We start from the raw sequence: 56263 nt of genomic DNA, 5'->3' as shown, positions 1-56263 counted from the left end.
GAGGCCGGGAGCAGCACGGTCGAGGCGCCGCGGTCGGCCAGGGCGCGGAAGAGCTCCGGGAACCGGATGTCGTAGCAGACCGCGAGGCCGAGGGTCTCGCCGTCGACCTCCACGACCACGGGCTCCGTCCCCGCCGCGACGGTGTCGGACTCCGCGAACCCGAACGCGTCGTAGAGATGGATCTTGTCGTAGGAGGTGTCCACGCCGCGGCCCGTCGCGAGCAGGGTGTTCGTCACGCGCCCGTCGGCGGTCGGCGTGAACATCCCTGCCACGACCAGCACGCCGTTCCGCTCGGCGATCCCCCGGACCTCGCTCGCCCACGGCCCGTCCAGCGGCTCCGCGACCGGCTTCAGCGAGACCCCGAACCGGCACATCGTCGCCTCGGGGAACACGACGACCGAGGCACCCTGCTGCGCGGCCAGCGCGGTGTGGTCGGCCACCAGCTCGAGGTTCGCGGCCGGATCGTCGGACGCCAGGATCTGGGCGAGGGCAACGCGCATGACGCCGTGTATACCGGTCCGATGGACGTCACCGGCGACGACCCGGAGCGCAAAGTTGTCGACTACCTGGCCCGGATCGGCGCGGGCGCCGACGACGACCTCGCCACGATCACCGAGCGCCACTATCGCGCCGTCCCGTTCGAGAACCTGTCGATCCACCTCGGCGAGCCGATCGACACCCGCCCCGGGGCGCTGTTCGACAAGATCGTGCGACGACGCCGGGGTGGGTTCTGCTACGAGCTCAACGGCCTGTTCGGGTGGCTGCTGGCCGAGCTCGGGTACGACGTCGGGTTCCTCGGCGCGCGGGTGCACGGACCGCAGAGCGACTCGGCGCCGCTCGCGCACCAGGCGCTGCGGGTGACCGGCGACGACGGTGTCGCGCGGCTCGTCGACGTCGGGTTCGGCGGCTTCGCCGTCCCCGCGCTGGAGCTGGCGCGCGAGTCGGTCCAGGTCGTCCCGCAGCCGGGCGGCGACATCGAGGTCCGCGACGCCCACGGCGGGCCGGGGTACCGCCTGGACACCCGGGAGTACACGCGGAGCGACTTCGAGCCCACGGCCTACTGGACGGCCACCCATCCCGACTCCGTGTTCACCGGCGGCCCGACCTGCACGCTCCCGCTCTCGCCCGCGGGCCGCGTCACGCTCGCCGGCCGCCAGCTGATCCGTACCGCGGCGGACGGCACCCGGACCGAGGACGACCTGTCCGACGGGGAGGCCCTGGCGGCCTACCGCGACCTGTTCGGCATCGCGCTCGTCCGGCTCCCGGTGCCGCTGCACCCGCGCCCGTCGGGGGAGTAGGCGGTCAGGTCCCGCCGAGGGAGCGCCACGCGTCGGCGACCTCGGCGGCGAACGGCGTCGGGTCCATGCCCTGCGCGGCGAGCCAGCCGTCGTCGCCGAAGGTGTCGGAGTAGCGGTCGGCGCGGTCGCACATCAGCGTGACGATGCTGCCGGCCCGGCCCGCCTCGGTCATCTCGCAGGCCAGGCGCAGGGCGCCGAACACGTTCGTGCCGGTCGAGGGGCCGGCGTCGATCCCGAAGGTCGAGGCGAGGAACCGCATCGTGGCGACCGAGGCCGCGTCGGGAACCCCGATCATGCGGTCGACGACGCGCGGGACGAACGACGGCTCGACGCGGGGCCGGCCGATCCCCTCGATCCGCGATCCGGCCCCGTGCGCGTCCCCGCCCGCGTAGGCGGACAGGAACGCGGAGCCGTCGGGGTCGACGACGGCGAGCCGGGTGTCGTACCCGCGGTAGCGCAGGTACCGGCCGATCGTCGCGCTGGTGCCGCCGGTCCCGGCGCCCACGACGATCCACGCGGGTACCGGGTGTGGCTCCTCGGCGAGCTGCGTGAAGATCGACTCGGCGATGTTGTTGTTGCCGCGCCAGTCGGTGGCGCGCTCGGCGTGGGTGAACTGGTCGAGGTAGTGCCCGCCGCGGTCGTCGGCGATCCTGCGGGCGGCCTCGTACACCTCGCCCGCGGTGCCGACGAACTCGCAGCGCCCGCCTTCGCGCTCGATCAGCGCGATCTTGCGAGGGCTCGTCGAGCGCGCCATCACCGCCACGAACGGCAGGCCGAGCAACCGGGCGAAGTAGGCCTCGCTGACCGCGGTCGACCCGGAGGACGCCTCGACGACCGTCGTGTCCGGGCCGATGTCGCCACTACAGAGCGCGTAGAGGAACAGCGAGCGCGCGAGGCGGTGCTTGAGGCTGCCGGTCGGGTGCGTCGACTCGTCCTTGAGGTAGAGCTCGATCCCGCGGTCGTGCGCGCGCGGCAGGCGCAGCAGGTGGGTGTCGGCGCTGCGGCGGGCGTCCGCGGTCAGCTGGCCGACCGCCCACGTCACCCACGAGCGGTCCAGGTACGCCCCGACGACATCGCGGACGGCGTCGGTCCCGGTCGCGTCGGCTCCGGTCACACGGGCGACCCTAGCGACGGGCCGACGGCTTCCGGGTTGTCAGCGATGCGGCATCGCTGACGCTGGACGTCAGCAGCGCCGCATCCTCGTTCAGGCCGGGCGACCCGCGGTCCGGAAGCGCCCCAGGAACCCGTACGTCTCGCAGCCCAGGCAGAACCCGAACGCGGCGTTGAGGAACGCGGCCAGCAGCGCGAACGCCGTCGCGACGATCCCGAGGGTGGTCAGGCCGCTCAGGTAGCCCGCCGCGGCGACGACGGTGAAGACCAGGCCCACGGTCTGCGAGAACCGGACGGGTGCGGCGTCCTCGGTCTCGGCGGGCGGGCCGAGCCGGGGCGCGACCGCGGTCCGGAAGAGCGCGCCGTACGGCGAGAAGCGCATCCCGAACAGGGCGGGCAGGGCGAACACGATCGCCTGGGCCAGTGCGAGCCATCCGCTGCCGGTGATCAGGACGAGCGCGAGGACGAGGGTTGTGACGGTCGCGGCGAAGCGGACGCCACGGGGGTCGAGCTGCATGGTGCGGGTTCCTCCGGGATGGGCGCGACGAGGTGGTCAGCGGCCCGGACAGAGGTCGGCGGACAGGCGGCCGTGGTCGACGGCCCGTCGGCGGGTCAGCACACCGACGATCATCGGCGTGCGGCCAGCTCGGTGTCCAGCGCGTCGAGCAGCTCCCGACGACGGGGCACCCCCGACACCCGCAGCAGCTCACGGCCGTCGCGGGCGAACGCGATCGTCGTCGGCGTGCGCATGACGTGCAGCGCTCGGGCGGCGTCGGGGTCGTCGGCGACGTCGATCTCGACGTGCCGCAGCCCGGTCTCGCGCTCGGCGAGCTCGGTCAGCGCCGCGGCGGTCTGCCGGCACGGAGCGCAGACCGGCGACGAGAGCTGCAGGAGCAGGACGCGGTCGTCGGGGTCGGGAGCGAGGTCGGCGAGCGCCCATCCGGACGCTTCGTCCGGGATCGCGGCGGCCTCGGCGGCCCTTACCCGGCCGGACCGTGCCCGCATCACGAGCCCGATCACGGTGGCGATCGCGAGGACAGCGACGACGACGACGGCTCCGACGACGGACACATCAGAAGCCAACCGGGACCGTGCCGATGATGTTCCCGGACCCCGGTCGTCCGTCCTGGGGGGCTGCTCGCCTACACTCGTCCTTGCTGCCGCCTTAGCTCAGTCGGCCAGAGCAACGCACTCGTAATGCGTAGGTCTGGGGTTCGAATCCCCAAGGCGGCTCCACCTGACCAGGCCTTTCTCCTCAACGGGAGAGGTTCTTGGTCTGCTGGCTGCAGTTGACGTGCCGGACCAGCCGAGGGAGCAGGCGTGCGGGTTGTCAGCCGGTACCGGCTCAAGGAAGACCAGAAGGACCTGGATGCGCGCCTGGTCGCGGCCGTCCACGACGAGCTGGACCGCGTTCGCCCGGACTGGCTCCGGTGGGACGTCTTCCGCCTCGAGGACGGCGTGACGATCGTGTCCGTGGTCGACGTCGACGACCCGAGCCAGCTCCGCCGGCTGGTCGAGTTCACCGCCTACACCGAGACCCTCGACGTGCGATGCGAGGAGCCGCCGGTCACCGACGTCGTCGAGCAGCTCGGGAGATACCGGCCCTGAGGGCCCAGGTCGCCGACGCGTGAGCGCGGCGGGCGTGCACCTTGCCCCCCTGGCTAGCGTCGAGCTGTGGCGACCAGCGTCGGGGCCAGGGCAGCGCGGACGGTGGCGCGCGCCCCGATCCGGCTCTACGACGCCGGGTACGGCTGGCTCCTCGGCGAGCGTGTCCTGATGCTGCAGCACACGGGCCGCCGCAGCGGCCGGGCACGGTTCGTCGTGCTCGAGGTCGTGCGCCGGCTGCCGGGGAACCGCTACGTCATCGCCGCCGGGATGGGTGAGGACGCCGACTGGTACCGCAACGTGGGGAAGGACCCGCGCGTGCGGGTGTGGGTCGGCCGGCACCGCGGTGTGGCGGGGACCGCCCGACTGACCGGCCAGGCCGAGGCCCGCGCGCACTTCGAGGCGTACCGGACCGAGCGCCCGGCCACCTGGCGTCTCCTCAGGCCGGTCATCTCGCGGCTGATCGGTCGACCCGGGCTGACCGACGAGGAGCTGTTCGTCGCCGTGCCGCTCGTCGAGCTGGACCTGGACCTGGACACGGCCGGTCGATGAGACGAGGTGGGTGACTCCGGACGAGGGGCGGCAGGCCGACGCCCCGGCACCGGGCGGTTAGCCGCGGGCGTCCCCGGCCCGGGGCGAGACCGCCCACTCCTCCGCCGGCTCCTCGAACCGCTCGACCCTCGACTCCACGAGGTTCAACCCCACGGCGCTGACCACGGCCAGCAGCAGGTAGATCGCGTCCGCCTGACGCATGGCCAGGGCGACGAAGGTCGCGGTGTACGCGACGTACATCGGGTCGTCGAGCCATTCGTAGATGCCCTCGCGGGTGAACGGGCGACCGTGCCCGAAGAAGTTCCCGTTGAACAACGACTGCGCGCCGAGCTGCCGAATTCCCTGCCCGAACACCATCGTCGCGATCAGGCCGAGGACGAGCCCGGGCCACCGGACCCAGGAGGGCAGGGGCCAGCGGATCTCGGGACCGTGGAGCACGAGCAGGACGATCGCGAGCACGGCGCCGCCCCAGACGACCACCAGCAGCGCGATGTGCGCGGGCCATGCCCACCGCCCGAGACGGTCGTAGGCGCGGTGACGCTTCTGCGCCCACACCGCCACGCAATTGACCGCAATGGCCGACGCGAGTGCGGCGATCGCGAGCCAGAGCACGAGGGCGGGGTCCTGTCGGGCGGTGACGAGATCCGGGCGCCCACATCTTAGACTTCGGATCATGGGCGACGTCGCCGAGGTCGGAGCGCCCGCTCCCGATTTCGCACTGGAAGGTACGTCCGGCACATTCCGGCTCTCGGATCACCGCGGGCGGAGAGTGGTGCTGCTCTTCTACACCCTCGACCGCGGAGCCGTCTGTGCGCGGCAGTTCCGCTCCTACGCGGTGAGCGGCACCGCGATGGACGACCTGGACGCGACCGTGGTCGGCATCTCCGGACAGAGCCTGGAGTCCCACCACCGCTTCCAGCGGCGCGACGGCGTCACGGTGCCGCTGCTGTCCGACCCCGACCTCGCCGTCGCGACCGCCTACGGCGCGGCGATCCCCGTCGTCGGCACCCGGCGCTCGGTGATGGTGATCGACGCGGAGGGCGTGCTGCGCCATCGCCACGTCCACCCGATCGGCCTGAGCTACGCCACCGTGGGCGACCTGCGCCGCGCGCTCGACGCCCTGTGAGACGCGGCGGTCGACGGGCCGACGACACCTCGCCTACCGTGGCCGCGTGATCGTCGGTCGGCACTCGCGCAGGGCGGACCTGCCGGCGGGTCCCGCCGTCAGGGGGCCGCGATGACGCGGTTGGCAGTGTGCGGCGGGACGTACTCGAACCCCTACGCGCTGCGTGCCTTCGCCGCGGACGCCGCCGCGCACGGTGCCGACCGGCTGTTCTGCCTCGGTGACTTCGGCGCCTACGGCGCCGAGCCCGAGGCCATCTGGCCGCTGCTGTCCGAGTACGCCGTCGAGTGCGTGGCGGGGAACTACGAGGTGGCGATCGGGTCGCGGCAGACCGACTGCGGATGCGGGTACACCGACGACGCCGACAACGCGTTCGCGCAGATCGCCTACGACTACACCTTCGCGCACACCTCCGAGGCGTTCGCGGCCTGGATGCGGACCCTGCCCGTCGAGCGCCGGGAGACCGTGGAGGGCGTCGACCTGCATCTCGTGCACGGGTCGCCCCAGGCGGTGAACGACTTCTGGTGGGAGTCGCTCGACGACGACGAGCACCGCGCGCGCGTCGACGTGTCCGGCGCCGACGTCGTGTGCTGCACGCACTCCGGCCTGCCGTGGATCCGCCGGGTCACGCGCTCCGACGGCGGCGAGACGCTCGTGGTCAACGTCGGCGTCCTCGGCCGTCCGGCGAACGACGGCACCCGCCGCGTCCGGTACGCGCTGGTCGACCTCGTCGACGGGGGCGCCCAGGCCCAGGTCGTCGCGCTGGACTACGACTGGCAGGCGCAGGCCGCGTCCATCCGGGCCGCCGGGCTGCCCGAGTCCTTCGCCGAGGCGGTGGAGACGGGCTGGTGGACCTCCTGCCTGGAGATCCTTCCCCCCGCCGAGCGGTCGCGGGGCCGGTTCCAGCTCTACCGCTCGGTGCTCGACCGGTTGGCCGGTGCACCCGAGCCGGTGACCACGGCCGAACGACCCGTGGTGCCGCTGTTCGGATCCGCGCTGTTCCCGGCCCGGCTGTGGGTCTACACGAACTTCGACTGCAACCTGGCCTGCTCGTACTGCTCCGTCGGCTCGTCGCCGCGGGCCTCGCCCCGGCGCCTCGGCCTCGAGAGGTTCCGCGCCCTGGTCGACGACGCCGTCGCCGAGGGGTTCACCGAGCTCTACGTCACCGGCGGGGAGCCGTTCCTCGAGGCCGACCTCGTCGAGATGCTGCTCTACGCCACCGAGCACCTCACCACGGTGTGCCTGACCAACGGCATGCTCTACCGCGGTACGCGTCTCCGGCAGCTGCACCGGCTCGCCGGGCGCCCCGGGCTGACCCTGCAGACCTCGCTCGACGGCAGCGAGGCCGCGCACGACGCCCACCGTGGTCGCGGATCGTGGGCGCGAGCGCTGGCGGGAGTGGACGTGGCGCGGGACCTCGACCTGCCGGTCCGGGTGGGGATGACGGAGACGACGGAGAGCGCAGGCCAGGGTGAGCCGCTCCGTGACCTGCTCGCCGGCCATGGGGTGGATGCCGGACAGGTCGCGGTACGTCCGCTCGTCGCCCGGGGGAACTCGACCTCGGGCATGCTCGTCGACGACGCGGCCACGGTGCCGGAGCTGACGGCCACGGCGGACGGCTGGTACTGGCACCCGGCCGGCGCCGACCGGGCGACCTCGCCCGATCTCGTGCTCGGCGGGCCGGAGGTGTCGATGGGCGAGGCGCGACGTCGGGTGGTGGAGCGCTTCCTGCGTCTGCGCCAGCGGGACGGGTCGCTGCCGACGATCTACCAGTGCGCGGTGTGAGGCCGGACCCGGAGGAGGACACCGTGGCGCTGCCCCGCCCGGCCGCCGGGTCGGCGACGCCCTCGGTGTCGATCGTGGTGCCGGTGCGCGACGAGGAGGCCGTGATCGGCGGCCTGCTCACCCGCCTGCACCGCAGTTACCCCGACTGCGAGGTCGTCGTCGTCGACGGAGGCAGTACCGACGGCACCGTGGAGCGCGCCCGCAGGCTGGCCCGGGTCGTCCCGAGCCGGGCGGGCCGCGGCCCGCAACTGAACACGGGCGCAGCGGCGAGCACGGGAGAGGTGCTCTGGTTCGTCCACGCCGACACCGTGCTTGACCCCGGCGCGCTGAGCGCACTGCGTGCCGCCCTGCGCGACCCCGCCGTCGTCGGGGGTGGGTGTCGGCTGCGGTTCGACCGGACCTCCGCCGCGCTGCGATGGCTCGAGTGGACCTCCGACCTGCGCGCCCGGCACCTGCACTGGATCTTCGGGGATCAGGCCATGTTCGTGCGCCGGTCGGTGTTCGACGAGGTCGGCGGCTTTCCCGACATGCCGATCATGGAGGACCTGGAGATGTCGCGGCGGCTGCACCGCCGCGGCCGGCTCGTCGTGCTCCCGACGGCGTCGACGGCCTCGGCCCGACGGTTCGTCGAGCAGGGCACGGTCCGGATGATCGTGCTCATGCAGTGCTACAAGCTGCAGTACTTCCTCGGGGTCGACCCGGAACGCATCCGCGCCCGGTACGACGCCCGGCGCCGGGTGCCCCGTGGCTGACGTCGACCTGCTCGTCGTCGGGGCGGGCGCGGGGGGACTCGCCGCCGCCCGCGAGGGCGTGCGCGTGGGCCGGCGCACGGTCCTCGTGACCGAGGGCCCACCCGGCGGCGACTGCACGTTCACCGGCTGCGTGCCCTCGAAGACCCTCCTCGCGGCGGCGGCCCGCGGCGAACCCGCCGCGATCGCGTTGGCGCAGGTGCGGGCCACCGTGGCGCGGGTGGCCGCGACCGAGACCGCGACGGTGCTGCGCGGCGAGGGGGTCGAGGTCCGCGAGGGACGCGCCCGGTTCGTCGCCGCGCGTGCCGTCGAGGTCGCCGGCCTGCGGCTCACCGCGCGGAGCACCGTGCTGGCCTGCGGGTCCTCGCCCCGGCCGGCGGCGCTGTCCGGGCTCGACACCGTCGCCGAGGACTCGGTGCTCACGACCGACACCGTGTTCTCCCTGGACGACGCGCCGCCCTCGATGGTCGTCGTCGGAGGCGGGCCGGTCGGCTGCGAGCTCGCCCAGGCCTTCGCCCGACTCGGCACGGCGGTGACGCTCGTCGAGGCCGCCCAGGGCCTCCTCCCGGGCGAGGACCCCGACGTGGGCGCCGTGCTCGCCACCGTGCTGTCCCGCGACGGCGTCGACGTCCGGGTCGGGGCCGGCGCGACCGCTGTCGCGCCCGGGCCCCGCGGGGTGCGGGTGAGCACCGCGGACGGCGGGCGACTCGACGCCGCCCGACTGCTGATGGCCATCGGGCGGCGTCCCGCCGTCGACGATCTCGGTCTCGACGCCGCGGGGGTGGCCCGGACCGCGTCGGGTGCGGTCGCGGTGGACGCGCACCTGCGGACCACCGCCGAGGGTGTGTGGGCGGCGGGTGACGTCACCGGGCTGTGCCCGCACACGCACGCGGCCGACGAGATGGGTCGTCTCGCCGCCGCCAACGCGACCCGCCGCCGTTCCCGCCGCTTCGAGCCGGGCCTCGTGCCCCGGGTGGTGTTCACCGACCCGGAGGTGGCGACCATCGGGCTGGGCGAGGCGGCCGCCGCGGGCCGCGGGCCCGCGTGGGTGGCCGAGGTGGCGATGAGCGAGGTCGACAGGGCCGTGACCGCGGGGCGCGAGGACGGGTTCGTGCGCCTGGTCGCCGCCGCGCCGCGCGGCACCCGGCGCCTGACCCGCGGCGGCCTGGGTCCCGTCGGCGGCGGACGCCCGCTCGGCGCGACCATCGTGGCCGACCGGGCAGGCGAGATGATCGCCGAGATCGCGCTGGTGATGCGGATCGGTGCCCTGACCGGACGGCTGGCCCAGACCGTGCACGCCTACCCGACCTGGACCCTCGCGGTGCGCCAGGCCGCTGCCCGCCTCGCCCTTTCCGGGGGCGGGGCCCGTCGGGCACGGGCGGTTCCGCCGTTCCCCGAGGAGGAGACCCGATGAGTCCGTGGACCCGCGTGCGCCGGTGGTTCGCCCGGACCCGCCCGGTGGATCCCGAGTTCCGGGCCGCGCTCGAGCGCCGGTGGGCCGAGCTGCCCGAGTCGGCGCGTACCCCTGCTCAGGCCCTCGGACGTCACGCCGTGGGGTGCGAGGGCACGCACGGGGTCTTCCCGCGCTGCAACCTCTCCTGCTCGCCCTGCTACCACTCCCGGGACGCCAACCGGGTCCGCGTCGACGGCGGGCACACCGTGCGCGAGGTCGACGCCCAGATGCGCCTGCTCCGCGAGCGGCGTGGCCCCGTCGCGCACGCCCAGCTCATCGGCGGCGAGGTCACGTTGCTCGACCCGGACGACCACGCCGCCGCCCTCGCGGTCATGCGCGAGCACGGGCGTGAACCGATGAGCATGACCCACGGCGACGTCGACGACGACTACCTGCGCCGCCTCGCGGTGGGTCCGGACGGGCGACGGCGGCTGCACCGGCTGTCCTTCGCCGGGCACTTCGACTCGCTCATGACCGGCCGCCGCGGGATCGCGCGGCCACCGGACGAACGATCGCTGCACGCCTACCGCCGGGAGTTCGTCGCCCGCTTCGAGCGGCTGCGCCGGGAGCACGGCGTGCGGTACTTCGTCGCGCACACCATGACCGTGTCCCCGGCCAACCTCGCCGAGGTGGCCGAGGTCGTGCGCGAGACCTCGCGGATGGGCTTCGGCATGCTGTCGTTCCAGCCCGCCGCGAACCTGGGGGACCAGCGCCGCTGGCACGAGGACTACCGGGCGCTCTCCGGCGACGAGGTCTGGGCGGAGATGGAGCGCGGCGCCGGCACCCGGCTCGACCCCACGGTGATCCAGAACGGGGACCTGCGGTGCAACCGCGTGGCCTACGGCTTCTGGGTGGGGCCGCGCTGGCACGCCGTCGCCGATGGCGGCGATCACCGCGACCTCGCCGCCCGTGACGCCTTCTACCGCTGGTTCGGCGGGGTCAACTTCATCGGCTGCTCGTTGCCGGTCCTGGTCGTCCGGCTCGCCCGGGTCATCGCGCGCCATCCGCGGGTGGTGCCGGTGGCGGTGGGCTGGGCGGCCCGGCGGGTGCGTGCGGCGGGCCTCGGCGCCGTGCTGCGTCACGGGGTGCGCCCGATGACCTTCGTGATGCACCGGTTCATGGACGCCGACGAGGTCGGCCCGGCCTGGGCGGCGACCGAGCGGGGCGAGATCGCGGACGATCCCGGGGTCCGTGGTGTCCAGGAGCGGCTCGCGGCCTGTCACTACGCCATGGCGCACCCCGAGGACGGCACCCTCGTGCCCGCCTGCGTGCAGCACGCGCTGCTGGACCCGGTGGAGAACGCCTCGCTGCGCCGGCAGTTGCCGCTCGTCGAGACGCGGGCCCGGCGGCCCTGATGCCACGGCGCAGCACCGGGCCGGTCGACCTCGCGGGCGTGCGGCTGCCCGACGTCCGCAGCGGGGTCATCACGGACCTGGGGACACTCACTGGCGTCGTCGTCGCCATCCGCCACCACGGTTGACTGCCCTGCCAACGGCACCTCGGGCAGGTGCAGCGCACCGCGGGCGACGTCCGGCTGATCGCCGTCGGGTTCGACCCGGCGCCCGTGCTCGCCGACGTCGCCGACGCCGTCGGGTGGCGGGGCGCGTTCCTGGCCGACGTCGACGGCCGCCTCTATCGGCGTCTCGGACTCCGCCGAGCCCCCTGGTGGCGGGTCTGGTCCCCGCGCACCCTGCTCTTCTACTCCCGGGCCGCGCGGGGCGCCGAAGCATCACCCGGCGAACCCGCGCCGCCGAGCGATGTCCGTCAGATGGGCGGCGACGCCGTCGTGGTCGACGGGGTCGCCGTCGTGTGCTGGCGGCCCCGGACGCCGGTCGACCGGGTCGATCCGGTCGCGCTGTGTGCCGCCGCGGCGCGGTGAGCGCTCAGATGGAGATCATGTAGAGCATGGCGAGGGCCAGCACCGCGAGGGCGAGCCCGGTCAGGGCCCCACCGGCCGCGTCCCCGCCGGACGGCGCGCCGGCCGTGTCCTCGTCGCGGGTCGGTCCGCCGGCCGCGCCCACCAGGCTGCGCTCCGGCGCGGGGAGCCGCGAGCGCAGCGCCCGCAGCGCCGCCGTCGCGCGGATCACGACCTGGACGGCGAGGTAGGCGGCGAACAGGACGCACACCGGGATCGGGCGGTCGGGCGACGGGACCTGGATGTAGCCGAGGATCACGAGGTCGACCAGCGCGATCGCCCAGGGCCACGTCGCCCCGCCGGACCGTCGGCGAGCCACCATCCGCCCGATCACGGCGATCACCCCGACCACCGCGACGGCGAGGACGATCAGCGACGGCGGGGACAGGCCGGGTCCGGTCATGGGGTTCGCGGCGAACATCAGTGCCAACGCCGCCGCGACCAGCGCGTAGAGCCCGTGCCACGGACGGGCGGAGCCGGAGGTCCGTGCGGCCCGGGACGCGAGGACGCCGGCCGTCAGGACGAGGACGACCGTCCCCAGGATCCGCACCCACACCGGCAGCAGCAGGGCCGCCATCGCCGTCGCATCCCGCACCGTGGAGGCCTCCCGTCGTCGCTGTCCGCGCCGGAATGTCGGGTCCCGGGCTCCAGGCACGGCACCTTACTGCGCCGTACGGACCCGGCGCGGAGGCGTCATTCGGCCACCGGGCGGATGGCCAGCTCCCGGATCCGGTCGGCGTCCAGGACGAAGGCGAACCCGAGGGTGACCGGGCTGCCGGGGAAGTCGCCGCGGATCTCGGCGACGGCCCGCCTGCCGCGTTCCGTGGGTTCGACGCGGCGCAGGTGGTAGCTCACCGCCGGGACGGTCGTGCGCCACGTGCGGATGGCGTCGATGCCCTCGTAGAGATGGCCCTCGTCCTCGACGACGGCGTCGTCGGCGAACTGGGCGAAGTAGGCGTCGAGGTCGGGGTCGGCGGCCAGGGCGAAGTAGCGATCGATCAACGGCTCGGACATGGTGGGCTCCTCTGCGGTCATGGCACCGACCCTCGGGTCTCCCCGTGGGGGAGGGTCCAGGCGGCGTGAGCGTCGCCACCGGACCGGGACTCTCCCGCCGCGGGAGGGTGCAGGCTCCTCGTCGTGACCGCGCTGCTGGGCATCGGCGACTTCGCCACCGTGACGCACCTGAGCGTCAAGACCCTGCGCCACTACCACGACGCGGGCCTGCTCGCGCCAGAGCAGGTGGACGCGCACTCGGGCTACCGCTACTACTCGACCGAGCAGATCCCGACGGCCCAGGTCATCCGGCGGTTCCGGGATCTCGACATGCCGGTCCGCGAGATCGCCCGCCTGCTCGACATCGACGTCGACGGTCGTGCCGAGCTGATCACCGATCACCTCGCCCGGCTCGAACGTCGACTCGCCGCGACCACCGAGGCGGTCGGCGCGCTGCAGCGGCCGCGATGACGGAGATCGACGCCGCACTGGCCGCGGCCGGCGCACACCCGACCGGCCCGCCCGGCGGCCGGTACGACAACGCGTTGTTCACCCACGGCGAGGGTCACGCCACGGTCTTCGTGCCCACCGACCGGGACCTCGACGTCGGCCGGGTCCGTACCGCCGTGCTCCCGGCCCGGGAGCTGGCCCTCACCGTGCACCGGGGCCCGCACGACGACATCGACGTCACCTACGGCGCCCTCGGTGCCCACCTCGCCGAGCACGCCCTGCTCGTCGACGGCCCCGTGCACGAGAACTATCTCGTCGGGCCGCGGGACACCGCCGACCCCGACGCCTGGCGCAAAGAGATCGGCTGGCCGGTCTTCACCACGGCATCCGGTTGACCGGCCGCGGGATGGAGCGCGTCAGTCGTCGACGGGCGTGTGCCGCGTCGTGGGATCACACGGCAGAGAGATCCACGAGGTCCGGGCGAGCGCGTCGACGACGGCCGCCGAATCCGGATAGGTCTCGACCGACAGATCGCGCAGGGCTCGACGAGTGGCATGGTCGGCCCCGTGGTAATCGGCGGCGACGACCAGCTGCCAGCGATGCGTGGGGAACTGCACCGACTCCAGGATCGACTCCAGGCGCGCACGCACGGCCTCGAGCTTCGCCTCGACCACCGGCGCCGGTGGGGGGACGCGCAGGATCGGCAGCGGCAGTCCGCCCATCACGGCACCCGACGAGCGACCTGGGTGCGGGTGTGGCCCGCGTCCTCGCTCCTGGTCCGCTGCCGGGTGGCGGGGAAGCGGTCTGTGCCGGCCGCCTCCGCCTCGGTGGCGGCGGCGTACAGGAACGTCACGTGGACGGGACCGTCCTGCGCCCCGCCCAGGAGTTGACGCATCGCGTCCTCGGCGCTGGTCGCATCGACCTGGCGCTCGCGGGCGTCGTCACCGTGCACCATCAGCGAATATTCCATCGAATCTCCCGGAAGTGTCATCGCGGCACCGGGCCCTACATCGGATCTCGGTCCGTGAAGACGGTGTGCCGCACACATTAACATTTGGTGTGACCATTGCCCAGGAATGCCGGAGAGAATTCGACGACCGAATCGTGTCAGAGGTGGGAGGCGCCGAAAGGGGTAGGGACTTCTCTCCATGGTGCGACGCTTTCACCGCGACCGGATGGAACTGCTCGTGGGGCACGCCGTCTCCCGGATCGGTTCCCACGGGGCAGCGTCCGTAGCATCGGGTCGTGAGCGAGTCGCCGATCGATGGACGATGGACGCGCGCCGGTCGGCGCGCGGCAGCGCGCACCCGACTCCTCGAGGTCGTGGAGCGACGCCTCCGGGACGGAGAGACGTTCGCGGACATCAAGGTCGGAGAGATCGTGGCCGAGGCAGGCCTGTCACGGACCACGTTCTACGTCTATTTCGAGGACAAGGCCGATCTGCTGCGCACCTGGTACGGCGATGTCAGCAGCACGATCTTGAATGCGGCCCAGGTGTGGTGGGACCTCGACGCGCGCGCCGAGCAGAGCGATCTGCGGGCCGCCCTGGCCGGAATCGTCGCCGCATACCGCCCGCATCCGGAGCTGATGGCGGCCACGCACGAGGCGATCGGGTACGACCACGGCGTCCGGCAGGCGGTCGACGACGCGATGGCGAGCTACATCGCCGGATTGGCCGCCCATATCGAGCGAGGGCAGGTCGCCGGATTCGTCGACCCGTCACTTCCCCCGTACGAGACCGCGTACTGGCTCCAATGGATGGCCGAGCGGGGCCTGCACCGCATGGTGCGCACGGAGTCGTCGCGGGCCGATTCGCTGCTGGAGGCCTACGCATTGATCGTCTGGAACGCCCTCTACGCACCAGCGCGCCGGGCGGCGCCCACGGAATGACACCACTCGCGCTCGAGCATCGCCGTCGAGGCCGTGCGCTCGGACGTCAGACGCGAGCCTCCGCCCTGCGCGGTCCCGAGGCGACCTCGGAGTGTCCGCCCGCGGCCAGGTACTCCTCGACGACCTGATCGGCCACATCGGCCAGCGAGGCCGCGCTGTCGATCTCGCCGACTCCCTGGCCCGCCCCGAAGATGTCCTTCCACGGCTTGTGCTCGCCGTGCACGTCCGAGAAGTCGATCTGCCCGGCCGCGGCCAGGTCGCCGGCGTCGTACCCGGCGTCGGAGAGGCTCTCGCTGAGCCAGCTGCACAGCACCCCGGTGACGGCCGCGGTCGCGGTGACGTTGCCGAGGTCCGACCGGACCAGCATGTCGCGGTAGCGCTCGTTCACCAACGACTCCGGACACGCGATGAACCGCGTGCCCATGTAGGAGTAGTCGGCTCCGAGGACCTCCACCGCGCGGACGGCACGACCGGTCGACACGGCGCCTCCGACGACGACGGTGCCGTCGAAGAACCGCCGGACCTCGTCGACGAACGCGAACGGGGACAGGCGCCCCGTGTGGCCGCCTGCGCCGTGGCAGACCAGCACGAGCCCGTCGGCACCGGCGTCGGCCGCCTTCCGCGCGTGCTCGACCGACATGACGTCGGCGTACACCGCCCCGCCGTAACCGTGCACCTCGTCGAGGACGCGACTCGGGGGACCGAGGGCCGTGACGACGACGTCCGGGCGGTACTGCTGGACCAGCTCGAGCTCGGCGGCGAAACGCTCGTAGCTGCGGTGCACGATCATGCTGATCGCCCACGACGGGTCCGGCAGGTCCGCGACCCCGGCCCGAATCCGGTCGAACCAGTCCACGAGGTCGTCGAAGGTCCGGGCGTTCTGCGTCGGGAAGGACCCGACCAGTCCCGCCCGGCACGACTCGATCACGAGCTCGGGACCGGAGACCAGGAACATCGGGGCGACGATGACGGGTGCCCGGAGAGCATTCCGGGCCGGACCCGCCACCTGCCGCGCACCACCGACACCGTCGTTCGAGGAGGCCGTCATGGCGTGAGCGTACAGCTGACCGGACAGCTGTCCTAGCATCTGTGACGACACCGCGGGGAGCGCCGCGCGATGAGTCGTGTGAGCGGCTCGACCATGGTTCCCGCCGTCGCCCGACAGCCGCGAACCCGCGAAGCGGGCAAGGTCACGGCTAGACTCGTCGAGAAGAAGCACGATGAATCGATGGTCGGGGGATCGAGCGATGAGCACGGCGCCAGACGAGCTCCACGACGTCGACCCGGTCGAGTGGACGCGCGGACGCTGGTCCGACGAAGGGCAGCCCGCGCCGGAGCTCTTCGCCACGATGGCCGCGCTCATGCGCACCCACCAGCAGATGGTCTCCGTCATCGACGAGGTGCTCAAGGAGCACGACATCACCCGGACGGGATGGCTGCTGCTCAGCACGTTGCAGATCTCGCGCGCCCATGCCCGGCCCCTCGGCCAGCTCGGACGCCAGATGCTGGTCCATCCGACCACGGTCACGCTCGTCCTCGACCAGCTCGAGAAGAAGGGCCTCGTCCAGCGCACCCGCCACCCCACGGACCGGCGGACCATCCTCGCGGAGCTCACCGAGGCCGGCGCCCGCGCGGCCGAACAGGCCAACGCATCGCTGGCCGAGCGCGGGTACGGGCTGGGCCCCCTCCCCGTCGACGCCGCCCATCGGCTGCAGGACTCGCTCAAGAGCGTTCGCGAATCCCCCGACGACGACGCGCGCTGATCCCGGAGCACCGGGTCACCGGGCGGAATCCGGCTAGCGCACGAGGCCGGGCAGCGTGCGACCGATGAGCTCCTCGGCCTCGGCCATGATCGCCCGGACGACGTCGGCGGTGTCCTCCACCGAGTCGATGAGGGCCTGGGACTGCCCGGCCCACCACATGCCGCCCTCCATGTCGCCGCCGGCCAGGACCTGGGTGCGGCCCCGCTCACCGGAGGCGAGCTCGGCGACGTCGGCGAAGGTGGCCCCTTCCTGACGCCCGATCTCGGCGATCCGCTCGGAGACCGAGTTGCGGGCGACGCGGGCCGTGTTGCGGAACTCGCGGAAGACGACGGTCGTCGAGCGCTCGTCGTTGGACACGATCTGCGCCTTGACGTTGTCGTGGACCGGGGCCTCGGTGGTCGCCACGAAGCGGGTGCCCATGTTGACCGCGGACGCCCCGAGGGCCAGCGCGGCGACGAGTCCGGCGCCGGTCGCCAGGCCACCACTGGCGATCACCGGGATGGTCAGTTGCCGGGCCGCGGCGGGGAAGAGGATCAGGCCGGGAACGTCGTCGTCGCCGGGGTGCCCGGCGCACTCGAACCCGTCGATGCTGACCGCGTCGACCCCGAGCTTCTCGGCCTTGAGGGCATGCCGGACCGCGACGGCCTTGTGGATCACCTTGACGCCTGCCTCCTTGAAGGCGGGCAGGTGTGGCGCCGGGTTCGAGCCTGCGGTCTCGACGATCTTCACGCCGTTCTCGATGATGGCGTCCCGGTACTCGTCGTAGGGCACCGGATCGATCGTGGGCAGGATGGTCAGGTTGACCCCGAACGGCCGATCGGTCATGTCCCGACACCGCTGGATCTCTTTCGCGAGCGCCTCGGGACCGGGCTGGGTGAGCGCGGTGAGGAATCCGAGCGCGCCCGCCTCGGCGACGGGGGCGATGAGGTCCGCCGTACCGACCGCGGTCATGCCACCGCACACCACGGGGTGCTCGATGCCGAACTCCTCGGTGAACCTCGTCCTCACCATGCGTCCCATCCCTCTCGCCTGCTGTTCCGGGTGCTGACCACCGGTGCGGTGCCTAGTGGGTCTCGCCGCCGACGGGTGTCGCGGTCCGGTAGAGGGTGCCGTCGGCCTCGAGCGCCCGCACCCGCTCCTCGGACATGCCGACCCAGCTCTCGAGGACCTCGGCGTTGTGCTCGCCGAGGTGCGGTGCGCCTGCCGCGGGCCCCGACTCGGCGGCGGAGAAGCGGTACGGGGTGCGGATCACCGGCCGGGTGCCGCCGTCGCGGTCGTCCACCTGGGCGACGACCCCGCGGGCCTGCACCGACGGCGAGTCGGTGACCGTGCGCGGGGTCCGCACCTCGGCCCACGCCACCCGCGCCTCCTCCAGCGCCGCGATCACCTCGGAGCGCGAGCCGAACGAGCTCAGCCAGACCTCCATGACCTCCGCGCGGGCGGCGATCCGCTGCGCGGTGGGGGCGTCCGGGTCCGGGTCGGCGACGTGGCCGGCGGCGCGCAGGCGGCTCCACAGGAACTTCGGGTCGGCCGAGATCAGCATCGGTCCGCCCGCCACCTCGACGATCTGCCCGCGGGCGGGCCAGAACTCGTCGCCCTCGAGGGCGTAGGAGACGTTGTCGTCGCTGGCCAGCATCGCCTCGAGCATGCTGATGTCCAGGTGCTGGCCCTGCCCGGTCCGGCCCCGCAGGATCACCGCCGCGAGGACCGCGACCGTGCCGTGCAGGGCGGTCGTCGAGTCGGCCAGAGCCATCGTCAGGTCGACCGGAGCGGTGCCGTCGGCCTCGGCCTGCCGCCCGAGCATGCCGCTCTCGGCGTGCACGACCGGGGCGTAGGCCTGGCGTCCCGACTCCGGGCCCCACTGTCCGAAGCCGGACACCGACAGCATGATCAGTCCGGGGTTCCGGGCGGAGAGGTCGGTGTAGCCGACGTGCAGGCGGTCGAGGACCCCGGGCCGGAAGTTCTCCACGACGACGTCGGCCGCGCCCGCCAGCCCACGCAGCACCTCGGCGCCCTGCTCGGAGGCCAGGTCGATCCCGACGCTGCGCTTGCCCGCGTTGTACTGGACGTAGAGCCCGGCGTGCCCGTGGCGACGACGCCCGAACTTCTGCGTGATGTCGGTGTCGGGCACCTCGATCTTGACCACCTCCGCCCCGAGATCGGCGAGCAGGCGACCGACGTAGGGGCCGGAGATCGCGCGCGACAGGTCGAGGACGCGAAGGCCCTCGAGCGGGCGCGGCAGCGCGGTCGGGGACATCGCCCTCCGATCGGTGAGGACGGCCAGGCGCCGTCCAGAGAAACTCTAGTGTCCATCAGTAGAGTACTCGATGATTGGGCCTGCAGAAATCGGCAGGGCCGCCGAGGCAGGGAGGTTCCACGATGACCTACGAGGCGTTCACGTTCGAGGTCGCCGACGGCATCGGGCACATCACGCTCGACCAGCCGGACCGCGGCAACCCCTTCGACGGGCCGTTCTGCGCCGAGCTGAGCCTGATCGCCGCGGAGTGCGACGAGAACCCCGAGGTCCGTGCCGTGCTCATCGACGCGGCGGGGAAGTACTTCAGCGTCGGCGCCGACCTGCGGGTGCTCGGCCGGGACCGGGCCGACCTGCCGCGGTTCACCAAGTCGGCCACCACGGGCCTGCACTCGGCGATCTCCCGCTTCTCCCGGATGGACGCCCCCGTGGTCGCCGCGGTGCACGGGCTCGCCGTCGGCGGCGGGGTCTCCCTCGCCGCGGCGGCGGACTTCTGCCTGGCCGGGGGATCGGCCCGCTTCTACGCGGCCTACGCGGGCATCGGGCTCTCCCCGGACGGCGGCGGCACCCACGCGCTCACCCGCCTGGTCGGACCCCGCCGGGCCACCGAGTTCTACCTGCGCAACCAGACGTGGACCGCCGACGAGGCCGCGGCCCGCGGCCTGGTGAGCGAGGTCGTCGACGATGCGGAGCTGGGCAAGCGGGCCCGGGAGCTCGCCCTCGAGCTGGCCGGCGGTCCCACCCGGGCTTTCGGCGAGATGAAGAACCTGCTCCTCGCCGCGGTCGACCAACCCCTCGAGGCGCTGCTCGAGGCCGAGGCGCGGGCGATGGGCCGGGTGACGCGGACCGAGGACAGCTGGAACGCCATCACCGCGGTCTCCGCGAAGCAGCGCCCGACCTTCGAAGGACACTGAGAGCCGGCCCGTCCGCCGGCGACCGCGGGCCTCACGGCAGCAGGGCCCGGAACCGCTGCATCCGCTTCTGGCCGGGGTTGAGGCTGGTGTGGGACGGCATCCGCATCACCGAGATGCGCCGGGTCGCGACCCCGCCCGGCCCGCCCGCCCGCGTCACCACCTCGGTGATCTCGCCTGCGGTGTCGCCGTCGAACGTCGGGGCCTGCGGATGCGGGTGGCAGAAGTAGATCCGGTAGACGCGGCCCCCGAGAGCGAGGTCGCACACCGGCAGGTCGATGCGCTCGGGCCAGGAGTACCGGGCCCGACCGAGGTCGCCGGAGCAGATCACCCCGCTGCGCGCGGCGAGCACGAACCCGCCGTCCCGGACCAGGAACAGGCACGGCTCGAACGAACTGGCGTCCAGGACGATCCGCCGGACCTTCGGGTCCCACCACACCGGCGCCTCGAAGTCGTAGGCGTCCTCGACCTCCACGTGCCGCTCCTCGGGTCAGCTCCGTTCCGGCGCCCGGGTCACGGGCCGCCGCTGCACGCCGTCGCGTGAATTGGACAACACGACGGCCCGCCGCCGGACCGGAGGTCCCCTCCCCGCCGGTGTGGCCTGCGGCGTCGGGTCTCGCGGCAGCACCGCTCGCCTCCCGAAGGAGGGAGTGTGAAGCGCGAGGCGATCTCTCATCGGGGGTCAACGGCGCGCGGACGCTCCGTGATCGCGCCCGCTCTCGATACCGTCTGCCCGTGGCATCGCCGTCGGTCGCCCCGCTCGCGCTGCTCGCCCGCGCCGTGCGGCACCCGACGACGGTGATGGCCCGCGCCTGGGGCGTCGCCGTGGAGGCCACGTGGGGCCTGACCCACGTGTGGACCTATCCGTGGGGGGTCGGGAACGAGCACGTGCGCACCGCCGGCTCGTACGAGGCCCACCGCACCGAGGCGCTCACGCTGCGGCAGCGGGGGCTCGTCGTCTCGGACATGGCGGCGTCGTCGGTGCCGGTGCTGCTGGTGCACGGCATCGGCGACAACCGGTCGATCTTCACGGTGCTCGCGCGGATGCTGCGCCGGCGCGGCTTCGGGGTCGTCCACGCGGTCAACTTCAGCGTGCTGACCCCGGTCACCGGCGACATCCGCGAGGCCGCCGTGCAGCTCGGCGAGCACGTCGAGCGGCTGCGCATCCGCACCGGCTCCGACACGGTCCACGTGATCGGCCACTCGCTGGGCGGCGTGATCGCCCGGTACTACGTGCAGTGCCTCGGCGGTGACGAGGCCGTGGCCGCGCTCGTCACGATGGGCAGCGCGCACCACGGCAGCGCGCTCGCGTCGGTGCTGCCGCCGACCACCCTCGTGCGCCAGCTCCGCCCCGGGTCCGGGCTGATGGCCGAGCTCGCGCGGCCCGCCCCGGACTGCCGCACCCGGTTCCTGGCCGTGTGGAGCCACCAGGACCCGACGATGATCCCCCGGACGAGCGCCCGGATCGACCACGCCGACCTCGACGTCTCCGACCTCGAGCTCACCGACGTCGGGCACCTGTCGATGGTCGTCGACCCGCGCACGCTGCATCGGGTCGCCGCCTGGGTCGCCGGCGTCGGCACGGGTCGGGACCGCCCCGCCGCGTGAGGGTCCGACGGCCCGCTCCGCGGGCGGCCGACCGCGGGAGCAGGCCGTCCGAAGGGGGCCAACGAACGCCCCCCGTGGGGAGACGGCACGCCCGAGTTCCGGACCTAGGGTTCGAAGTCGGCCACCACCTCGAACACCGATCTCTCACGGAGCACACATGACCGCGGCACCCGCGCAGGACCAGGGCACGCGCATCCCCGACGACATCGCGCGGGCCGCGGTGCTGCCGGAGTCCTACGGCGACGAGCACAACATCACGTACCCGGCGTTCCGGTGGCTCCGGAACAACATGCCGATGGGGCAGGCGCACATCGACGGGTACGACCCGCTCTGGCTGGTCACCAAGTACGACGACATCATGACCGTCGAGCGCGACCCGGTGTTGTTCAACGCGACGGCGAACAACCCGATCCTGCAGACCCGGCCCGGGGACGACTTCATCAAGTCGGTCAACGGCGGCACCACCCGTCTCATGGACGCCTTCCCGTTCATGGACCCGCCCGAGCACACCAAGATGCGCAAGACCACCGGCAACTGGTTCATGTCGAAGAACATCAAGCGCTACGAGGACCAGATGCGGGCCATCGCCCGCGAGGACGTCGAGAAGATGCTCAGCCACGACAACGGCGAGTTCGACTGGGTGACCGACTTCGCGCTGTACTTCCCGCTCCGCGTGGTGATGGGCCTGTTCGGGATGCCCCTCGAGGACATGCCGTTCATGCTCAAGATCACCCAGGAGTTCTTCGGGCCCAGCGACCCCGAGGTCGTGTCGCCGATGGACGAGATGACGCCCGACCAGGCCTCGCGGGCCTTCCAGGCCGCGATCAGCAGCGCCTACGAGTGGTTCCACGGGTTCATCGAGGACCGCCGGGAGAACCCCCAGGACGACCTGCTCTCGATGATCGCCAACGCCACGACCGAGGACGGCGAGCTGCTGCCCGAGAGCTTCGTGTCCGGGCAGTACATGCAGCTGGCCACCGCGAGCCACGACACGACGTCGACCACCGTGACGGGAGCGGCCATCGCGGCGGCGCGGCACCCCGAGCAGTGGGACGCGGTGCGGGCCGACCACTCCCTCATCCCGGGCCTCATCGAGGAGTCGGTGCGTTGGGTCTCGCCGGTCAAGCACTTCTGCCGCAGCGCCTCCGAGGACACCGAGATTCGCGGCGTGAAGATCGCCAAGGGCGACCGGCTGATGCTGAACTACCCCTCGGGCAACCGCGACGAGGAGTACTTCGACAACGCCGAGGACTTCGACCTCAAGCGCAGCCCGAACAAGCACCTGGGCTTCGGCTACGGGGCCCACATGTGCATCGGCCAGCCGATCGCGCGCCAGGAGATGCGGGTCTTCTGGGAGGAGCTCCTCCCGCACGTCAAGAAGATCGAGCTGACCGGGGACCCGAAGCCGCTCAAGGCGAACTTCGTGGCCAGCTACAAGAGCCTGCCCGTCAAGATCACCAAGGCCTGAGCCCGATCCGGCCGACCTGCGGCGCCTCCGTCCTCGAGGCGCCGCAGGCCTCGGCCGTGCGCGGGGACCGCCCGCGACGTCGGCCCACGTCGACGCCGACATCGCCAGCAGAGGGCGGTTCACCGTGAGCTCCGACGGGATCGAGCACGCCGACGTCGTGATCGTCGGGTCGCGCTGCGCCGGGAGTGCGGCGGCGGTGCCGTTGGCGCGGGCGGGTCGCAAGGTGGTGCTGCTGGACAAGTCGCGCTTCCCCTCCGACCAGCTGTCCACGCACGTCCTGGTGCCCAACGGGGTCGCCGAACTGCAGCACATGGGTGCGCTGCCGCACGCGCTGGCACTCGGCCCCACCCGGTCGCGGTACCTGGGCCTGTTCATCGGCGACGACGTCGCGGTCCGGGAACGGTTCACCGCCGTCGACGGCATCGACTACGGCCTCTGCATCCCGCGCACCCAGCAGGACACCTGCCTGGTCGCCGCCGCCCGTGAGGCCGGTGCCGACGTGCGGGAGAAGTGCCTGGTCGAGGACGTGGTGTGGGAGGACGGGCGCGCGGTCGGCGTGCGCTACCGGGAGAACCGCACCGGGGTGAAGGAGATCCGGGCCCGGCTCGTGGTGGGTGCGGATGGGCGCCGGTCCCGGATCGCGAGCGAGGTCGGCTCCTGGCAGCCGTACCGGGGTTCGCTCAACGGCCGGGGGTTCGCCTTCCGGTACATGGACGACCCGCAGGCCGACACCGTCGACGCCGAGACCTACGGGGTCTACCGCCTCGGTCGGGCCACCTGCCTCACGCTGCCCTCGAGCCCCCGGGGTCGGCTCGAGGTGGTGTTCATGGCTCCGGCCGAGGACATCCCCCACTTCCAGGCCGACACCGAGCGCACGTGGGCGGCCCGGGTGGCCGAGAACCCGATGCTCGCCGAGCGTCTGGCCGGGGCCACCAACCCGGACTCCCTGCGGGCGACCGCGAAACTGAGCTCCTACTACCGGGCCTCCACCGGGCCCGGGTGGGTGCTGGCCGGGGACGCCGGGCACTTCAAGGACCCGGTCGTCGGCCAGGGTCAGCGCGACGCGCTGCGGCACGGACGTCTCCTCGGTGAGGACGTCCGCGGTGTCCTGGACGACCCGTCCGCCCTCGACGCCGCGCTGCGGCGGTGGGAGCGCCGCCGGGACCGTGACACGCGCAGCACCTACCACTGGGGCAACCGCGAGACTCGCAGCGCGGCGCCGTCGCTGCTGGTGCGCGAGGCGTTCCGCACCTTCGCCGGCAGCGACACCCCGGACGCCTCGGACACCTTCAACCGCATCCGCAAGGTGGAGCGGATCATCGGCCCCACCCGACTCGGCACCGCCCTGGTCAAGGCCCTGGCCACTCCGGGCGCCGACCGGCGGGAGGTCCTGCGGGAGGTGGCCGCCGAGGTGCCCATCGAGATCGGGATCCGCGCCGAGACGCTGCGCGACCGCTTCCGCTACGCGGGCTGGGCCCCGAGCGAGCGACCGGGCTGGGATGTCGGCCCGGCGCCGGTGAGCCGAGCCACCACCCTCACCCTCGACGAGAAGAGCCTGCCTTGACGATGAACATCCGCCACGCCTTCTTCCTGCTCGCCGGCGTCGTGGCGCTGATCCTGACCTGGCCAAACGCCTTCGCCTGGATGGCGGCCGGTGGGAACATCCTCAACCCGGTCCAGTTCTTCGGCGACGCGATGGCGCCCGGCGGGACCGCGGCGTTCCTGAGCATCGACATGGCCATCGCCTGGCTCGTGTTCATGGTCTGGGTGCTCTTCGACGCCAAGCGCATCGGGCTCGGCTACAAGATCGGCGTGCTGTTCATCCTGCTGTCCTACATCGGGGTGTCGATGGCCTTCCCGCTGTGGCTGGTCGTGCGGGAGCGCTACCTGGCCCGTCAGGAGCGTCCCGCCACCGCCGAGGTCGCCCACGCCGTGTGAGATCAGAGCCCGAGGCGGGTCGCGACCTCGGCGTGATGGGTCGACGCCGTGCCGAAGAGGTGCTCGCTGCTCCACGCGCGGCGGTGGAACAGGTGCGCGTCGTGCTCCCACGTGAAGCCGGTGCCGCCGTGCACGTGGATGGTCTGCGTGGTGACCTCGCGGAACGCCCGCCCGCAGTAACCCGCCGCGACCCGCGCGGCGACCGGGAACTCCCCGTCACCGACCGCCTGGGCGGCGGCCGCGTAGTGCGACGCGGCCTCGGCGCGCTCGGCGCGGGCCAGCATGTCCACGCAGAGATGGGCCACGGCCTGGAACGACCCGATCGGCGCGTCGAACTGGGTGCGCGTGCGGGCGTACTCGACGCTGAGGTCCAGGCAGGCCCGGGCCCCGCCCGCCTGCTCGGCGGCCAGTGCAACCAGCAACCGGTCGAACGTCGGCTCCAGGATTCGCATCCCGTCCCCGGCGGCGCCGACGATCCGGGCCGGCACCCCGTCGAAGTGCAGCCGGCTGAGGGGCCGCGAGAGGTCGAGGGTCTCCAGCTCCGTGCGGGTGAGCCCCTCCGGGTCGCCGGTCACCGCAAACAGGCCCGGGCCCTCGGGGGTTGCCGCGGCGACCAGGACGAGATCGGCCGCGTCCCCGGCGAGCACGAGGGTCTTGGTGCCGGTGAGCACCCAGCTCTCGCCGTCGCGCTCGGCGGTCGTGCCGCCGGCCGGGGCCGACCAGCGGCCGTCGCTCCCGGCCTCGGCGGCGGCGACCGTCGCCACGGTCGAACCGTCGGCCACGCCGGGCAGATGGGTCGCACAGGCGTCGTCGTCACCGGAGAGCAGCAGCGCGTGGGTGGCGGCGACCCCGGCGAGCAGCGGGCCGCCGTAGAGCCCACGGCCGGCCTCGGTGAACATCACCCACGCCTCGTTCGCGGTCTGACCCAGCCCGCCGTGCTCCTCGGGCACGATCATGGCGGGCAGCCCGAGCTCGGCCACCCCGGCCCACGTCTTGCGGTCGAAGCCCTCGCCGCCGCGCGGCCGGTGGAGCCGCTCGAGGGGGGCCTGCTCGGCGAAGAACTCGCGCAGGGTCTCGCCCAGCGCCCGCTGCTCGTCGGTGACGACGAGGTCGATGTCGGCCACGACGGCTCCTCTATCGGGCGCGCGGGAGACCGAGGGTCCGCCGCGCGATGTTGTTCTTGAGCACCTCGTCGGTGCCGCCCCCGAGCCGGTAGCCGGGAGCGCCGAGCACGACCGAGGTCCAGGCGTACGTGCCCCATTCCCCGGTGTCGGCGGCGATGCGACCGCCGAGCACCCCGGAGACGAAACGGCCGAGCCGGTCCATGTTCTCGGACAGCCCGATCTTGTTGAGGGCGACCTCCGGGCCGGGCGCGCTGCCGCCCCGGGCGCGGGCGGCCATCGCGGTCTGGAGGTAGCGGGCCACCCGGAGCTCGGTCATGAGCTCGCCGAAGTCCTGCCGGGTCGTCGCGTCGGCCGGGTCACCGAGGTGGTGGACCAGCTCGCGGAGACGCTCGGTGGACAGCAGGCCCGCACCGCCGAAGGCGCTGTGGCCCATCGCGTTGCGCTCGTAGGACAGCGTGCTCAGCGCGACCGGCCAGCCGTTGCCCACCTCGTCGAGGCGGGCGCCGTCGGAGACCGGGACGTCGTCGAGGAAGACCTCGTTGAACGACGCGCCGCCGGTCATCTGGCGCAGCGGCCGGACCTCCACGCCGGGTGCGGTCATGTCGACCAGGAACGTGGTCAGGTTCCGGTGCCGCGGACCGTCGGCGGTGCGGCACAGGATCTCGCCGATGTCGGAGAGGTGCGCCCCGGAGGTCCACACCTTCTGGCCGCTCAACCGCCAGCTCCCGTCGTCCTGCGCGACGGCCCGGCAGGACACCGAGGCGAGGTCCGATCCGGCGCCCGGTTCGGAGAACAGCTGGCAGGCGATCTGCTCGCCGCGGTACATCGCGGGCAGGTAGCTCTGCTTCTGCTCCTCGGTGCCGTGCTGCAGGATCGTCGGCGCGATCATGCCGAGGCTGACCGTGAGCGAGGAGTCGCCGGGCACCTCGTAGCGCCGGCTGAGGCGCTCGAAAGCCCGCGTGTAGCGGCCGGGCAGCCCCGCGCCGCCGTACTCGACGGGGCCGCTGATCCACGCCAGGCCTGCGTCCCACAGCTCCGCGCGCCACCGCCGGATCGCCGGCAGGGCGTCGGCCTCCTCCTCGGGGTCGGGCTCCTGGAAGACCTTGACCTCGTCGCTGCCCTCGCCCCAGACGAAGCGGCGGGCCTCGCTCTCGGCCTGCTGGTCGCGGCGCGGGTAGCGCTCGGCCAGGAAGGCCTCGGCCCGGGCGACGAAGTCGTCCATCTCGGGGACGTCGGCCTGCTGCTGACTCACGGGTCCCTCCGGGCGCGCTCGGCCGCGGGGGATCCCGCCTGCTCGCGCGAGGGCAGCGCGATCACGGCGGTGCCCGGCATGACCGTCTCGCCGCGCTGGTTCACCGCCCAGGTGCGCAGGTCGACGACGTGCTCGCCGTCGTCGTCGACGCGGGTGCCCGCCACCTCGCCCTTCAGCTCGATCACGTCGGAGAGGTAGACGAACTTCCGGTACTCGGCGCGGCATTCCTTGATCCACGCGAGGTCACCGGCCCAGTGGGTCAGGTGGTGGATCTGCCAGCACTGCCGCTGGAACCCGACGTCGTACTGGAAGGCGACGCTCATCGCCCGCGCCGCCTGCAGGTTGTAGTGCACCGAGTAGATCGGCTCCTGGGCGGAGGTCACCGGGTCGCGGAACGCCCACGCGGGGTGCGCCTGGTAGTCGTGCAGCGCCGCCGCGTGCGCCTTGAGCCGCGGGATCGGGGTACCGCCGCCTGCGACGAAGGCGATCTCGTCGGTCAGCCCGATCGGTCCCTTGGTGAGGGTGTCCACCGGGTCGCCGACCGCGACGTCCTCCCACCAGCGGGGTTCCGCGCCGCGCGGCGCCTCGGCCAGGACCTGCTTCTCGATCTCGGCGAGCTCGTCCTCGGACCACTGGTGCGGAAGTTCGGGCTGCGACTTGCCGGAGCCCGCCGAGGACGTCTTGCGCTCGGAGGCCGCGCCGCGCTCGAAGTTGATGACGTTCCAGCGGATCGTCGCGATCAGCTCGTCACGCTGGTTGCGGTAGGTGTTGGTGAACTTGTCGGTCACCGTCCGGCCCGCGAACTTGCTCTCCGCCGGACCGTCGAACCCCTCGTAGACCATCCCCGCGTGCACCCAGTCGTTCCAGTACACGGGTCGCTCGAACGTGCAGTGCGACATCGAGTGGAACGACCCGAGCCCCGGCCACCCGAACTGGATGCCCGAGAAGCAGGCGATCGGGAACGACGGCGGGGCGACCGGGGCGCCGTAGGGCGACGCGGCCGCGTGCTCGGTGTCGGTCCACAAGGGGTTGATGTCGCCGATCCCGCCGGCGAACTTGGTCACCGCGATGCGCGAGGCGACCTCGTTGTTCACCGAGTGATCGATGCGCAGCTGCGCACCTGCCTTGGCGTTCATCGCCTCGATCATCTGGTCATCGATGACCGCCTGCGGCATCACAGCCTGGCGTTCCTCCACCGTCATACCTCCACGCTAACACAAAAAGGTCGAGTACTAGACTATCGATGGCTGGAGTACTTCGGGCCGGGCCCGAGGCGGTTCTCACTCGGCGAGCGCGAGCACCTCGTCCACGCCCTCGCGCAGGCACCGGGCGAACACCGCGGTGTCCGGCACGACGGCGGGGTCGAGGGTCAGACCCAGGCAGCCGGTGCCGTCGTAGCTGAGCATCGTGACCATCGCGGCGATGCCGGGGCGCGGACCGAGCGGGTAAATGCCGGTCACCGGCACCCCCGCGAGCTTCACGGCGTGGTCCAGACCCGGGATGTTGGAGGCCTGGACGTCGGTGCTGGCGGTCAGGGTCGCCGAGAGCTCGGTGAGCGCACCCCCCGGCAGCAGGCTGATCGCGGGCGCGACGGCGTCCAGGAACTCCAGCGCGGGCTCGACGCGGACGGCCCGGACGAACTCGCGGATGCGGGCCATCCGGACCGCCGGGTCGGGCTCCGCGAGCGGGGCGGCGAAGCGGACGCCGGAGAACTTGTTCCCGCCCTCGGGATCGCCGGGCGCGCGGGTGCTGATGGGGAAGGCCAGCGGGAGCGCCTCGGGCACCGGGCCGGAGAGCGCGTGGAACCGGCGGAACACGCCGAGCACCGCGGCCAGGAACGCGTCGTTGACCGACCCGCCGCCTGCCTTGCCCGCCGCGCGCAGCCGGGCCAGCGACACGTCGTGGGTGAGGGTCGCGTACCCGATCCCCCCGCCGGGCATGGAGCGCCCGACCGGAGGTGGGGTGAGCATGCGGCCCAGCGACGACGTGTAGGCCAGCGCGCGCCTGCCGGTGCCGATCGGGTCGCCGAGGCCGGACCACAGCGCCCGCGCGGCACCGTCGGCCACCCCGGCCAGCGTGCCCGGGGTCTCGGCCAGGCCCGTGCGGAGGCCGTCGGTGAGCACCTCGACCGGCGTCGCGGGGGAATGGGCGTCCGTCGCCGCGCCCGTGTCGTGCGGATCGTGGTCCGGGGCGCCGTCGTGCGCCAGCGACAGGAGCTGGATCAGTCCGAGACCGTCGGACAGGCAGTGGTGGACCTTGAACGCGAGCGCCGCCGAGCCGTCGGCGAGCCCGGTGATCAGCGTGACCTCCCAGGGCGGCCGGTGCCGGTCGATCGGGTGGGCCATGTCGGCGTCGATGTGCGCGTACAGCTCACGCTCCGAGCCCGTGCCGGGCAGCCGGATGCGCCGCAGGTGGTAGTCGAGGTCGAAGTGCGGGTCCGGCGACCACCGGGGCGCCACCAGCGGTACGGGCGGCTCGACGATCCGGTCGCGCAGGCGGGGGAGCCGGGCGACCACCCGGCTCATCGCGGCGTGCAGCCGCTCCCAGTCCGGCTCGCCGCCGAGGCGCTCCAGGAGCACTCCGGTCGACCGGGTGCGGGGGTCGCCGTCGGCGCGCCACATCAGCGCCTCCCACGCCGACAGCTCCGGGGGGCCGCCCCAGTCCGACGCCGTGGGTCCATCTCCGTTGTCGGTCATCCTCGCCTCTCGTCGACGGCGTGCTCGAGGGGGCGGGTGACCTCGAGGATCGTCACGGTGACCCCGACGGGGTCGTCGGTCATGGGGACGTGGCCGACCCCGCTCATCCGCACCAGCTCCGCGCCGGGCAGGCGGGCCATCATCGGCCGTCCGTAGTGCTCGAACGGAATGACCCGGTCCCGATCGGGCCAGACGATGCGGACCGGCCGGTCGGTGTCCGCGGGCAGCGGGAGCAACGGGTGCCGCCGCAGGACCCGGATGAGCGGGCGCACGATCGGCGACCGGGTGATCGAGCGGAGCTCCTCGGCGATCTCCGCGGGCTCGAGGCGGTCCGGGTACTCCACCTGCGAGCCCAGCAGCATCCGGCGCCACCGGGGGCTCCGGGCGATCGCGTCGGCCCGCGGGGCCAGGCGACCGCCGAGCAGGAACGACGCCCGCATCGAGGCGATCAGGGCCGTCATCCGGACCTCCGAGCTCCAGGCTCCCGCCGGGCTGAACGCGACCACCGACCGGGCGCGGCCGCGGCGCGCGAGCTCGAGGGCCAGCCAGCCGCCCAGCGAGTTCCCGACGACGTGCAGGCGGTCGATCCCGCGCCGGTCGAGGTCGGCCTCCAGGGCGTCCGCGATGGCCGCGATCGACGGCGCGGCCCCCGGCGGCAGCGGGAGCGCCCCGTCGTGCCCGGACAACGTCGGGGCGATGACGTGGTGGAGCCGTTCGAGTCCGGGCAGGATCGGCAGCCACGCCCGCCACGTACCGCCGACTCCGTGCAACAGCAGCAACGGCGAGCCGTCGCCCCCCTCGTGCACCGGCGTGCCGGGTGGTCCGAATGACCGCGTGCGCCGTTCGACCCGTCGCCGTCCGCTGCGTGTCACCACTGCTCCCTCGCCGTCGACGTCCGGCCATTACTCTAACCAGAGACAGTCGCTGTCTAGAGTTTCTCTGCTACCGTTCCCGGATGGGCTACGACGTCGCGGCCACTGATGACTCGACCGCGATCATCGGCCCGCCCGCGGGTCCCGATGTCGCTGCGTTCTTCGACCTCGACGGGACGCTCATCGACGGCTTCTCGGCCGCCGTCCTCTACCGCCACCGGCTGCGCGATCTCGACGTGGGCCTGCCGGAGCTCCTCGCGCTGGCCGGTGCCGCGACCGGCGACCCGCTCGACGAGGACGGCTTCGAGCAGCTGCTCACGACGGCCGTCGCCGGCTGGCAGGGCCGCCCCCGCGCCGACTACGACGCCTGGGGCGAGCGGATGGCGCGCGAGGAGATCACCGCGATGCTGTTCCACCAGGCCTGGCGCCGGGTGAAGGCCCACCAGCGTCAGGGGCACACGGTCGTCGTCGCGACCTCGGCGACCCGCTTCCAGGCCGCGCCGCTGGCCCGCGAGCTCGGCATCGACCACGTGCTGTGCACCGAGCTCGAGGAGGACGACGACGAACTGCTGACCGGCAGGCTCGCCGGGCGCACCGGCTGGGGCGAGGGCAAGGCCGCCCTCGTGACCCGCTTCGCCGCCGAGAACGGCATCGACCTGACCAAGAGCTGGGCCTACGCCAACGGCGCCGAGGACGTCCCGTTCCTCGAGACCGTGGGCCGCCCGCACGCGGTCAACCCGGAGCAGGCACTGGCCGAGGTGGCCGCCGCCCGGGACTGGCCGGTGCTCACCTTCTCCCGGCCTGCCGCCTCGTCCTGGGACCCGCGTCCGCTGCTGCGCACCGCGGCGGTCTACGGCAGCTTCTTCCTCTCGTCGGGCATCGGCCTGCTGCACGGTCTGCTGAACACCGACCGCCGCGCCGGGGTGGATCTCGCGACCGCACTGCTCGGGCCGCTCGGCGGCGCGGTCGGCGCCATCGACATCGAGGTCACCGGCGAGGAGCACCTCTGGAGCCACCGCCCGGCGGTCTTCCTCATCAACCACCAGAGCGCGCTGGTCGACCTCGTGGTCACGGCACGTCTGTTGCGCACCGGCTTCACCGCCGTCGCCAAGGCCGAGGTCCGCGAGACCCCGGTCATCGGCTGGCTGCTGGCCCAGGCCGACGTCGCCTTCGTCGAGCGGGACGGCACCGGTGGTCGCGCGGCGCTCGACGGGGCGGTCGAGCGGCTGCGCTCCGGGACCTCGGTGATCATGGCGCCGGAGGGCACCCGGTCGAGGACCCCGACGGTCGGCCCGTTCAAGAAGGGTGCCTTCCACCTCGCGGCCGCCGCCGGGGTGCCGGTGGTCCCGGTGGTCATCCGCAACGCCGGCGAGCTGATGTGGCGCGACGCCTCGCTCGCCCACGCCGGGACCGTCCAGGTCCACGTGCACCCCCCGATCCCGACCGAGGGCTGGACCCCGGCCGACGTCGACGACGCCGTCGCCGACGTGCGCGCGATCTTCGTCGACACGCTGGAGGACTGGCCTGAACCGGCGGTACGTACGCTGCCCGACCACCAGTGAGAGGGAGGATGCCGTGGAGCTCGACGAGGTGCCCCGCACGATCGCCCGGAGCCTGAGCCGCACGGCGTCGAACGCCCGCGGTGCGGGTCGCAGCGCCGCCCGCACGGCCCAGGACGCGGTGCCCCACGCCGACACCCCCGAGGTGGCGGCCGTCCGGTCGGACCCCGCCTTCCTGGCCGAGATCGACGGGCTGGCGACCGAGCTCGACCGCACGCCGCAGGACGTGCTCGCCGAGGCCACCGAGGGGCTGCGCGAGATGGCGGCCCGGCACGATCGCTGGGTCGGCGACGCCTGGTCCCGGCTGGGCCGGTGGATGTTGCGCGGCTACGACGTCGTGCCCGACCAGGAGGGTCTGGACCGGCTCCGCGAGCTGGACCGGGAGCACTCGCTGATCTTCCTGATCTCGCACCGGTCGTACCTCGACGAGTGGGCCTTCCCGGCGGCACTGGACGCCGCGGGCATCTCGCCGTGCTTCGGCCTGGCCGGGGCCAACCTCGACTTCTTCCCGCTGGGCACCGTCGCGCGCCGGACGGGCATCGTGCACGTCCGCCGCGCGACCACCGGGACCCCGGTGTACCGGCTGGCACTGCGCCGTTTCGTCGGGCGGCTGGTCGGCGACGGCTCGAACCTCATCTGGTCCATCGAGGGCGGCCGTTCCCGGACGGGCAAGCTCCGCCCGCCGCGGTACGGGCTGCTGCGCTACGTCGCCGACGCGGTCGAGGCGGCCGACACCCGCGAGGCGCTCGTCGTCCCGATCTCGATCGTCTACGACCAACTGCCCGCGCACGAGGTCGGCAAGATGGCCGACGAGGTGGGCGGCGGCGCCAAGTCGCCCGAGGACGTCCGCTGGTTCGCCGGCTACATGCGCGGTCTCCGCCGCCGGCTGGGCAGCATCTACCTCGACGTCGGCGAACCGTTCGGACTCCGGGAGCGGCTCGCCGAGCTCCGGGCCGCCGACGCGACCGGCGGTCACGAGGTCGAGCGGGTCGCGCTCGACGTCTGCCACCGGATCAACCGCGCGACGCCGGTGACCCCGACCGCGGCGGTGTGCGTGGCCCTGCTCGCCGCCGACCGGGCGCTCACCCTCGACGAGACCGTGGCCACCGTCCACCCGCTGGCCCGCCACCTCGAGGAGCGGGGCTGGACCATGGCCGGCGGAGCGGACCTCACCGACCGCGGCACGGTGCGGCGCGCCCTCGGCGAGCTGGACGCCTCCGGGGTCCTCATCGGCTTCTCCGGCGGCCGGGACACGGTCTGGGGAATCGCCCCGGAGCGGCACCTCGTCGCGTCGGTCTACCGCAACTCGGCGGTGCACGCCCTGCTCACCCGTGGGGTCGTCGAGCTGGCGCTGCAGGCGGTGGCCACCGACGACGCGACGGCGGGGACCCTGCAGGAGGAGGCGATGCGGCTGCGGGAGCTGCTCAAGTTCGACTTCTTCTTCGCCGACCGGGACCGCTTCGCCGAGGAGGTCGCGGCCGAGGTCGGCCTCATCGCCGAACCGGGCGGGCCGTCGATCGACGGGGTCACCCCGGGGGAGGCCGCCGAGATCCTGCGCCGCACCGACCTCCGGGTCGCGCACCTGACCCTGCGGCCCTTCCTCGAGGCCTACGCGGTCGTCGCCGACGAGCTGGCCGCCGTCGAGCCCGGCACGGCCGTCGTCGAGAAGGACTTCCTCTCCTGGTGCCTGCGGGTCGCGCGCCAGCAGGCGATGCAGCGACGGCTCGTGAGCTGGGAGTCGGTCTCCTCGGAGATGCTCTCGACCGCCCTGCGCCTCGCCCGCCACCGCGGTCTGCTCGGCCCCGCGGACGGGGAGGAGAGCGTCGACGGCGCGGCCGCCAAGGAGCAGCTCACGGCCCACCGCCGCGGCTTCTCCGAGGAGGTCCAGGCGGTGCGGGCCCACCTCGCGACGCTCTCCGTCGCCGACGACGGCCCCGTCCTGACCGACGTCGGAGAGGCTCGGTGACCACCCTGGCCGGGCCCGTCGGCCCGGCCGGGGGGGCCACCACCGGGATCGTCGCGTCGCCGGCCGGGCGGCGGGCGGCGATCGCGCGGTCGTGGGACCGCTGTTCGGAGAGCGGGCTCGATCCGGGGGTCGAGCCGGGCGACGGATTCGCGGTGGCGGAGACGGACCCGGCCGGGAACCTGGTCACCGCCGCCGGGCCCGTGCTGGACGCCATGGAGCGCGACCTCGCCGACAGCCCGGTCGCGGCGATCCTCACCGACGCCCGGGCCCGGGTCACGGCGATGCGCTTCGGACGCCGCGACATGCGCGGCCTGCTCGAGGCGGCCGGCGCCGTGCACGGGCGCGAGTTCGCCGAGAGCACCACGGGGACCAACGCGATCGCCACCGTGCACACCACCCGCGAGGGCCTCGTGGTCCAGGGCGGTGACCACTACCTCGAGCGGCTGCGCCGCTTCTCCTGCTACGGCCACCCGATCACCCACCCGCTGACCGGAGATCTCGCCGGGGTCCTCGACGTCACGGGCCCCGCCCAGGAGAACCCCGCGATGCTCGCGCCGTTCGTCCGGCGGGTGGTCTCCGAGATCGAGGAGGCGCTGCTCGAGACCGCGGGCGTCGGTGCCCGGCGTCTGCTGGCCGCGTTCCGGTCCGCTGCCGGAGGGGCCCTGCCGGTCCTCGCGCTCGGCCATGACCTGGTGCTGGCCAACCGCGCCGCCACCGACCTGCTCGACGCCGCGGACCACGAGCTGCTCCGCGACCTCGCGTCCGGGGCGCCGTCCGCGACGGAGGGGGTCGTCGAGCTGTCCGGGGGCCGCACCCGGGTCCGGCGCGACGGCGTCCCGGGCGGCGGCGCCGTGCTGCACCTGCACCCGTGCCCGGACGCCCCGCCGGCAGGCGTGCGCTGGTCGCGGACCCTGCCGCTGCCGGGACCCCGGACCGGCCTGGCCGACGCCGCGCTCGTCGCGGGCGAGCCCGGTACCGGGCGCACCACTGCGGTACGCGCCCTGCTCGACGGCACCCGGGCCACCGTCCTGGAGGCCGCGGAGCTGACCCCGGCCACCGAACACTCGTGGCTGGCCGTCGCGTCGCAGTCGATCGCCACACCCGGCGAGGTCACCGTCGTCGAGGACGTGCACCTCCTCCTGGCGTCCACCGCGTCCCGGCTGCGACGCCTGCTCGCCGCCCCCCACGCGCGGGCGGTGCTGACGTCCTGCCCGGCCGAGGACCTGACCGGCGAGGTCGCCGCGCTCGCCGCGGACTGCTCGCGCCGGGAGGAGATCCCGCCGCTGCGGACGCGGACCGACGAGATCCCGGCGCTGGTCGAGCGCCTGCTCGCCGAGCTCGGCGCCGCCGACAGCGTGCGGTTCACGGCCGAGACCCTCGACCTGCTCGCCGCCCACCGCTGGCCCGGCAACCTCCGCGAGCTCGCCGGAGTGGTCGCCGAGACCGCGGCTCGGCGCTCGGCGGGCGACCTGACCGTGCGCGACCTCCCGGAGGCCTACCGGCGGCTCGCCACGGTGGGCGAGTCCGCGGGGGAGCTCGCCCGGGCCGAGCGGGAGGCCATCGAGGCCGCGCTGCGCGCCTGCGACGGGAACAAGCTCCGCGCCGCCCGGCGTCTCGGGATCAGCCGCAGCACCCTCTACGCCCGGCTGCGGGCCCTCCACATCACCCTGTAGGTCCGGTCCCGGACGAGTGTGTCCGGAATCCGGACAGTCGCGCCGGTCACACCGGGCCACCCTGAGCGCATGAGCCTTCAGTACGACTCGTTGTTCATCGGCGGCCAGTGGGTCGCCCCGCAGGGTCCCAACACGATCAAGGTCGTGTCGGCGTCCACGGAGGAGCCGATCGGCTCCGTTCCCGAGGCCGTCGAGGCCGACGTCGACGCCGCCGTCGGCGGGGCCCGCCAGGCCTTCGACGACCCGTCCGGCTGGGCGCACTGGGAGCCGGCGCGCCGCGCCGAGGTCATGGAGCGCCTCGCCGACGCGCTCGACTCCCGCGCCGAGGAGATGGCCCGCCGGGTCAGCGCGCAGAACGGCATGCCGGTCGCGATCTCCTCGCAGTTCGAGGCCGGGTTCCCCAGCCTGCTGCTGCGCTACTACGCGGGCATGGCCCGCGATGCCTCGTTCTCCGAGGAGCGCGCCGGTCTGATGGGCGGCCGGACCCTGGTCAAGCGCAAGCCGATCGGCGTGGTCGGCGCGATCGTGCCGTGGAACTTCCCGCAGTCGCTGGCGTTCTTCAAGATCGCGCCGGCGCTGGCCGCGGGCTGCACCATGGTCATCAAGCCGTCCCCGGAGACGGTCCTCGACACCTACCTGCTCGCCGAGGCCGTGGAGGAGGCGGGCGTCCCGGCGGGCGTCCTCAACTTCGTCCCCGGTGGCCGCGAGCTCGGCGCCTACCTGGTCTCCCACCCGCGCATCGACAAGGTGGCCTTCACCGGGTCCACCGCTGCGGGCCGCTCGATCGCCGAGACCTGCGGGCGGCTGCTGCGCCCGGTGACCCTCGAGCTCGGCGGGAAGTCGGCGAGCATCGTCCTCGACGACGCCGACCTGACGCAGAGCATGGAGCAGCTGTTCAGCGCCACCCTGCTCAACAACGGGCAGACCTGCTTCCTCGGCACCCGGGTCCTGGCGCCGAAGAACCGCTACGACGAGATCGTGCAGATCTTCTCCGCGCTCGCGGGCGGCGTGACCGTCGGTGACGCGCTCGACCCGACCACCCAGATCGGCCCGATGGCCAGCTCGGCGCAGCGCGACCGCGTCGAGGGCTACATCGCCAAGGGTGTCTCCGAGGGCGGCAAGCTGGCCGCGGGCGGCAAGCGTCCCGAGCAGTTCGAGAACGGCTGGTTCGTTTCGCCGACGGTGTTCGCGGGCCTCGACAACAACGCGACCATCGCGCAGGAGGAGATCTTCGGGCCGGTCCTGACGGTCATCCCCTACGACAACGACGACGACGCGGTGCGCATCGCCAACGACTCCGACTTCGGCCTCGGCGGCTCGGTCTGGACCTCGGACCCGAACCGCGGCCGGGACCTGGCCGCGCGTGTGCGCACCGGCTCGATCGGCGTCAACGCCTACCTGCCCGACCCGACCGCGCCGTTCGGCGGGGTCAAGGCCAGCGGGATGGGCCGCGAGCTCGGCCCCGAGGGCATGGCCGCCTACCAGGAGCTCCAGTCGATCTACCTCGACCCGAGTGGGGTCAGCGCCCCGTAGCTGTGGTGCGCCACCGACCACGCGTGCGTTCCCGTGCCGCGGCACGGGAACGCACGCATGGATTCCGTGGTCACGCCCTCAGACGTTGACGGCCTCTGCCTCGGGCGCGGCGGAAGCGGCCTCACGCTCGAGCTCCTTGAACATGAACCATGTGGTGAGGGCCAGGTAGGTCGCCCAGACGACCACGGGCAGGTAGAAGGCGAGCAGACCGTGGTAGGCGAACGGCCCGCTCTGGAAGAAGGCCGGCCCGGCCGCGAAGATCAGCGTGGCGGCGCCGGCGAAGGTCAGCCAGGTGAACCAGCGCGGCACCATCGGCTCGGCCCGGTGGTCCAGGAGCTCCACGATCCCGGTGGCCACCATCTCGACGGCCAGGTAGATCCAGCCGAGCAGGAACGCGAACCACGCCCAGTCGTACCAGGACTGGATGACGTCGGCGGACGTCTCAGGCCGGTAGGAGGCCACGATCCAGGCGCAGCAGTTGAAGAAGATGATCAACGAGATGAACGCCCCGCAGACTGCCGTCGTGATCGACATCAGCGGCCAGCGCCCCTCGATCTTCGACAGCATGATGCCGAACTGGACGGACCCCGGGGTGAGCAGCCCGGCTGCGACGTAGAAGATCGAGCAGCCGATGATCGTGCCCCATTTGTGGGTGTCGCTGAACCACACCTTGGTGGCCTCGATCCCGAGGTCGGCCTGTGCGGGCGCCCAGAAATGGGCGATGCCCAGCCACCCGACGGCGGTGAGCGCGACGAAGATCCAGTTGCACCACAGCCCGATCTTCTGGGTGCGAATGCTGTTCGGATCATGCATGAGTGGGCCTCCGGAACGAGGGTCGGATGACGCGGGGAACTCCCGGCTCTCGCGGCGTCCGGGCGCGGCCCGCCGGAGGGGACAGGCGGAATCGTTCTCTGCGGCGAGGTCCGGCGACAGCTGCCCGCACGCGAATCGTCCGAGCGAGGGAGCCGGAGTGCCTCCCTGGGGAGAAGTAGGACGGCTGGAGGTCCACGACCGTGATGACCCGATCGGACGGAACCTGGTAAAGGGGCGCAGGGGCATGGCGGTGGGTGACCGCCCGGGAACGTCGCGCCTTCCGGGGCTCGAGGGCGTGTGGGTGTTCATCGGCGCCGACGCGGTCGTCTTCGCGCTGCTGTTCGGCAGCTTCATGAACGACCGCCGGGCGGCGCCCGAGGTGTTCGCGGTGTCCCACCAGGCGCTGAACGTCGACCTCGGCGGACTGGACACACTGATCCTGCTGACCAGCTCGTGGTTGGTTGCCCTCGCCATGCGCGCGCTCGCTCGCGACGAGCTCGATCGGGTCCCCCGATTCCTGCTCGGCGGCGTACTGACCGGACTGCTGTTCGTCGGGTCCAAGTCGGTGGAGTACACCGAGAAGCTGTCTGTCGGGATCACGCCGGTGTCCGACGGCTTCTTCATGTGGTATTTCGTCCTCACCGGGATCCACCTGTTGCACGTGCTGGCGGGCACGGTCCTGCTCGGGATGCTGTGGACCCGGGCCCGCCGACGGCGCTACACGAGCACCGACCGGGCGACGCCCGAGTGCGTGGCGTCGTTCTGGCACCTGGTGGACCTGCTGTGGATCGTCCTGTTCCCGCTCCTGTACCTGCAGAGGTGACCGTGACCGTCCTGCGCGAGCGCGTCACCCTGGTCTGGGTCGGCCTGGTGGCAGCCACCTGCGCTTCGACCTGGCTGCTGGCCAAGGACCTGCTCAGCCCGGCGGTCGGCACCGTGGGGATCTTTGTGATCGCCGCATTCAAGGTCCGCTACGTGATGCTGGACTTCATGGAGCTTCGCGACGCTCCGATACCCGCCCGGGTCATCTCCGGCGTCTGGACGGTCGCTGTGACGCTGCTGATCCTGGGCTTCTGGTTCGTCACCGCGGCGTCCTGAGACGGGTGTCGGCGGCGACTGCGGGCGTGCGGGCGGGTTCCGATCAGCCCGTGACGTCGCGACCGATGAGGCGACGCGCCACGATCCACTGCTGCAGCTCGTTGGCCCCCTCGAAGATCTCGAGGATCTTCGCGTCGCGGTAGAGCTCCTCGAGCCGTACCGACTCCCCGGACTCCGACACCTCGCGGGCGAAGCCGACCGCGCCGTGCACCTGGACGGCGTCGCGCACCAGGTCCACCGCGAGCCTGGTGCCGTACGCCTTGGCCATCGCGGCCTCGGGCTCGGCGGTGGGGTCGCCGCGGTCGATGAGCGTGGCCGCCTTCTGGTACAGCGAGCGGGCGCACTCGATCTCGGTGGCGCGCTGGGCCATCGTGAACTGCCAGTGCTGCAGCGCCCCGAGCGGACGGCCGAACGCCTCCCGGGTCCGGAGCCGCTCGACGGCCAGGTCCAGCGCCGCCTGCGCCACCCCGACCCCGGCCGCGCCGATCCCGATCCGGCCCCGGACCAGGCAGGACAGCGCCACCCCGAGGCCCTTGCCCGGCGCCCCGAGCACGTGGCTGCGCGGGACGTGCACGCCGTCGAGCACGATGTCGGCGGTGATCTGGCCGCGGTGACCCATCTTGCGGTCCGGGCGCCCGATCCGGACCCCGTCCGCGTTGAGGTCGACCAGCAGCATCGTGGTGGCGCCGGACCCGGAGGCGCACAGCACCGCCGCCCAGCCGGCCACCACGCTGTTGGTGATCCAGCGCTTGCGCCCGTGCACGACGAATCCGTCGGCGGTCTCCTCGGCGCGGGTCTGCAGCGTCGAGGGGGACAGGTCGCTGGAGGCCTCCGGCTCGGTGGTCGCGAACGAGAACGCGACGCGGCCGCTGACCAGTTCGGGCACCAGCTCCGCCCGCACCTCGTCGGAGGCGAACGAGAGCGCCTGCGGCACCAGGATGCACTGGCCGTCGTAGACGCCGGCCATGCTGCTGGACTGGTAGGCGATCTCCTCGGTGACCGTGCAGGTCCCGAGCATCGGGTGCTCCAGGCCCCGCCCGAAGTCCGCGTCGAACGGGACCGCGAACAGGCCCTCGTCCGCCATCGCGCGGAACGCCTCCCACGGGAACGACTCCGCCGACTCCTCGCGCTCCCCGATGGCCCGCGCGTACGGGACGACGGCCTTCTCCACCGCCGTCCTGGCCTCCGCGCGCAGTGCCGGGATCTCGTCGGGCAGGCCCACGTCGTGGGCCATCCGGTCCTGTGTGCGCGGCACGCCGGTCGCCGTCATGCGTGTCTCCTCGTGGCCGGCCGTGGTGGTCGGCGGGTACGTCGGCAGGGTCGTCGCCCTCCTTCCTAGGCGGGCGCGGGGGCGCACGGGAGCCCGGGGACCGAACGGGGGAGGGAGACACCCTCCAGGATCGATGCTCCCCGCGCGGCCCCCCGAGATCCTCGGCGACTCACCACCACCAGTGATCGGCGGAGCCCCGCGGAGGGACCCACATGACGACGACGACTGGGATCGACCTGCTGAGCTCGGCCTCCTTCGCCGGGGGGCACCCCGTCGAGCAGTACCGCTGGCTGCGCGAGAACGCCCCGGTGTTCTGGCACGAGGAGACCGACGGCCCCGGCTTCTGGGCCGTCACCGGCTACGAGCAGATCCGGACGGCCAGCAAGGCGCCCGAGACCTTCTCGAGCTGGGCGGGCGGCATCATGATCAACGACTTCCCGCCGGAGGAGCTGGAGTTCTTCCGCAGCATGATCCTCGTGATGGACCCGCCGAAGCACTCGTTCTACCGGCGCCTGGTGGGGAACCTGTTCACGCCCAAGCGTGCCGACCGCTGGCGCGACTCGATCCGCGACATCGTCACCAGCATCCTCGACGAGGCCTCCGAGTGGACCTCCTGCAACCTCGTCGAGGACATCGCCGGGAAGCTGCCGTCCTACGTCATCGCCGAGCTGCTGGGCATCCCGCGCAGCGAGGGCAGCCGGCTCTACCAGCTCACCGAGACCATGCACGGGGCGCCGGACGTGGTCAGCGACGAGCAGCGCTTCGGTGCGATGCGCGAGATCACCGCCTACGGCGCGGGCATCCGCGCCGAGAAGATCGCCGACCCGGCCGAGGATCTCGCCAGCCGCCTGGTCGCCGCCGAGATCGACGGCCGCACGCTCACCGAGCAGTAGTTCACGTCGTTCTTCCTGCTGCTGATCAACGCCGGTGGCGACACCACCCGCAACCTGGTCGGCGGGGCGATGGTGACCCTGCTGGAGCGCCCGGAGCTCCTCGAGCGACTGCGCGCGAAGGCCGACACGCTCATGCCCTCTGCCCTCGAGGAGCTGCTCCGGTTCCAGAGCCCGGTCATCTACATGCGGCGCACCGCTGTGGCGGACACCGAGCTCGGAGGCGCCTCGATCTCGGCGGGCGACAAGGTGGGGCTCTACTACGGGGCGGGCAACGGGGACGCCTCGGTGTTCGACCGCCCGCAGGACCTGGTGCTCGACCGCAGCCCCAACGAGCACCTGGCCTTCGGTGGCGGCGGGCCGCACTTCTGCCTCGGGTCGCACTTCGGCCGCATCGAGGGCGGCGAGATGATCCGCCAGCTGCTGGAGCGCTTCCCGGATCTGGCGCTCGCGGGGCAGCCGACCTGGCTCGCGTCGAACTTCATCTCGGGTCCCACCCACGTGCCGGTGGCCTACACGCCCCGCGGGTGAGCCCGTCGCCGTGCCCGACGACGGACGGGGCGGCGCCATCCCGGCGCCGCCCCGTCCTCGGGTCGTGGTCAGACCAGGGTGAGCACCGGCTTGAGGGTGACCCCGGACTCGGAGTCCTCCACGGCCTGGTTGATCGCCTCGAACGGGTAGGCCTTCACCAGCTTCTCGAAGGGGAAGCGGCCCTCGGCCTGCAGCTCGACCAGACGCGGGATCATCGTGTGCGGGTCGGCATCACCCTCGATGACCCCGACGACCTTCCGGCCGGGTACGGCCAGCTCGAGCATGTCGATCGAGAGCTCAGTGCCCGGCAGCCCCAGGCCGAGCAGGCCCGCGGTGCCGCGGGGGGCGAGGCTGGAGACGCAGGCCCGCATGACGGCGGGCACCGCGGTGGTGTCGACGGCGAAGTCCGCGCCCATGCCGGTCGCCTCCCGCACCGCGGCGGGGACGTCCTCGACTCCGCTGGTGTCGATGGTGTGCGTGGCGCCCAGCTGGCGGGCCAGTTCGAGGCGGGCGGGCACCCGGTCGACGGCGACGATCGCGCGGCAGCCGACGACCTTCGCGGCCATCACCGCGGCGAGCCCGACCGCTCCGGAGCCGAACACGGCGACCGTCTGCTCCGGCGAGGGGGAGAAGGTGTTGAACACCGTGCCCGCCCCGGTGAGCAGGCCGCAGCCCAGCGGGCCCACCAGCGCGAGGTCGGCGTCCGCCCCGAGCTTGACCACGTTGCGCTCGTTCGCGATGGCGTGGCTGGCGAACGAGGACTGGCCGAAGTAGTTGCCGTGCAGGCCGCCGTCCGCGTGCAGGGCGTTGGTGCCGTCGAGGCGGCTGCCGGCGAAGTTGTGGGCGAGGAAGTTGAGGCAGTAGGCGGGCTCGCCGCCGCTGCACATCGGGCACTCACCGCAGAAGTTGAAGGTCAGGACGACCTTGTCCCCGGGGGCCACGGCGGACACGCCGTCGCCCACCGCCGAGACCACACCCGCGCCCTCGTGGCCGAGCACGGCGGGCAGCGGCATCGGCAGCCACTGGTTCCGGACGCCGATGTCGGTGTGGCACATGCCGACGGAATGGACCTCGACGAGGACCTCGCCAGGCCCGGGGGCGTCGAGCTCGACGTCCTCGATCGTGAACTTGCCTTCCGGCTCCCGGACGACGGCCGCGGAGATGCGCATGGGGGTTCCTCTTCCTTCGGGCGACGGAGAACGCGGGCGTCGCGCCTCGTGGGCGGCGACGCCGCGCGTCGGTGGGCACGGCCGCGACGAGACGCGTCGCGGTGCCACCCCTCACCGGCAAGTTAGCGACGCCCGAGGCGGTTTCGGCAGGTCACGAGCCGTTGGGGGCAGCAATCACCCCCGTCCGGGAGACGAGCCGGTCGGCGCGCGCGAAGAGTCTGCTGGTCGAGCGTGCAACGATCACGGTCCACACAGACGACGGGCGGACCGACGACGGTCCCGCGTCACGACCGGTCCCTCCGGAGGTCGGAGGGCCGCGGTCCGGACGTGCGGGCCGGGAGGTGGGCGGGACCATGGCGGAGACGCCGGCAACGGGCGGCGCGCCGCTGCGTGGCGCGCCCTCCGTGGTCCTCATCGACGATCACGAACTCGTACTCGACGGGTTGCGCCGTGCCCTCGAGCGCGCCGGCTGGACGGTCTCGGGCGCCTTCACCGACCCCGAGCAGGCCCTGCGGCACCTCGCGAACAACGAGGTCGACGTCGTCGTGGTCGACCTGCGCCTCGGACGGCACTCGGGGCTGACGGTGCTCGAGGCGGTACGCGCTCTCGGGCTGTCCGCGTCGGTCGCCGTGCTGACCAGCTACGCCGACTCGTCGGCCGCCTCCGAGGCGCTGCGGGCCGGGGCTCGGGGCTTCCTGCTCAAGGACACCGGCTCGGCCGAACTGGTCGACCGGCTGCGGGCGGTGGCCGCGGGCGACCTGGTGGTGGACGGTCGGGTGGCGCAGACCCTGGGGGCCGCCGAGGAAGAGGTGCTGACTGCTCAGGAGATCGCGATCCTGGGCGCGGTCGCCCGCGGCCTCACCAACCGCCAGATCGGCGCGGAGCTGTACCTGAGCCACTACACGGTCAAGGAGTACCTGGCCCGCATCATGCGCAAGCTGGACACGCGCCGCCGGGCCGAGACGGTGGTCCGGGCGGTCGAGATGGGGCTCTTGCGTGACCACGGACGCCCACCTGCGAGGGAGAGGCCGTAACGCGTCGGTGTATGACCCGTTGGTGGGGTGTGGGCCTGGTGACAGAGTGGGCCCGCGAAGGCCGGGAGGCAGCGATGGAGACCGAGGTGTCACGAGGTCCTCGCGCCGGAGACGGCGGGCAGGGACCCGCGGGTCTCGTGGCGGCGCTGGAGGTCCTGGAGCGCGGTGCCGCGCCCGACGGTGCCGCTTCCCCGACGGCAACCGAGTCCGCATCCGAGGCTCCGTCGGCCTCCGATGCTCCGTCGGCGGCCCCCCACCGGTCGGCGCAGGCCCGGATGCGCAGGCTCGCGGGCGACCTCCACGACGGCGCGATCCAGGCGCTCATCGTGGCCGGGTACGACCTGGTGGAGCTGGTGGAGACCGCCGACCTCTCGCCGGCCGCGCGGGAGCTCGCCGAGCGGGTGGCCGCACGGATCGACGAGTCCTACGACCAGATGCGCCTGGTCCTCACCGAGATGAGCCGGGAGGACGACCCCGGTGATCCGGAGCTCCCGCTGCTGGACGCCCTGCACGCGTGCTGTGCCCGCGGTCGCCTGGTCCCCGAACCGACGCGGCTGGTGACCATCGGGACGGGCCCGGAGCCGGTCGGGGCCGCCCGCGAGGTGGCCGTGCGGACGGTGCGCGAGGGGCTGGCCAACGCCCGCAAGCACGCGGTCGCCACCCGGGCCGTGGTGACCGTGCGACGCGGCAGGCGCTGGTGGAAGGTCGATGTCGACGACGACGGGACCGGTGACGAGCACACGCTGCGCTGCGCCATGAACGACATCTCGGGCGACGCCTCCGGGGCCTCCTACGGTCTGCGCAGCCTCGCGCTCGAGGCGGCCCGGGCGGGCGGCCGGCTCTGGATCACCCCGGCCCCCGGTCTGGGCGGCATCCGGCTCAGCGTGTCGGTGCCCACGGGAACGGCCTGACGTGCTCGCCACCGCTGGGCTGCTGGCCGAGGTCGTCGACCCCGGTCCCCCCTGCTGGGCGCGCTCCGCGATCGGCATCGCGGTCGCCGCGATCTGCTGGGTCGGCTTCCTCGGTGCCCGGGCGTCCTACCGCCGCCACCGCGACGGCCGGGTGAACGCGGCCCGCCTGACCGGCGCGGGTGTCGCCGTGGGAGTTCTGGGCGGGCTGGCCCTGGTCTGGGTCGGCTTCACGGCGGTCTTCCCCACCTGAGCTGACCGGGCGCCGGTACCGCGGCCCATCGGCCGCCCGGCGGTCGCCGCGTCAGCTTCCCCCCATTTGGGGGGGTGGACACCCCCAGGTGCTGAGTGCTGGGTCACTTGACTACGGACAGAATCAGCATATGCACGGACCGCGAACTCGACCTCCGGGTCGGCGCCACCCGTGCCCAGGGTGGACCTCTCCCGACGGGCTATCGCCACGCACGGCGGCGTCGTTACCCGTCCACGACTTGGACAGCGGGATGTTGCCCCCAACGGGCGGGTCATCTCCCCCCAGAGGCTGATTACCGCTGCTCCACTCAGCACAAGCATGGGATGTTGATGACTTGTGATCGTGCCAACACCCGGCTGCGGCCCCGACGGGCCGACCGGGTCGGCGGCCGGACCGGGCGTGTGCCCGGCCCGGCGGACCGCCAGTCGTCATCGGTCGACATGTCACCCATCGACACTCCCCCAAGGGGCGGGGTTCGGTGCCCCTTTCGGCAGGGGGCGCGTGACTCCGCTGTGACATACGCGTTGACCGCATCAGTGATCCGCACAACGTCTGCGTGGGTCTCTCGAAGGGAGGAAACCCGGTGAGCACCGACACCAGGCTGGACAGCGGTGGGGCGCCCGGGAACGCGGGAGCGATCCCCGACACCCGGGAACGCAGCAAGACGCTGACCCCGCCACGGTGGCTCGGTCAGGCCGGTGAGCCGCTCATCACGATCGGCGAGATCTTCCGCCTGGGCTTCCGGGTCTTCGGGATGGCGATCCGCCGGCCGTACGGCTATTGGGCGGACACCCGCGACCAGGCCTACAGCATGCTGAAGCTCTGCTGGTTCCCGATGGCCGTCGCGACGTTCGCGTTCGGGTTCGGGGCGCCGGGCCTCTCCGGTGGTGCGATCTTCCACATCTTCGGCATCCCGTCCCGGCTGGGCTCGTTCTTCCAGTTCGCCAGCATCCGGGAGTTCGCGCCGTTCATCGACGGCATGGTGGTCGCCGGCGTCGTCGGTACCGCCGTGACCGCAGACCTCGGTGCTCGCAAGATTCGCGAGGAGCTCGACGCCATGGAGGTCCTCGGCGTCGACCCCGTCCGCTCGCTGATCATCCCGCGGGTCCTGGCGATCACGTTCATGACCGCGATCTTCGACGTCATGGCGCTGATCATGGGTCTGGTGAGCGGCTACCTCGCCGCCGGTCCGGTGTTCGGCGCCGACCTGCCCGCGTACACCGCGAGCCTCTACGACCTGCTCAACGTCCCCGACGTCCTGGGCAGCATCACCAAGGCCGGCTGCTTCGGCCTCGTGATCGGCGTCGTGTCCTGCTACATGGGCCTCAACGTCAAGGGCGGCTCTATCGGCGTCGGCCGTGCGGTGAACCAGGCCGTGGTCATCGCGTTCGCCGGTGTGTGGATCGTGAACTTCGTCTTCACGAGCATGCTGCTCGGCCTCAGCCCGTCGCTCTACGTCTTCAAGTAAGGGGGGCAGCATGTCGATCGACCACGACACCAAGCAGACCGATTCCTCACAGGATCAGCGGAAGGCGCCGAAGCCGCCACCGGTCGAGGTCAGCTTCGCGACCCTCGGTGAGAAGGTCCGCAACGGGATGTACGTCGCCGGCGAGATCGGCGTCTTCGTCCAGGGCACGATCCGGGACTTCCCGGACATGCTCCGCCGCTACATCCCCGAGATGTTCCGCCAGCTCGGCCTCCTCATCATCGGCAGCGCCCTGGTGCTGTGGATGATGATGTTCATCATGGGCCTGGAGTGCGGGCTCGAGGCCGGGTATGTGCTCAAGCAGATCGGCGCGCCGCTGTACTCCGGCGTCTTCAACGCGTACTGCGGTCTGCGTGAGTGCTCGGTCTACATGTGGGGCTGGATTCTCGCGGCCAAGGTCGGCTGCGGCTACGTCGCCGAGATCGGCTCGATGCGGATCTCCGACGAGATCGACGCCATGGAGGTCATGGGCGTCAAGTCCAAGAGCTACCTCGTCGGTACCCGGATCATGTCGGCCCTGATCGCCTTCCCGTTCCTGTGGGCGACCGGCCTGGGCATGCTCTACCTCGGCCAGTACCTCATGACCGTGGTCAACATCGGCGAGGTCTCGCCCGGTGGCTACTTCTACATCTTCTGGCTCTACCAAAGCCCGTACGACCTCTTCGCCTCATTGACCAAGGTGATGGTCGAATCACTCGTGATCTGCGGAGTGGGCTTGTACTACGGCTATCACGCCGGCGGAGGCCCGGTCGGCGTGGGTCAGGCGACGGCGAAATCGATGATTCTCAACATGGTGCTCATCTCGGTGATCGGAGCACTGGGCACCCTGTTCTTCTGGGGCATCGACGTCAACGCACCCATCTCCAACTGAGGCTCGCCCACAACTGAATCCGTCCCGCCACGGCGGGGCTCCCGAGAAGTACCAGAACTCGGTCCCGAGGCTCTTGGCAGGGCCCCGGGGCCGAGTTCTTCTCATGCGCGAAAAAAGCAGCCGGGTTGTGTTCCCGTCTCAATCTTCCCGTAACCATCGTTGCCCCCCGTCGTTTGACGGGGAAAGGCGCTCCGGAGGTCAGTCGTGTCGGAAACGGAACCCATCGCCATCGGCGAGACCCAGAACCTGTCGCAGGCTCAGGAGCAGGGTGGCCAGCAGGCGAGCGGCAGCGGCGTCACCGCTGCCAGCAAGCTGCAGGTGCACAACCTGTCGAAGTCGTTCGGCTCGTCGAAGGTCATGAAGAACATCAACTTCGACTTCGCCGACGACGCGATCACGACGGTCCTCGGACCGTCGGGCACCGGCAAGAGCGTGCTGATCAAGCACCTCGTCGGCCTGCTCGAGCCGGACACCGGCGAGGTCCTGGTCGACGGCGACGACATCTGGGCGATGACCGAGAACGAGCGGTACTCGATGCGTACCCGATTCGGGGTCTGCTGGCAGGACGGCGCGCTCTTCGGCTCGATGAACCTCTACGACAACACTGCGTTCCCGCTTCGGACGCACACGAAGATGTCGGAGTCCGAGATCGAGGAGAAGGTGATGCGACTGCTCGAGGAAGTGGGTCTCGGGCATTCCGCGCACAAGGCTCCGAACGAGATCTCCGGTGGCATGAAGAAGCGTGCCGGGTTCGCGCGGGCCATGGTCATGGACCCGGAGTTCGTCATCTTCGACGAGCCGGACTCGGGTCTCGACCCGGTGCGCACCAGCCTGCTCTGCGACATCATCCTGGACGTCCACTCGAAGCACGGCGGGACGTATCTGCTGGTCACCCACGACATGGCCACCGCCCGCAAGGTCAGTGACTACATCGGGCTGATCTGGCAGGGCGAGGTCGTGCACTACGGCCCGGCCAAGGAAGCCTTCGAGAACGAAGACCCGTTCGTCAAGCAGTTCCTCGCCGGAGAGTCGGCCGGACCCCTCGGAATGGACTAGCCACCATGCGTTTCACGCCCGCCCGCGTCCTCGCGGGGGTGATTATTCTTCTGCTCGTCGTCGGAGGCATCGTCCTCATCACGACGCCTGGTCAATACAAGGCGACGGCCTTCATCCCGGCCGGTAACCCGAACATCATCGAGGGTGCCCCCGTCCTGATCAACGGCTTCCCCAAGGGCAAGGTCGACAAACTCGTTCCCGAGGGTCAGGGCGCGGAGCTCACGATCGCGGCGGACAGCGACGTCGCTCCCCTGCACGCCGGCGCGGTCGTCTTCGTCCAGTGGAGCGCGGCCGTCGGAGAACGCCTGATCCAGGTCAACGACGGGCCGCCGTCGAACCCCGAGATTCCGGACGGGGGGCGCATCGAGGGCAACATGCCGAAGCCGATGGAGCTCTCCGACGTGCTCGCGGCCCTCGACCCGGCCACCCGGAGCCGACTCGGACCGGTGATCCAGCAGCTGCAGACGACGCTCACGGGTCACGAGCAGGACCTGAGCAACACGCTCTCGACGGCGGGCCCCGCGTTCACCGCGATCGGCAACGTGTTCCGCGGTGTCGCGATCGACGAGCCGGCGATCAACCAGCTGGTGACCGACACCAACAACCTGGTGACGCGGGCCGGTGCCCACGACCAGGACATCTCCGGGATCGTCAACGACCTCTCGGTGAGCACGCACGACACGGCACAGCAGCGCGAGGCGCTGCGCCAGGTCCTGCAGAAGCTGCCGCCGACCCTGGACCAGGCGCGGTCGACCCTGGCGAAGGTCCCGGGGACGACCGACGCGGCGGTGCCGCTGCTTCAGGACGCGAAGACCACGACCGACAAGCTCCCCTCGGTCGCGAGCCACCTCGCCCCGGTGCTCTCGGACCTCCGCCCGACCATCGCCCAGCTCAAGCCCACGCTCCAGGCGGCGTCGCAGCTGCTCGACTACACCCCGGGCCTGCTCGACGCGGGTGACGTGACGGTGCCGAAGGTCGGCGACACATTCGAGAAGGTCTCCCCGACCCTGTCGAGCCTGCAGCCGTTCACGCCGTGCCTGGTCGGCTTCCTCTCCACGTGGGGCTCGGCGGCCGCCTACTCGGACGCCAACGGTCAGTACGTCCGCATCCCGGTGCGCGTCGGGCCGGAGAGCGTGCTGGACACCCCGGCCAACCCGGGCGACGCCTACGCGAAGCCGGTCCCGCGCACGTGCGACGCGGTCGCCCAGGGCGGCGCCGGCAACGCGGGAAGCACGGCCAACCCGGTGTCAGCGGGAATCGGAGGACTGAACTGATGACCCGCTCCCCGAACACCACGTCCGGGCCGAATCCGTTCCGGTCGCTGGGCAAGGTCCACATCCTGTTCCTCACGCTGGTCGCCCTGCTCGGGGCCACCGCGGCCACGGCGAGCGTCACCGCGACGCAGGGCGACGGCCAGACGGTCGTGGCCGACTTCGCGAACATCGGCGCGATGACCAGCCAGGCGCAGGTCAAGATCGGTGGCGTCCTGGTCGGTACCACCGGCACCCCGACGGTGGACCCGGATCGCAAGGTCGCGATGGTCCCGATGAACCTCGACCAGAAGGCGCTGCCGCTGCATGCGGACGCCACGGCAACGATCCGCCAGCTCTCCCTCATCGGGGAGAAGTTCGTGGACCTGAACCCCGGCACCCCGTCGGCGCCGGTCCTGGAGCCCGGCCAGACGCTCTCGGTCAAGCAGACCAGCTTCGCCGAGGACTACCAGAACATCGTCCAGGCCCTGAACGACCCGACCGCGGCCGGACTGTCGTCGCTGCTGCGCACGCTGGGCGGCGGGGTCGCGAACCGCGGCCAGAACGTGCAGGACATCATCCACGGACTGAAGCCCGCGTTCGGTGACACCGCCGCGCTCGCCGGCTCACTCGGGCGGCAGAACCAGCTGCTCGGTCAGGTGATCGACCAGGTTCAGCCGGTGACGAACGGGCTCGCGGCCGATGAGGGCAAGACCCTGGACCGCACGGTCGGGTCGGCCACCAACCTGCTCGGCACGACCGCGGCGAACGAGCAGCAACTGCGGGACACGCTGCAGGAGCTCCCCTCCACGTTGGCGGCCGCGCAGAAGACGCTGGACGACCTGACCCACACGGCCGGGGCGACGCAGCAGACGCTGCACGACCTGCGGCCGACCGCGGACAACCTCGCGGCGATCTCCGGCGAGATCAGCACCTTCACGGACTCGGCCCAGCCGGCCCTCGAGGCGGCCAACCCGCTGCTCGACAAGGCCAACGCGCTGCTGGACGAGGCCCGCCCGCTGGCCGCTGAGGCCAAGCTGACCGGCAAGCCGCTCTACGACACGGTCCACGGCGCACGCCCGATCGTGAACTCGCTCGCCACCAACATCGGCGGGCCGTACGGCAGTGGGCCCGACAAGTTCTGCGGTTCCACGGACCCGACCGCGTGCAGCGACCCCCGCATCCAGGGTGTGCTCGGCTTCTTGCACAACTGGGCGCTCACCACCAACCAGGGTGACGCGCTGAGCCACTACTTCCGGGTGTTCTTCGTGGCCGACACCTCGAACGCGACCGGGGGCCTGGGCCTCCCCGGAAAGCTGGTCCCCGGGGCGAACAACACCCTGCTCAAGGGCCAGCCCTCGCCGTCGGGCAGCGCCACGGGCCTCACCCCCGCGCAGGAGCAGAGCGCCCTGGGCACCCTCATGGGAGGACGCTGATGGCCGGCAAGACGAAGCGGTCGGCGCGCTTCACGTCCGGCGTCCTCGGCCTCGTGGTGGTCGTGGTGTCGGCGCTGATCGCGCTGTTCGCCCTCAACTCCGCGAAGGGCCTCCCGGGCCAGGACCACACCTACGTCAAGGCCCAGTTCACGAACACCGGTGACCTCCACGTCGACGACGACCTGCGCGAGGCCGACGTTCGCGTCGGCCGCGTGGACGACATCGACTACGAGGGCAACGGCGTCGGGACCGCCCGCCTGCAGTTCGACGACAGCCGCCCGGTCTACAAGAACGCCACTGTCCAGGTGGTCTCGCGCTCCGGCCTCGGCCAGAAGTACATCAACATCAACCGCGGCGACCCGGCGGCAGGCACGCTGCCCTCGGACGGGATCATCCCGGCGGCGCAGACCCAGCCGGCGGTCGAGATCCTCGACCTGGCGAGCGTCTTCGACCCGAAGACGACGGCTGCCGCGCAGGGTGCGCTCGGCCAGCTCGGGGCCGGCCTCGAGGGCCACGCGAAGGACCTGTCCGACGCGGTCGACGCCGTCCCGGGGAACCTGCCCAAGCTGAGCACGGTGGCCCGGGCGCTGAACAACAACAACGGCAAGGACATCAACACCGTCCTCACCTCGCTGCGCGACCTGACCTCGCAGTTCCAGGGCAGGCAGGAGCAGCTCACCGATCTGAATCGCAACCTGGCGACCACGTTCGACGCGGTCAACGTCAACCAGGGCAGGTCGTTGGCCGACCTCGTCAAGGTGGCGCCCGGGGCGTTCCGCGACGTCCGCAAGGCCCTGGTCGACCTCCAGGACCCTCTGGAGACGACCACCGAGGCGGTGACCAACATCCGGCCCGGCGTCAACGACCTCGCGAAGGCCACCCCGGACGTCCGGGGTGTGCTGCGGGAGGCGCCGCGTCCGCTGGACAAGGTGCCGGGCGTCTCCGACGTCGGGCAGCCCGCACTGGAAGCACTCACCCCGGCCCTGCACGACCTGCGGCCGCTGGTGGTCGACATCCGGACCGCGGCGCAGAACGCCCGGCTCCCGCTGGCGTGCCTGGCCCCGTACAACGTCGGCAAGGTGTTCACCAACCTCGCGTACCTGGTCCGCCAGGGCGACGTCAACGGAAACACCGCGCGGTTCATCCTTGTCCCGCAGACCGGCATCGTCGGCGGTGTCCCGGTACCGACCGACGTCAGCAAGGTCAGCAACTTGCCGTGCCCTCAGCCGAACTTCGACGACGGCCACTGGGGCGACGGCGGCCAGTGGGGCGACCAGCACGGCGGCGGAGACCCCCACGGAGGTGCCCCGCACGGCGGTGACTCCCAGGACAGCAAGCAGTCCGGGAACCAGGCCGTTGCCGACCGGAGCGGAGGAAACGACCGATGAAGCTCAGCCTGCCCGGGAAGGGCAACGGGAACGGGAACGGGAACGGGAACGGGAACGGGAACGGGAACGGCTCGGTCAAGAAGCCGAACGTCCGCCGGGTCAACTACGCGCTCGTCGGCACCATCGTGGTCGCGGCACTGGCCTTCGGGCTGGTCGCCGGCATGACGAAGTCGGAGTGGCAGCAGTACTACCAGTGGGGCTTCACCACCCGGGACGTGCACACGACCGGCGACTACTTCACGCTGGCCAACTCCAGCAAGGTGAAGGTCGGTGGCGTCGAGGTCGGGCGCATCGACTCGGTCGAGCGTGAGGCCGACGGCTCCGCGGTGATGCACCTGCGGGTCCAGTCGGACGTCGTCGACAAGGTCGGCACCGAGCCGTCCGCCAATGTCCGGCCCGTCAGCCTCCTCGGTGGTGTCATCTACATCGACATCATCCCCGGCGGTGACCGGACGCAGCCCTGGACGGACGACATCCCGGTCCAGCGCACCCAGCTGCCGACCGAGCTCAGCCAGGTCGTCCAGGCGATCCAGCCGGACGCGGTCAAGGGCATCCCGGCCTCCGTCAACGGACTCGACCGGGCCCTGAAGGCGGGCTCCGGACAGGCGATCCAGGGTCTGGCCAAGGACGCCCCGGCCGCGCTGGGCCCGGGCGCCGGCGTGATCGACGCCCTGCAGGGCACGAACCCCGGCAACGACCTGCCTGCGGTCGTCGACGGCCTGCAGCGCACGACCTCGGTGCTCTCCCGCCAGGACGGGCAGATCGAGTCGATCCTGTCCGACCTGCACACCACGACGACGGCGTTCCGGGAATCGAGCAAGCCCACCGTGCAGGCGATCCACGACCTGCCCGCCGCCCTCGACACCGCGCAGCCGGGCCTGGCCCGGTTGGGTGGCTCGCTGGACAAGCTCAAGGACACCGCCGGGCCGGCGCGGCCCGTCGTGCAGCAGGCCGGCGTGCTTCTCGATCACCTGGACCCGGTGCTGGTCAAGGCCCGCCCGGTGGTCAGCGACCTCCGGAGCGCGCTCGAGCAGACCCGCCCGCTGGTGCAGGGCCTCATCCCGGCGAGCAAGGACCTCACCACGGTCTTCAACGGGCTCAACCCCACGCTCGACCGCGTGAACGGACCGATCGTCGACACCCTGAACGCCGGCTACACGCCGAACGAGGGGGCTGACAAGGACCGTCGGCACACGACGGTGCCGGGGCAGCACGCGGACAAGCTCCGCGACGAGGTCGGTCCCATGCTCCGCAGCCTGAACGGCGCCGGCGCCTACAACGACCCGAACGGCTACGGCATCGCGTTCAACGTCGGGGTCGGCTCCGGGAGCATCGCCGGCGTCGGAGGCCTCTCCCTGCCGACGCTGTACTCCCTGCTGAACCCGGGGCTCCAGCCGCCTCCCGCGGCCGCGGCCGCCCTCCCGGCCCCCGTGGCCGGCCTGCTGCCGGGCACGACCGGAGGAACCCGATGAGCGCGCAGAATCCCGGCCGTGTCCGCCGGGCGGCCCATTTCATCCGCACCGAGCCCGGCCTGCTGCGCAACGTCATCGCGATCGTGGTGGTGGTCGCCCTCGGCCTCGGGATCGGCGGCGCGGTCCTGGCCAACCAGCGCTTCACCCCGCCGTGGCAGGGCCGCACGCAGGTGTGGGCGACCTTCGCCGAGGCGGCCTCGGTGGCGCCCGGCCTGGGTCAGGCCGTGCAGATCAACGGCGTCGAGGTCGGCCAGATCGCCGACGCGAAGATCGACAACAAGGGCCACGCCCTCGTGCTCATGTCCATCAACCAGGACACCTACGACCGGCCGATCTACCAGAACGCCACGGTCGTCATGCGGCCCACCACACCGCTGAACACGATGTACATCGAGCTCGACCCCGGCGGTCCGCCTGCGCCCGAGATGGCCGACTACGGGGTCCTCGCCCTGGGCAACAGTCAGTCGCCGGTGGAGATCGACCAGCCGCTGAGCCACCTCGACGAGAACACCCGTGAGGCGACCCGCGCACTGCTGAGCCAGGCGGACGTGTCCCTCGCCCGGGCCGGTCAGGACCTGCCCGGCGGCGTCAGCGCCGTCGACGACCTCACCAAGCAGATCACCCCGGTGGTCCAGCAGCTGGACACCCGCCGCGACAAGATCAAGCAGCTGATCACCGCGGTCGGCCAGCTCTCCCAGGCGGTCGGCGGCAACGATGTGCGTCTGACCAACCTGGCGAACTCGCTGCAGACCACCCTGAAGGCGGTCTCCGATCAGAGCGACGCGCTGCGTGACAGCTTCAATCAGCTGCCCGGGGTCACCGACAAGCTCAAGGCGAGCACCGGCGCCGTCCAGGGCCTGTCCGACCAGCTCGACCCCACGCTGGACGACGTCAAGGAAGCCAGCGACACGCTGCCCGACTCCCTGGGCAAGCTCACGGACACCGTCGACACCGCGAGCGCCACGGTCGACAAGCTCGCCCCGGTGGCCCAGAAGCTGAAGCCGACGGCGGCCGACCTGCGGCCGTTCGTGGACGACGTGAACCGGACGCTGCCCGACCTCAAGCCGATCGTGCGTCAGCTCGACGACCCGATCACGAAGAACCTCATCCCGTACCTGCCCGACCTCACGGCGTTCACCTACCAGACCCGGTCGATCACGGACCTCGGGGACGGGAACGCGCGGAACAGTGCTCGGGCCCTGGTCCAGGCCGGCGTCTGCTCGGTGCCGGTGGACAACCCGCTCTGCAACTCCCCGCAGGTCAACTTGCCGCCGGACAAACTCCCGGCACCTCCCAAGCACTCCAACGGTGGATGGGGCTGACGGTGAAGATTTCCCAGAAAGCGCTCCCCTGGATCCAGACGACGATCCTGCTCGTCTTCGTCGCGGTCAGCCTCGTCTTCTACGCGATCTTCTTCGTGGGAGCGGGTGGCAAGCTCCCCCCGTTCACGTCCACCCCGTACTCGGTGGTCTTCCAGTCGCCGATCAACAAGAACCTCGTCAACCAGAGCACGGTCACCCTGAACGGGGTGACGGTCGGGCACGTCATCGACCTGGAGGTCGTGGACGGCGTCGCCCAGGTCCGCGTCGGCTTCGACACCGATCCGCAGGTGGCTCCCCTACACCAGGGGGTCCACGCGTCGATCAAGACGAAGACGCTCATCAACGAGACCTACGTCGACGTCAAGGACGGGAACGGTCCGCCGTTGCCTGACCAGACGGTCCTGCCGAAGGAGGCCGTGAGCCCGCCGGTCGACACCGACGAGGTCGTCCGCGCCCTCCCGCAGTCCGATCGCCAG

The 56263-nt window shown here is 72.2% G+C and carries 59 protein-coding genes and 1 tRNA gene; 39 read left to right on the top strand and 21 right to left on the bottom strand.

What is annotated here, in order from left to right:
- Positions 1-500 (bottom strand): nitrilase-related carbon-nitrogen hydrolase (locus tag VGI02_RS01195; protein ID WP_331625393.1); only part of this gene is annotated, 500 nt, incomplete at its 3' end.
- A gap of 21 nt (positions 501-521) precedes the next feature.
- Here VGI02_RS01195 and VGI02_RS01190 point away from each other — a divergent pair.
- Positions 522-1298, top strand: coding sequence for an arylamine N-acetyltransferase family protein (locus VGI02_RS01190; RefSeq protein ID WP_331625392.1), 777 nt, complete (start codon positions 522-524; stop codon positions 1296-1298).
- A gap of 4 nt (positions 1299-1302) precedes the next feature.
- On the opposite strand, the gene VGI02_RS01185 is transcribed toward VGI02_RS01190, so the two are convergent.
- The 3 genes from VGI02_RS01185 to VGI02_RS01175 all read right to left on the bottom strand — a co-directional run bounded on the left by VGI02_RS01185 (position 1303) and on the right by VGI02_RS01175 (position 3479).
- Positions 1303-2355, bottom strand: coding sequence for a PLP-dependent cysteine synthase family protein (locus VGI02_RS01185; RefSeq protein WP_331625397.1), 1053 nt, complete (start codon positions 2353-2355; stop codon positions 1303-1305).
- A gap of 147 nt (positions 2356-2502) precedes the next feature.
- Complete coding sequence (locus VGI02_RS01180) at positions 2503-2925, bottom strand: DUF4395 domain-containing protein (protein WP_331625391.1); 423 nt, start codon at positions 2923-2925, stop codon at positions 2503-2505.
- A 110-nt stretch (positions 2926-3035) separates the two neighbouring features.
- Positions 3036-3479, bottom strand: coding sequence for a thioredoxin family protein (locus VGI02_RS01175; RefSeq protein ID WP_331625390.1), 444 nt, complete (start codon positions 3477-3479; stop codon positions 3036-3038).
- Between the two features lie 88 nt (positions 3480-3567).
- Between VGI02_RS01175 and VGI02_RS01170 the strand changes: the two genes are divergently transcribed.
- The 3 genes from VGI02_RS01170 (at position 3568) to VGI02_RS01160 (ending at position 4565) form a co-directional block, all read left to right on the top strand.
- A tRNA-Thr gene (locus tag VGI02_RS01170) sits at positions 3568-3644 on the top strand.
- Between the two features lie 84 nt (positions 3645-3728).
- Complete coding sequence (locus VGI02_RS01165) at positions 3729-4016, top strand: hypothetical protein (protein WP_331625389.1); 288 nt, start codon at positions 3729-3731, stop codon at positions 4014-4016.
- A 66-nt stretch (positions 4017-4082) separates the two neighbouring features.
- Complete coding sequence (locus VGI02_RS01160) at positions 4083-4565, top strand: nitroreductase family deazaflavin-dependent oxidoreductase (protein ID WP_331625388.1); 483 nt, start codon at positions 4083-4085, stop codon at positions 4563-4565.
- A 57-nt stretch (positions 4566-4622) separates the two neighbouring features.
- On the opposite strand, the gene VGI02_RS01155 is transcribed toward VGI02_RS01160, so the two are convergent.
- The gene (locus tag VGI02_RS01155; RefSeq protein WP_331625387.1) at positions 4623-5177 is read right to left on the bottom strand and encodes a methyltransferase; all 555 of its coding nucleotides are present in this window, start codon (positions 5175-5177) and stop codon (positions 4623-4625) included.
- Between the two features lie 61 nt (positions 5178-5238).
- Here VGI02_RS01155 and VGI02_RS01150 point away from each other — a divergent pair, with 61 nt between their 5' ends.
- From VGI02_RS01150 to VGI02_RS01125, 6 genes are all read left to right on the top strand, one after another.
- Positions 5239-5691: a peroxiredoxin family protein gene (locus VGI02_RS01150; protein WP_331625386.1), complete on the top strand. Its 453-nt coding sequence runs from the start codon at positions 5239-5241 to the stop codon at positions 5689-5691.
- A gap of 111 nt (positions 5692-5802) precedes the next feature.
- A complete protein-coding gene (locus VGI02_RS01145) occupies positions 5803-7473 on the top strand; it encodes a radical SAM protein (protein ID WP_331625385.1) in 1671 nt (556 codons plus the stop codon).
- A 23-nt stretch (positions 7474-7496) separates the two neighbouring features.
- Entirely contained in the window at positions 7497-8225 is a 729-nt protein-coding gene (locus VGI02_RS01140) for a TIGR04283 family arsenosugar biosynthesis glycosyltransferase (RefSeq protein WP_331625384.1), read from the top strand.
- Positions 8218-9636, top strand: coding sequence for a dihydrolipoyl dehydrogenase family protein (locus VGI02_RS01135; RefSeq protein WP_331625383.1), 1419 nt, complete (start codon positions 8218-8220; stop codon positions 9634-9636). The genes VGI02_RS01140 and VGI02_RS01135 overlap by 8 nt, the downstream gene beginning before the upstream one ends.
- A complete protein-coding gene (locus VGI02_RS01130; protein ID WP_331625382.1) occupies positions 9633-11030 on the top strand; it encodes a radical SAM protein in 1398 nt (465 codons plus the stop codon). Before VGI02_RS01135 ends, VGI02_RS01130 begins: the two co-directional genes overlap by 4 nt.
- Positions 11031-11182: 152 nt before the next feature.
- A complete protein-coding gene (locus VGI02_RS01125; protein ID WP_331625381.1) occupies positions 11183-11554 on the top strand; it encodes an AhpC/TSA family protein in 372 nt (123 codons plus the stop codon).
- A 4-nt stretch (positions 11555-11558) separates the two neighbouring features.
- Here the strand turns inward: VGI02_RS01125 and VGI02_RS01120 are convergent, their stop codons facing one another.
- Positions 11559-12185, bottom strand: a complete 627-nt coding sequence (locus tag VGI02_RS01120) for a hypothetical protein (protein ID WP_331625380.1) — start codon at positions 12183-12185, stop codon at positions 11559-11561.
- Between the two features lie 98 nt (positions 12186-12283).
- A complete protein-coding gene (locus VGI02_RS01115) occupies positions 12284-12604 on the bottom strand; it encodes a nuclear transport factor 2 family protein (RefSeq protein WP_331625379.1) in 321 nt (106 codons plus the stop codon).
- Between the two features lie 123 nt (positions 12605-12727).
- On the opposite strand from VGI02_RS01115, the gene VGI02_RS01110 reads away from it, so the two are divergent.
- Both VGI02_RS01110 and VGI02_RS01105 read left to right on the top strand, forming a co-directional pair.
- Complete coding sequence (locus VGI02_RS01110; protein WP_331625378.1) at positions 12728-13054, top strand: MerR family transcriptional regulator; 327 nt, start codon at positions 12728-12730, stop codon at positions 13052-13054.
- Positions 13051-13428, top strand: coding sequence for a GyrI-like domain-containing protein (locus VGI02_RS01105; protein ID WP_331625377.1), 378 nt, complete (start codon positions 13051-13053; stop codon positions 13426-13428). Before VGI02_RS01110 ends, VGI02_RS01105 begins: the two co-directional genes overlap by 4 nt.
- Before the next feature lie 21 nt (positions 13429-13449).
- On the opposite strand, the gene VGI02_RS01100 is transcribed toward VGI02_RS01105, so the two are convergent.
- Complete coding sequence (locus tag VGI02_RS01100; protein WP_331625376.1) at positions 13450-13707, bottom strand: DUF2795 domain-containing protein; 258 nt, start codon at positions 13705-13707, stop codon at positions 13450-13452.
- Between the two features lie 47 nt (positions 13708-13754).
- Positions 13755-14003 (bottom strand): hypothetical protein, encoded by a 249-nt coding sequence (locus tag VGI02_RS01095; RefSeq protein WP_331625375.1) that lies wholly within the window; start codon positions 14001-14003, stop codon positions 13755-13757.
- 275 nt (positions 14004-14278) lie between these two features.
- On the opposite strand from VGI02_RS01095, the gene VGI02_RS01090 reads away from it, so the two are divergent.
- Complete coding sequence (locus VGI02_RS01090) at positions 14279-14923, top strand: TetR/AcrR family transcriptional regulator (RefSeq protein ID WP_331625374.1); 645 nt, start codon at positions 14279-14281, stop codon at positions 14921-14923.
- Positions 14924-14969: 46 nt separating this feature from the next.
- On the opposite strand, the gene VGI02_RS01085 is transcribed toward VGI02_RS01090, so the two are convergent.
- Entirely contained in the window at positions 14970-15971 is a 1002-nt protein-coding gene (locus VGI02_RS01085) for an NAD(P)H-dependent flavin oxidoreductase (RefSeq protein ID WP_331625373.1), read from the bottom strand.
- Positions 15972-16170: 199 nt separating this feature from the next.
- On the opposite strand from VGI02_RS01085, the gene VGI02_RS01080 reads away from it, so the two are divergent.
- On the top strand, positions 16171-16686 hold the full coding sequence (locus tag VGI02_RS01080) for a MarR family winged helix-turn-helix transcriptional regulator (RefSeq protein WP_331625372.1): 516 nt from the start codon (positions 16171-16173) through the stop codon (positions 16684-16686).
- A gap of 33 nt (positions 16687-16719) precedes the next feature.
- Here VGI02_RS01080 and VGI02_RS01075 read toward each other — a convergent pair whose 3' ends face one another.
- Entirely contained in the window at positions 16720-17697 is a 978-nt protein-coding gene (locus VGI02_RS01075; protein ID WP_331625371.1) for an NAD(P)H-dependent flavin oxidoreductase, read from the bottom strand.
- A 52-nt stretch (positions 17698-17749) separates the two neighbouring features.
- Complete coding sequence (locus tag VGI02_RS01070; RefSeq protein WP_331625370.1) at positions 17750-18943, bottom strand: CaiB/BaiF CoA transferase family protein; 1194 nt, start codon at positions 18941-18943, stop codon at positions 17750-17752.
- 122 nt (positions 18944-19065) lie between these two features.
- Between VGI02_RS01070 and VGI02_RS01065 the strand changes: the two genes are divergently transcribed.
- Entirely contained in the window at positions 19066-19854 is a 789-nt protein-coding gene (locus tag VGI02_RS01065) for an enoyl-CoA hydratase/isomerase family protein (RefSeq protein WP_331625369.1), read from the top strand.
- A 31-nt stretch (positions 19855-19885) separates the two neighbouring features.
- Here the strand turns inward: VGI02_RS01065 and VGI02_RS01060 are convergent, their stop codons facing one another.
- Complete coding sequence (locus VGI02_RS01060; RefSeq protein ID WP_331625368.1) at positions 19886-20326, bottom strand: hypothetical protein; 441 nt, start codon at positions 20324-20326, stop codon at positions 19886-19888.
- A gap of 260 nt (positions 20327-20586) precedes the next feature.
- Here VGI02_RS01060 and VGI02_RS01055 point away from each other — a divergent pair, with 260 nt between their 5' ends.
- The 4 genes from VGI02_RS01055 (at position 20587) to VGI02_RS01040 (ending at position 24865) form a co-directional block, all read left to right on the top strand.
- Complete coding sequence (locus tag VGI02_RS01055) at positions 20587-21459, top strand: esterase/lipase family protein (RefSeq protein WP_331625367.1); 873 nt, start codon at positions 20587-20589, stop codon at positions 21457-21459.
- Positions 21460-21616: 157 nt separating this feature from the next.
- Positions 21617-22927, top strand: a complete 1311-nt coding sequence (locus tag VGI02_RS01050) for a cytochrome P450 (RefSeq protein WP_331625366.1) — start codon at positions 21617-21619, stop codon at positions 22925-22927.
- Between the two features lie 124 nt (positions 22928-23051).
- Positions 23052-24491, top strand: coding sequence for an NAD(P)/FAD-dependent oxidoreductase (locus tag VGI02_RS01045; protein WP_331625365.1), 1440 nt, complete (start codon positions 23052-23054; stop codon positions 24489-24491).
- 2 nt (positions 24492-24493) lie between these two features.
- A complete protein-coding gene (locus tag VGI02_RS01040; protein ID WP_331625396.1) occupies positions 24494-24865 on the top strand; it encodes a DUF2834 domain-containing protein in 372 nt (123 codons plus the stop codon).
- Between the two features lie 2 nt (positions 24866-24867).
- Here VGI02_RS01040 and VGI02_RS01035 read toward each other — a convergent pair whose 3' ends face one another.
- The 5 genes from VGI02_RS01035 to VGI02_RS01015 form a co-directional block, all read right to left on the bottom strand.
- Positions 24868-25989, bottom strand: coding sequence for an acyl-CoA dehydrogenase family protein (locus VGI02_RS01035; protein WP_331625364.1), 1122 nt, complete (start codon positions 25987-25989; stop codon positions 24868-24870).
- Between the two features lie 10 nt (positions 25990-25999).
- The gene (locus tag VGI02_RS01030; protein ID WP_331625363.1) at positions 26000-27241 is read right to left on the bottom strand and encodes an acyl-CoA dehydrogenase family protein; all 1242 of its coding nucleotides are present in this window, start codon (positions 27239-27241) and stop codon (positions 26000-26002) included.
- Positions 27238-28443 carry an FAS1-like dehydratase domain-containing protein gene (locus VGI02_RS01025; protein WP_331625362.1) on the bottom strand — a complete coding sequence of 402 codons (1206 nt, stop codon included), beginning with the start codon at positions 28441-28443 and terminating at the stop codon, positions 27238-27240. Before VGI02_RS01025 ends, VGI02_RS01030 begins: the two co-directional genes overlap by 4 nt.
- 78 nt (positions 28444-28521) lie before the next feature.
- Positions 28522-29937, bottom strand: coding sequence for a wax ester/triacylglycerol synthase domain-containing protein (locus tag VGI02_RS01020; RefSeq protein WP_331625361.1), 1416 nt, complete (start codon positions 29935-29937; stop codon positions 28522-28524).
- Positions 29934-30743: an alpha/beta fold hydrolase gene (locus tag VGI02_RS01015; protein ID WP_331625360.1), complete on the bottom strand. Its 810-nt coding sequence runs from the start codon at positions 30741-30743 to the stop codon at positions 29934-29936. Before VGI02_RS01015 ends, VGI02_RS01020 begins: the two co-directional genes overlap by 4 nt.
- A gap of 149 nt (positions 30744-30892) precedes the next feature.
- Here VGI02_RS01015 and VGI02_RS01010 point away from each other — a divergent pair, with 149 nt between their 5' ends.
- The 4 genes from VGI02_RS01010 to VGI02_RS00995 all read left to right on the top strand — a co-directional run bounded on the left by VGI02_RS01010 (position 30893) and on the right by VGI02_RS00995 (position 37540).
- Positions 30893-32371 carry a bifunctional HAD family hydrolase/lysophospholipid acyltransferase family protein gene (locus VGI02_RS01010; RefSeq protein ID WP_331625359.1) on the top strand — a complete coding sequence of 493 codons (1479 nt, stop codon included), beginning with the start codon at positions 30893-30895 and terminating at the stop codon, positions 32369-32371.
- 13 nt (positions 32372-32384) lie between these two features.
- A complete protein-coding gene (locus tag VGI02_RS01005) occupies positions 32385-34334 on the top strand; it encodes a 1-acyl-sn-glycerol-3-phosphate acyltransferase (protein WP_331625358.1) in 1950 nt (649 codons plus the stop codon).
- Positions 34331-36007, top strand: a complete 1677-nt coding sequence (locus VGI02_RS01000) for a sigma-54-dependent Fis family transcriptional regulator (protein WP_331625357.1) — start codon at positions 34331-34333, stop codon at positions 36005-36007. Before VGI02_RS01005 ends, VGI02_RS01000 begins: the two co-directional genes overlap by 4 nt.
- Before the next feature lie 69 nt (positions 36008-36076).
- Complete coding sequence (locus VGI02_RS00995) at positions 36077-37540, top strand: aldehyde dehydrogenase (RefSeq protein ID WP_331625356.1); 1464 nt, start codon at positions 36077-36079, stop codon at positions 37538-37540.
- Between the two features lie 78 nt (positions 37541-37618).
- Here the strand turns inward: VGI02_RS00995 and VGI02_RS00990 are convergent, their stop codons facing one another.
- Positions 37619-38353, bottom strand: coding sequence for a hypothetical protein (locus tag VGI02_RS00990; protein ID WP_331625355.1), 735 nt, complete (start codon positions 38351-38353; stop codon positions 37619-37621).
- Positions 38354-38597: 244 nt separating this feature from the next.
- On the opposite strand from VGI02_RS00990, the gene VGI02_RS00985 reads away from it, so the two are divergent.
- Positions 38598-39176 carry a cytochrome c oxidase subunit 3 gene (locus VGI02_RS00985; protein ID WP_331625354.1) on the top strand — a complete coding sequence of 193 codons (579 nt, stop codon included), beginning with the start codon at positions 38598-38600 and terminating at the stop codon, positions 39174-39176.
- Between the two features lie 2 nt (positions 39177-39178).
- A complete protein-coding gene (locus VGI02_RS00980) occupies positions 39179-39451 on the top strand; it encodes a cytochrome C oxidase subunit IV family protein (protein WP_331625353.1) in 273 nt (90 codons plus the stop codon).
- Between the two features lie 43 nt (positions 39452-39494).
- Here VGI02_RS00980 and VGI02_RS00975 read toward each other — a convergent pair whose 3' ends face one another.
- The gene (locus VGI02_RS00975) at positions 39495-40721 is read right to left on the bottom strand and encodes an acyl-CoA dehydrogenase family protein (RefSeq protein ID WP_331625352.1); all 1227 of its coding nucleotides are present in this window, start codon (positions 40719-40721) and stop codon (positions 39495-39497) included.
- A gap of 212 nt (positions 40722-40933) precedes the next feature.
- Between VGI02_RS00975 and VGI02_RS00970 the strand changes: the two genes are divergently transcribed.
- Together VGI02_RS00970 and VGI02_RS00965 are read left to right on the top strand one after the other, a co-directional pair.
- On the top strand, positions 40934-41614 hold the full coding sequence (locus tag VGI02_RS00970; RefSeq protein ID WP_331625351.1) for a cytochrome P450 family protein: 681 nt from the start codon (positions 40934-40936) through the stop codon (positions 41612-41614).
- 15 nt (positions 41615-41629) lie between these two features.
- Positions 41630-42142 carry a cytochrome P450 gene (locus VGI02_RS00965; RefSeq protein ID WP_331625395.1) on the top strand — a complete coding sequence of 171 codons (513 nt, stop codon included), beginning with the start codon at positions 41630-41632 and terminating at the stop codon, positions 42140-42142.
- A gap of 68 nt (positions 42143-42210) precedes the next feature.
- Here VGI02_RS00965 and VGI02_RS00960 read toward each other — a convergent pair whose 3' ends face one another.
- Positions 42211-43311, bottom strand: a complete 1101-nt coding sequence (locus VGI02_RS00960) for an NAD(P)-dependent alcohol dehydrogenase (protein WP_331625350.1) — start codon at positions 43309-43311, stop codon at positions 42211-42213.
- 353 nt (positions 43312-43664) lie between these two features.
- Between VGI02_RS00960 and VGI02_RS00955 the strand changes: the two genes are divergently transcribed.
- The 12 genes from VGI02_RS00955 to VGI02_RS00900 all read left to right on the top strand — a co-directional run.
- Positions 43665-44345 (top strand): response regulator transcription factor, encoded by a 681-nt coding sequence (locus tag VGI02_RS00955; RefSeq protein ID WP_331625349.1) that lies wholly within the window; start codon positions 43665-43667, stop codon positions 44343-44345.
- A 74-nt stretch (positions 44346-44419) separates the two neighbouring features.
- Positions 44420-45256 carry a sensor histidine kinase gene (locus tag VGI02_RS00950; RefSeq protein ID WP_331625348.1) on the top strand — a complete coding sequence of 279 codons (837 nt, stop codon included), beginning with the start codon at positions 44420-44422 and terminating at the stop codon, positions 45254-45256.
- A gap of 1 nt (position 45257) precedes the next feature.
- Positions 45258-45506, top strand: a complete 249-nt coding sequence (locus VGI02_RS00945; RefSeq protein ID WP_331625347.1) for a hypothetical protein — start codon at positions 45258-45260, stop codon at positions 45504-45506.
- Between the two features lie 583 nt (positions 45507-46089).
- Complete coding sequence (locus tag VGI02_RS00940) at positions 46090-46974, top strand: MlaE family ABC transporter permease (protein WP_331625346.1); 885 nt, start codon at positions 46090-46092, stop codon at positions 46972-46974.
- 10 nt (positions 46975-46984) lie between these two features.
- Entirely contained in the window at positions 46985-47863 is an 879-nt protein-coding gene (locus VGI02_RS00935) for an ABC transporter permease (RefSeq protein WP_331625345.1), read from the top strand.
- Between the two features lie 312 nt (positions 47864-48175).
- On the top strand, positions 48176-48919 hold the full coding sequence (locus VGI02_RS00930; RefSeq protein WP_414638169.1) for an ABC transporter ATP-binding protein: 744 nt from the start codon (positions 48176-48178) through the stop codon (positions 48917-48919).
- A 5-nt stretch (positions 48920-48924) separates the two neighbouring features.
- Positions 48925-50193: an Mce/MlaD family protein gene (locus VGI02_RS00925; RefSeq protein ID WP_331625344.1), complete on the top strand. Its 1269-nt coding sequence runs from the start codon at positions 48925-48927 to the stop codon at positions 50191-50193.
- Entirely contained in the window at positions 50193-51605 is a 1413-nt protein-coding gene (locus VGI02_RS00920) for an MlaD family protein (protein ID WP_331625343.1), read from the top strand. The genes VGI02_RS00925 and VGI02_RS00920 overlap by 1 nt, the downstream gene beginning before the upstream one ends.
- Positions 51605-52993 carry an MlaD family protein gene (locus VGI02_RS00915; RefSeq protein WP_331625342.1) on the top strand — a complete coding sequence of 463 codons (1389 nt, stop codon included), beginning with the start codon at positions 51605-51607 and terminating at the stop codon, positions 52991-52993. The genes VGI02_RS00920 and VGI02_RS00915 overlap by 1 nt, the downstream gene beginning before the upstream one ends.
- Positions 52990-54465 carry an MlaD family protein gene (locus VGI02_RS00910; RefSeq protein ID WP_331625341.1) on the top strand — a complete coding sequence of 492 codons (1476 nt, stop codon included), beginning with the start codon at positions 52990-52992 and terminating at the stop codon, positions 54463-54465. The genes VGI02_RS00915 and VGI02_RS00910 overlap by 4 nt, the downstream gene beginning before the upstream one ends.
- Positions 54462-55787, top strand: coding sequence for an MlaD family protein (locus tag VGI02_RS00905; protein WP_331625340.1), 1326 nt, complete (start codon positions 54462-54464; stop codon positions 55785-55787). The genes VGI02_RS00910 and VGI02_RS00905 overlap by 4 nt, the downstream gene beginning before the upstream one ends.
- Positions 55778-56263: MlaD family protein (locus VGI02_RS00900; protein WP_331625339.1), on the top strand; the 486-nt coding region annotated here is incomplete at its 3' end. The genes VGI02_RS00905 and VGI02_RS00900, both read left to right, overlap by 10 nt.

The sequence above is a fragment of the Actinomycetospora sp. genome (genome assembly GCF_036497245.1).
GTDB lineage: Bacteria > Actinomycetota > Actinomycetes > Mycobacteriales > Pseudonocardiaceae > Actinomycetospora.
This window is presented reverse-complemented; position numbering and strand designations above follow the sequence as displayed.

What these genes read in the sequence shown, in the direction of transcription:
- VGI02_RS01050 (WP_331625366.1), top strand. Translation starts at nt 21,617, where the DNA reads ATGACCGCGGCACCCGCGCAGGACCAGGGCACGCGCATCCCCGACGAC.
- VGI02_RS00985 (WP_331625354.1), top strand. Translation starts at nt 38,598, where the DNA reads ATGGCGGTGGGTGACCGCCCGGGAACGTCGCGCCTTCCGGGGCTCGAG.
- VGI02_RS00950 (WP_331625348.1), top strand. Translation starts at nt 44,420, where the DNA reads ATGGAGACCGAGGTGTCACGAGGTCCTCGCGCCGGAGACGGCGGGCAG.
- VGI02_RS01190 (WP_331625392.1), top strand. Translation starts at nt 522, where the DNA reads ATGGACGTCACCGGCGACGACCCGGAGCGCAAAGTTGTCGACTACCTG.
- VGI02_RS00955 (WP_331625349.1), top strand. Translation starts at nt 43,665, where the DNA reads ATGGCGGAGACGCCGGCAACGGGCGGCGCGCCGCTGCGTGGCGCGCCC.
- VGI02_RS01095 (WP_331625375.1), bottom strand. Translation starts at nt 14,003, where the DNA reads ATGGAATATTCGCTGATGGTGCACGGTGACGACGCCCGCGAGCGCCAG.
- VGI02_RS00970 (WP_331625351.1), top strand. Translation starts at nt 40,934, where the DNA reads ATGACGACGACGACTGGGATCGACCTGCTGAGCTCGGCCTCCTTCGCC.
- VGI02_RS01150 (WP_331625386.1), top strand. Translation starts at nt 5,239, where the DNA reads ATGGGCGACGTCGCCGAGGTCGGAGCGCCCGCTCCCGATTTCGCACTG.
- VGI02_RS01075 (WP_331625371.1), bottom strand. Translation starts at nt 17,697, where the DNA reads ATGGTGAGGACGAGGTTCACCGAGGAGTTCGGCATCGAGCACCCCGTG.
- VGI02_RS00935 (WP_331625345.1), top strand. Translation starts at nt 46,985, where the DNA reads ATGTCGATCGACCACGACACCAAGCAGACCGATTCCTCACAGGATCAG.
- VGI02_RS00905 (WP_331625340.1), top strand. Translation starts at nt 54,462, where the DNA reads ATGAGCGCGCAGAATCCCGGCCGTGTCCGCCGGGCGGCCCATTTCATC.
- VGI02_RS01025 (WP_331625362.1), bottom strand. Translation starts at nt 28,443, where the DNA reads ATGACGGTGGAGGAACGCCAGGCTGTGATGCCGCAGGCGGTCATCGAT.
- VGI02_RS01115 (WP_331625379.1), bottom strand. Translation starts at nt 12,604, where the DNA reads ATGTCCGAGCCGTTGATCGATCGCTACTTCGCCCTGGCCGCCGACCCC.
- VGI02_RS01070 (WP_331625370.1), bottom strand. Translation starts at nt 18,943, where the DNA reads ATGTCCCCGACCGCGCTGCCGCGCCCGCTCGAGGGCCTTCGCGTCCTC.
- VGI02_RS00910 (WP_331625341.1), top strand. Translation starts at nt 52,990, where the DNA reads ATGAAGCTCAGCCTGCCCGGGAAGGGCAACGGGAACGGGAACGGGAAC.
- VGI02_RS00990 (WP_331625355.1), bottom strand. Translation starts at nt 38,353, where the DNA reads ATGCATGATCCGAACAGCATTCGCACCCAGAAGATCGGGCTGTGGTGC.
- VGI02_RS01180 (WP_331625391.1), bottom strand. Translation starts at nt 2,925, where the DNA reads ATGCAGCTCGACCCCCGTGGCGTCCGCTTCGCCGCGACCGTCACAACC.
- VGI02_RS00995 (WP_331625356.1), top strand. Translation starts at nt 36,077, where the DNA reads ATGAGCCTTCAGTACGACTCGTTGTTCATCGGCGGCCAGTGGGTCGCC.
- VGI02_RS00920 (WP_331625343.1), top strand. Translation starts at nt 50,193, where the DNA reads ATGACCCGCTCCCCGAACACCACGTCCGGGCCGAATCCGTTCCGGTCG.
- VGI02_RS01020 (WP_331625361.1), bottom strand. Translation starts at nt 29,937, where the DNA reads ATGACCGACAACGGAGATGGACCCACGGCGTCGGACTGGGGCGGCCCC.
- VGI02_RS00960 (WP_331625350.1), bottom strand. Translation starts at nt 43,311, where the DNA reads ATGCGCATCTCCGCGGCCGTCGTCCGGGAGCCGGAAGGCAAGTTCACG.
- VGI02_RS01130 (WP_331625382.1), top strand. Translation starts at nt 9,633, where the DNA reads ATGAGTCCGTGGACCCGCGTGCGCCGGTGGTTCGCCCGGACCCGCCCG.
- VGI02_RS01145 (WP_331625385.1), top strand. Translation starts at nt 5,803, where the DNA reads ATGACGCGGTTGGCAGTGTGCGGCGGGACGTACTCGAACCCCTACGCG.
- VGI02_RS00975 (WP_331625352.1), bottom strand. Translation starts at nt 40,721, where the DNA reads ATGACGGCGACCGGCGTGCCGCGCACACAGGACCGGATGGCCCACGAC.
- VGI02_RS00915 (WP_331625342.1), top strand. Translation starts at nt 51,605, where the DNA reads ATGGCCGGCAAGACGAAGCGGTCGGCGCGCTTCACGTCCGGCGTCCTC.
- VGI02_RS01085 (WP_331625373.1), bottom strand. Translation starts at nt 15,971, where the DNA reads ATGACGGCCTCCTCGAACGACGGTGTCGGTGGTGCGCGGCAGGTGGCG.
- VGI02_RS01065 (WP_331625369.1), top strand. Translation starts at nt 19,066, where the DNA reads ATGACCTACGAGGCGTTCACGTTCGAGGTCGCCGACGGCATCGGGCAC.
- VGI02_RS01010 (WP_331625359.1), top strand. Translation starts at nt 30,893, where the DNA reads ATGGGCTACGACGTCGCGGCCACTGATGACTCGACCGCGATCATCGGC.
- VGI02_RS01040 (WP_331625396.1), top strand. Translation starts at nt 24,494, where the DNA reads ATGAACATCCGCCACGCCTTCTTCCTGCTCGCCGGCGTCGTGGCGCTG.
- VGI02_RS01080 (WP_331625372.1), top strand. Translation starts at nt 16,171, where the DNA reads ATGAGCACGGCGCCAGACGAGCTCCACGACGTCGACCCGGTCGAGTGG.
- VGI02_RS00925 (WP_331625344.1), top strand. Translation starts at nt 48,925, where the DNA reads ATGCGTTTCACGCCCGCCCGCGTCCTCGCGGGGGTGATTATTCTTCTG.
- VGI02_RS01105 (WP_331625377.1), top strand. Translation starts at nt 13,051, where the DNA reads ATGACGGAGATCGACGCCGCACTGGCCGCGGCCGGCGCACACCCGACC.